This window comes from Halopseudomonas sp. 4NH20-0008, assembly GCF_057548395.1.
The window spans coordinates 224,874-280,832 of the sequence record NZ_BAAJMD010000003.1; the positions used below are offsets into that span (position 1 = coordinate 224,874).

The window sequence follows — 55,959 nt, forward strand, 5'->3', positions numbered from 1 at the left end:
AAGCTGTCATGGCAGGGGTTTTGATGCAGGGGCAGACCGGGGCCATATGCCCCGGTCCGGGCAAGCATTCAGGCTCAGGAGGCCTGGCTTTCTTCCTGCGCGCTCATGACCTTGGCAAAGGCTGCATCCAGAATGGTCATGGCCTTGTCGATCTGCTCCTCGCTGATAATCAGCGGAGCCAGGCACTTGACCACTTGGCTGTGGTTGCCGCTGGTTTCAATCACCAGACCATGCTCGAAGGCTTCCTTGCAGATGGCAGACGCAATTTCGCCATTCGGGCAGTTGATGCCGACCATCATGCCGCGGCCTTTGACAAACAGCGAATCGGGGCCATGCTTGCGGACGATCTTCTGCATGCGCTCCTTGACCAGTTTGCCCTTGGCCTGGACGCTCTTGGCGAATTCGTCCGTGGTCCAGAAATGTTCCATGGCAGCGGCCGCAGTGACAAAGGCCAGATTGTTGCCACGGAAGGTACCGTTGTGTTCGCCCGGCTCCCACTCATCCAGCTCACGGCGCATGACCACTACGGCGAAGGGCAGGCCGTAGCCGCTCAGTGACTTGGACAGGGTGATGATGTCGGGCTGAATACCCATGCCTTCAAAGCTGAAGAAGGTACCAGTGCGGCCACAGCCGGCCTGAATGTCGTCAGCAATCAACAGCATGTCGTGCTTGCGGCAGAGCTTCTGCAGCTTGCGCATCCATTCGGCTGACGCGGTGTTCAAACCACCTTCACCCTGAACAACCTCAACAATGACCGCTGCGGGCTTGTCGATACCGCTGCTTGGGTCGCTCAGCAGTTTGTCCATCATGGCGATGGTGTTCACGCCTTCACCAAAATAGTTGGCATAGGGCATGCGGCTGACGTCGGTCAGCGGTACACCTGCAGCACCACGGTGATGCTGATTGCCGGTCACGGCCAACGCACCAATGGTGCAGCCATGGAAGCCGTTGGTGAAACTGATGATGTTATTGCGACCGGTGACCTTGCGCGCCAGCTTCAGTGCAGCTTCGACCGAATTGGTGCCGGTAGGGCCGCTGAACTGGGTGACATAATCGCCAAAGCCACGTGGCTCAAGAATCACGCGATGGAATACTTCCAGGAAGCGTTCCTTGGCGCCGGAGTACATGTCCAGGCCGTGGGTAATGCCGTCGTCGCTGATGTAATCAATCAACGCCTGCTTGAGGATGGGGTGATTGTGCCCGTAATTCAGCGTGCCAGCGCCAGCAAGAAAGTCGATGTAGTGCTTGCCGTCGCTGGTGATGAGTTCGGCACCGCGTGCTTGCTTGAAAACCACGGGAAATGAACGGCAGTAGCTACGAATACCGGACTCATGTTTTTCGAACTGTTCGAAGGTGTTCATGGTGTCTCCTGGTTCCAAGATTTAGGCAGTTTGTAGGGTCAAGGGTGTTGCAAATGGGCCAGCGCTATAGAGCACTTCATCATCGTGCTGGCCATTGAAATGGGTTGTGCTGTCAAACAGGGTGCGAGTACTGGCTTCGACACCCAGCAGTTTGAAGGCCTTACTGAACAGCGCTTCCGAGGCACCATTGCCTGGTGAGATGGTGGTCTCCAGACGACTAACACCTTGTGCACTGACGCGCTCGACAAGCGCCATCAGCATACGCAGGGCCAATCCCTGACCGCGCATGCGGCTATCCACGGCAACCTGCCAGACAAACAGCGTGTCCTGGCGCATGGGCGGGACATAGCCGGAAATGAATCCAACCAGATCGTTGGTCTCTGTCAGGGCCGCAATACTGGTGTCAGCAAAGTCCGAACATTGGAGCAAATTGCAGTACACCGAGTTCCGGTCCAGCGGCTCGCAACGTGCAACCAGCTGATTCAGCGCAAGGCCATCGGTGTCATGCGGCTTGCGTAGGGTAATGGGTGTCTTGGTCATAATTTTCTTTACTGATAAATATGTTTTATATGATAAACACATTCGATTGCTTATCTCAACCCATGATTGTCGTGGCTTGTAGCTCGTATTCATTGTTCATCAAATATTTACAGCTGTTAAATAGATCGGTCACATATTGGCTGGAGGCCCCGTCCTTTTTGACTCTTGGCCGATCTTCCGGAACGGCTTCCCACGCGGTTTTTCAGTCAATTAGGTGAGGTGATTTTTTGCAGCACCTGTGTGTTTTAATTGACGCCGGATAGTGGCCATGCAGCGCTAAGGCCGAGCCGGCATGTGCCAGCGGCGAGCGTTTCAGTCAGCACAATGATCTGAGTCGGATCTGGTGGGGCTTGATACTGCGGGGAGGGGTACAGAGCAGGTTCGCCCGTTACCCAAGCTGTTTAGCCGGGGTAACGGGCGCAAGATTATCGCTGTAGATACAGGCGGCCAGATGTCTTAAAGGGTAAAACCGCCATCAATCGGAATAATGTTTCCGGTCATGTAGGCGCCACCACGACTGGCCAGCATGATAGCCAATGCCGACATTTCATCAGGCCGGCCCCAGCGCTGCATGGGTATATCTTCACAGTCCTTGGCCAGCGCCTCGGGGTTCTGATGGATATGCCGGGTCATCTTGCTCGGGAAGCGGCCCGGCGCGATCACATTGACGTTGATATGCTGGCTGACCAGTTCACTGGCCAGCTGGCGGGATAGCTGGTGAACGGCTGCCTTGCTCGGGCCGTAGGACCAGGCATTTTCGTTCATGCTGACAATGCCAGCGACCGAGCCGATATTGATGATGCGCGAGGGATCGTCGGCATTGGCTCGTTTACGCATTAGCGGTAACAGCTGCTGGGTCGTGCTGAACACGGCGGTGACATTCAGTTGCATGACCTTGTGCCAGCCTTCGGCAGGGAATTCCTCAAGAGAACCACCCCAGGCAGTGCCGGCATTGTTGACCAGAATGTCCAGGTGATCGGTGTAGGCGAGCAGATCAGCAGCCAATGCTTTGGCACCGTCCTCGCTGGACAGGTCGGCGGCCAGGGCGATGCACTCGCCATAGGCACTTAATTCCTCGGCAGTAGCCTGGCCTTCTTCCAGTTTTCGGCTGCAGATCAATACGCGTGCGCCAGCGCGGACAAAACCTCTGGCAATCATCTTGCCAATACCCCTGCTGCCGCCGGTTACCAGGGCGGTGCGCCCGGCCAAACTGAAATAGTCCTGCATGATTATGCTGCTCCATTGTGTCTGAATGTGACCACAGTAGTGTGCTGGCACTCCGGCGCCAAGCGCGACGGGGAATTATCCAGCGAGCAAATGCCTGATCATTGTTGTCGGGGCGGCACGCTGGTGTCTTTTGCTTTATCCTGTATGTAGTTAATTGAATTGAACAAGGGGTAGTACGCATGGTGGCAAAGCGTCGTTCGCGCAAGGAAGATGCGTCGGATTGGACCGTGGCTGATAGCCGCAGTGTGTTTGGCATTCGTCACTGGGGCGCGGGCTACTTCAACGTCAATGAGCTTGGCCATATCGAGGTCTCGCCGCATGGCGAAGACGGCAAGGCTATTGATCTGCAGTTGCTGGTTGCACAGCTGCGTGAAAGTGGTCTGGACCTGCCCTTGCTGGTGCGTTTCCCCGATATATTGCAGCACCGGGTTCGCCAGTTGACCGGCGCCTTCGACCAGAATATTGCCGAGCTGGGCTACCAGGCCAGCTACACAGCTTTATACCCGATCAAGGTTAACCAGCAGGAAGCGGTGGTACAGAACATCATCGCCACCGAGAACGTCTCCATTGGCCTTGAGGCGGGTTCCAAGCCCGAGTTGATGGCGGTGCTGGCCCTGGCGCCCAAGGGTGGCACCATTGTGTGCAATGGCTATAAGGATCGCGAGTTCATCCACCTGGCGCTGATCGGTCAAAAGCTCGGACACCGGGTGTTTATCGTGATCGAAAAGGAATCCGAAGTCCGTCTGGTGATCGAAGAGGCCAGCAAGCTGGGTATCGAGCCCATGGTGGGCCTGCGCGTGCGTCTGTCGTCCCTGGCCTCGAGCAAGTGGGCGGATACCGGTGGCGAAAAATCCAAGTTCGGCCTGTCTGCGGCGCAACTGCTGCGGGTGGTCGAGCAGTTCCGCACGGCTGGCATGCAAAACGGCGTGCGCCTGCTGCACTTTCATATGGGCTCGCAGATCGCCAATCTGGCCGACTATCAGCATGGTTTCCGCGAAGCCATCCGCTACTTCGCCGAGCTGCGCGCCCTGGGCCTGCCGGTGGATCACATTGACGTAGGTGGTGGTCTGGGTGTGGATTACGACGGCACCCATTCGCGCAATGCCAGTTCGATCAATTACGACACCAATGAATACGCCCATACCGTGGTCGCCATGCTCCGCGATTTTTGTGATGAGCAGGGCTTGCCGCACCCGCATATCTTTTCCGAAAGCGGCCGGGCACTGACCGCGCATCACGCCATGCTGATTGTTCAGGTCACCGATGTTGAGCGACAGAACTCGGACGTGCCGCCCATTGATGACCCACAGGCCTTGTCCCCGGTGGTGCGCAATCTGGTCGGGCTGATGGATCAGACTGATATCGAGATGGTCACCGAGACTTACTGGCGTGCTACCCATTACATGGGCGATGTCGCTACCCAGTATGCGGAAGGGCGAATCAGTCTGTCGGAGAAGGCCCTGGCCGAACAGTGTTACTACGCGCTGTGTTCACGTCTGCATGATCTGCTCAAGGCGCGGCAGCGCTCGCATCGTCAGGTGCTGGACGAGCTGAATGACAAGATGGCTGACAAGTACATCTGCAATTTCTCGGTGTTTCAGAGCCTGCCCGATACCTGGGCGATTGATCAGGTGCTGCCTATCATGCCGCTCAACCGTCTGCAGGAAGAACCCCTGCGTCGCGCTGTACTGCAGGATCTGACCTGTGATTCGGATGGAAAGATCCGTCACTATGTGGATGAGCAGAGCATCGAGAACAGCCTGCCGGTGCATGAGCTGCGCGAAGGGGAGGATTACCTGTTGGGTATCTTCCTGGTGGGTGCCTACCAGGAAATTCTTGGCGATATGCACAACTTGTTTGGTGACACCGACTCAGTCAATGTTTACCTGCGCGCCGATGGCAAGGTGGTGCATGGTGGTATCGAGACCCACGACACCATCGAAGACATGCTGCGCTATGTGCACTTTGAACCGGACGAGCTGGTCACCCTGTACCGTGACAAGGTCGCTGGCGCACGCCTCAGTCCGGCCGAACGGGCTCGCATAGTCGATGCCCTGCGCCTGGGTCTGACGCGCTCTTCCTACCTGACTGCGGAATAGACATGGCGGTCCACGCGGGCGTCGTTCAAGAGGCCTGCTGGACCTGTTTTTGTCCGCAGGCCGGATCCAGTCCTAGAGTACAGTTGCGACCTTCGGCTTTGGCCTTGTGCAGAGCTTTTTCAGCGCGTCGGGTCAGCCCCTCCATGCTGTCATCGGCGGACAGCGTTGCACAACCCAGGCTGATGGTGATTTCGGTGTCGACCAGCAGCCCGCTATGGCTGGTTTGCTGCCGAAGCTTTTCCCCCAGTTCCAGTGCCTGATTGAGGCTGGTATGCGGTAATAACAGCATGAAACTGCCATCGCCCCAGCGGCATAGGGTGTCAGATTCGCGAATCAGGCCTTTGATCATTGCCGCCAGCCCTGACAGGACAGAATCCCCAACCCGGTCGCCGAAGTTGCGGTTGACCTGGTTGAAGTGGTCGATGTCCAGACAGACCACGCTCAGGGCTTGCTGATAACGACGGCAACGGGTCAGTTCCTGCTTGCCGGTGTCCATCAGTTGCTGTCGGGTATGCAGTCCGGTCAAGGGGTCGGCGTGGGTTGAACGGCGCAGTTGCAGCAAGTTCATTTCATTGGCTGACCGGTTTTCCTCAAGGGCAGTACGTGCACGCCGCAGGCGAAGAAGCAATAGTACACAGGCAACCAGAGCCAGCAGCAGTGAGCCGAGCAGGATCAAGCTGAAGGGCGGATAGGACAGCAGCCAGTGCAGATTCATGGGCGTATTGCTCCTCAGGACAACGAGGTTATGGCAAAGAGCTATCTACCCTTTTAAACATGGCATGTGCTGCGAAGGCGTCAAGCTACATGGGCTGACAGGCGACGACCGGTCACAACGGCTCAGTCGGCCCAGCCACCACAGACCGGGAAGATCTGGCCAACAAAGCAGTTGGCCGCATCACTGCACAGGTAGGCAGCAAATTGGGCATCCTCGCTGGCGCTGACCAGTCGACCCAGCGGGACTTCGCGTTGCAGTCGCGCCTGGAAGGCTGGATTGGCTTGAATCTCGGCCGGGAAATAGGTCGGATTGTCGACAAAGTTCTGGGCAATCGCATTGACCTGAATGTTGTGCCTGGCAACCTCCACCCCGACGGCACGGATATAGGCGAGTTGTGCGCCGCGAGCGGCGCTGTAGCTGGAGGCGCGTTTCATCCCGCGCAGGGCCGAGGCGCTGCCCATCAGCAGAATCTTGCCGTGACCGCGGGCGATCATCTGCGGCAGCACACCGCGCACCAGTTGCTGCAATGGAGTAACCATATGGGCAAAGGCCTGTTGCCATTCCTCATCGCTGACCTGATCGGCTGGAGTGCTGGGTGCCGGAATGCCCAGGTTGGCCACCAGTACATCGATTTCGCCGCTGCGTTCGAGCAGCGTGTCGACTGCAGCGCGTGAGCTCAGATCGCTCTGGTCCGCCACTACGCTGGCACCACAAGCTGTCAGCTCAGCGAGTAGGGACGGCCCCATAAAGGCTTCTGCCTGGGTCAGCAGAATGCGTTTGTTATGCAGGTTGGCGTGGCTCATACGGGTCCTTTGTGATGCTCAGTAGGGGTGGCGCTTGAGCCAGTCGAGCAGGGCAAGGTTGACCTGTTCCGGCTTTTCGGCCTGGATCCAGTGACCGCAGTTGGCGATGACTTGCTGCTCAACGCGCGGAATAATCTCGGGCATCTTGCGAATGGTATAGGCTTCCAGCTCGCCGACCGGGTCGCGATCGCCAATCAGGAACAGCGCGGGTTGCAGTATTTGCTGGCCTGCCAGCGGCTCTGTCAGTGCCCAGTTGCGCTCAAAATTGCGGTACCAGTTGACCGGGCCATGGAAGCCGCTGCGCTCGAAGGTCTGTACGTAAACGGCAAAGGCCTCGTCCGGGCACCAGGCAGGGGGGTGTCCCGGGTCCTCCCGGTCGTCCAGCCAGCGCGCATCAGCCGCTTTGTCCTGCACCAGCGCATTGCCCGTCTGTGAGGCTGACATGCCATGCATCATCAAGCGCATGGTACGCGGAATATTTTCCGCCATTTCCGCCTCAGCCAGCCCCGGTTTCTGAAAGTACAGCATGTAGTGGAAACGGTCCTGGTACAGCTCGCGGATCATGCCGATCGCCGGTTTTCTGGGGCGGCCACCATAGGGTACGGACAGGCCACAAACCAGTTGAACGCGCTCTGGCTCAAGTAACGCTAGATGCCAGGCCACGGGTGCACCCCAGTCATGACCAATCATGGCTACAGTTTGATGGCCAAGCTGGTCCATGGCCTGACGAATATCGCCGCACAGGGACATCAGGTTATAGGCGTCAACTTCCTCTGGCGCGCTGGTCTGGCCGTAACCGCGCATTTCCGGTGCATAGACACGGTAGCCGGCAGCACTTAAGGCATCGATTTGATGGCGCCAGGAATACCAGCACTCCGGGAAGCCGTGCAGCAACCAGACGACCGGACCGGTTTCCGGGCCCGAGCAATACAGACTGAGCTGAATGTCAGTCAGGGTCAGCATCTGGTGGTGATATGCGCTCACAGGGACTCCTTATGTTGTTCAAGGAATGATTCAGCGCTTCCTCAATGCGCACTATGGCAAAAAGTGGAAAGGCTTGCCGCGTTTATTCACTGTTCGATGGGCATAGCATGAACTGTCTCAATAACGCTGGCATTGGTCTGACCTATGGCCTGCTTGTGGCTTCGCTTTCTCAAGTATGGGCTATCGTTTATTTAGCGTGTCTTTTCGTTCAGTGCAGGAGCACAGGGAAAAATGAGAAAAGCCAAGGGCGTATCGCTGCAGTGGTTGTTGGCCAGTTCGATTGTGTTCTGTCTGCTGGCATTACTGTCGGTGGTCGCGGTTCAGGGTTACAGGGGTACTGAGGGTGCCTTGCTGTTGGCCGCCAATGATTCGGCGCGGCAATTGGGTACGGTGCTGAACGAACGCGCTGGACGCCTGCTCAATCCGGTCGAGAGCACTTTGAGGCTGTTGGCCCATGACCCGATTGCATCGGCTGATACGCTGCAATCCCGGTTGGAAAGACTACCGGTGCTGGTGGAAGCCCTTAAAGCCAATGAAATGCTCAGTGCGGCCTATGTCGGCTATGACTCGGGTGAGTTCATCCTGGTCAGACATTTGCTGACGGAGCAGCAAAAGCAGCGTTTCAGCGCCCCACCTGAGGCCAGCTATCTGGTCCAGACCGTCAGCCTCAATGACAATGGTGCCTTCAGTGGCGCCTGGCACTTCTATGATGTGCGGATAAATCGAGTGGAGCGTCGGTCGGTTGCCGATTACCGTTTTGATCCGCGTCAGCGGCCCTGGTATCGCTCTGCTGTGGAGACCGACAGCCTGGTGCTTACCCGTCCTTACGTGTTTTTCACCACGGAGGAAGTCGGTCTGACCATGGCGTTGCGGAGTCTGGCCGGTCAGGCCGTGATTGGCATGGATGCGTCGGTCGCCGATCTTGGCGGAGAGGTTCAGGATCTGCGTCTGACACCGGGCACCGAGATGGTCGTGATTGATGACCTCGAGGTGGTGATTACCTATCCGGATCTACAGCGTATTCTGGTCGATCAGCCGGGTGAGATGCGCCTGGCGCGGCTGCACGAGTTGGGTGTGCCGGCACTCACCCAACTGGCAGGTTTTGAGCTGGCTGACGCGACACCGCGCCCCTTCAGCGTCAATGGCCGAGCATGGTACGGCGTGAGTTTGCCGCTGGCGCGATTGAGCGAGAACAAGGCGCGGATCCTGATTGCCATTCCCGAGGCCGAGCTGCTCAGCGGTGCGCGGGCTATTCTGATCGATCAGGTTGCCTGGGCAGCTGCTCTGGCAGCAGTGCTGCTGTTGATTGGCTGGGCACTGGGTCATCGCCTGGGTCAACCGCTTAAATCCCTGGCTGATCAGGTCGAGGCGCTGGGCGATTTCGATTTCAGCCAGCCGCCGGGAGTGCGATCACATATTCGTGAGGTCAACCACCTGGGCAATGTGATCAGCGACATGGCCAGGGCCATCGATCACTTTCAGGCCATTACCCTGAGTCTGAGTCATGAAGCCAATCTGGAGCGCATGCTGGAGTCGGTGCTGACGCATCTGGTACAGATTGCCGGTGGGCACAGTGGTGTGGTTTACCTGTGCCGCGATGATGAGCACCATCTGGATATGGCCGCCGCCTGGCAGGGTGCGGGCTATCCTGCCAGCCTGACCCTGGATGCCGCCCATCGGGATAGTCCTGAAAAGCTGCTTGCCGCCCTCGACGCTGCCGGTCGCAGTCCCTTGTCGTTGGCCCTGCATGACCGGCGCGGCGTGCTGTTGGGTTTGTTGGTAATCGAGATGCCGGAGGATATTGCCCCCGCCGAACTGCATAGTTTGGGGCGCTTTGTCGATGCCTTGTCAGGGTCGCTATCGGTGGCGATTGAGACCCGTCAGTTGTTTGAAGGACAGCAGCGCCTGCTGGAGGCCATCATCAAGTTGCTGGCGGACGCCATTGATGCCAAATCACCCTACACCGCAGGGCATTGTGAGCGGGTTCCGCAGTTGGCCGAGATGCTGCTGGATCGTGCCATGGCCGAGGACAGCGGGCCCTTTGCCGATTTTCAGCTGGATGAAGAACAGCGTTATGCCTTTCGCCTGGCGGCCTGGTTGCATGACTGCGGCAAGATCACCAGCCCTGAGTATGTGGTGGATAAGGCGACCAAGCTGGAAACCCTTTATAACCGCCTGCATGAAATCCGCACGCGCTTTGAAGTGCTCTGGCGTGATGCCGAACTGACTTACTGCCATGGATTGTTGGCTGGGCAGGATGAGGATGGTCTTAAAGCCGATCTGCAGACCCGGCATCAACAGTTGCAGGATGACTTTGCTCGGGTCGCCAAGGCCAATGTTGGCGGTGAGTTCATGACCGATACTGACATTGCCGATTTACAGCGCATTGGGGCCGAGACCTGGCTGCGGCATTTTGATAAAACCCTGGGCCTGTCAACCGAAGAGACCCATCGCCTTGATACCGAACCGGATAGCTTGCCGGCCTGCGAGCGCTTGCTGGCGGATCGGCCCGAACACATCGTGCCCTGGGGCGAACGCAGGCCCGCTGTGGAGGCGGGTGATCCGCGCAATGTATGGGGTTTTGATATGCCGCTGCCTGACCAGGCGATGAACCTTGGCGAGCTGTACAACCTGTCGATTCGCCGCGGCACCCTGACCGCAGAGGAGCGCTTCAAGATCAACGACCATATCGTCCAGACCTTGATCATGCTGACCTCATTGCCCTTCCCGCGGAGTTTGCGAGGCGTGCCTGATATCGCTGCCAATCACCATGAAAAGCTCGACGGCGGAGGCTACCCCAGGGGGTTGGATGCCAGCCAGTTGGGGGTGCCGGACCGGATCATGGCCATTGCCGATATTTTCGAGGCACTGACAGCAGCAGATCGCCCGTACAAGGTGGCCAAGACCCTCTCAGAGTCAGTCAGCATTCTCTGTCATATGGCAACTGATCGTCATATCGATGCTGACTTGCTGATGCTCTTCCTGAGTTCGGGTGTCTATCTGCAATACGGTCGTCAATTCTTTCACCCGGACCAGCTTGATGAGGTCGATGTGGCGGCCTGTATTGAGCGTCTGCGGAATATCAGGTCCGAGCCAGAACAAGAGCCAGGGCGATCAGGCTGACCAGCAATGCGGTGCAGCTAATAAATAGACTCAGGCGTGTTGAGCCAGCGTGAGCCGAGGCTGCATCGTCAATTCGTGCAGGCGTGGTATCCAGTACCGTACGAGCCGGTGCCGAGGCGCGACCTTCTGTGACAGGGACGGTCGGGTCTGGAACGCCCTGCAGCAATTGCATGACGCGCTCGACCAGGTGATGGTCAAAGCGGTAAGGGTCGAATTTATCAAAGCCGTGTTCGATCAACAGTTTTTGCATATGCTCATCGACCGGCACGTATTTCATTGACCAGTCAGGGAATGACAGGCGCTTGATCGATTCGCTGGCGAGGATTTTCAGGTCCTTGTGACGTGGATCCTTGAGCAGAGTATTGTACAGCGCCTGTACCTTGCTGGTCTCACCCTCCAGGCACTGAAAGAAGCAGCCATCGCCGTAATACAGCATGCCGACAAGACCGTTTTTTCGGTTGTTGGTACGTGATGTTGAGAGGATGCGAGCCACATTGGGCTCAACGCCATCCATGGATTTTGATACCGCAAAAGTGGCGCGGCTGATATAGACGATGCGGATAAGGTCAGTCATGTGTTAACCCGAAGGATCCCTGGTTTTAGTCTGTGCAGAATAGGCTTTTATGACGTTAAAATGGCAACCTTTATATTTCAAGACACGTCCGTAGAGACGGTCAGGATAATAACCATGCGCGCCTTGCACCCGATCAATGAAACTGCCACCTGGGCGCGTCGCCTGGGTGTGGTATGTGGCTCATCACTGGTCACGCTTGTGTATTGCCTCGATGTGATCTGGCGAGCTGCACTGGGTCGACTTGATCGTCCCCGGGTCGACAGATATACCCGCTCCTGGTCTGGCTGGTTGTTGCGCCTGATCAGAATGCAGCTGTCCGTCGTGGGGCAGTGCCCTGACTTCAACAACGGCCGGCGTTATATGATCCTCTGTACCCATGCCAGCCACTATGATATTCCGGCCAGTTTCGTCGCTATGCCTGGCTCGATCCGCATGCTGGCCAAATCCGAGCTGTACCGTATTCCCTTTCTCGGTGCCGCCATGCGGGCTGCCGAGTTCCCGTCGATCAATCGACACAATCGTGATCAGGCCATCGCTGATCTTGACCGAGCCAGGGCCATGATGGAGTCCGGAATAGTTTTATGGGCTGCACCGGAAGGCACGCGATCACCGAGCGGCAAGCTGTTGCCCTTCAAGCGCGGTTGTTTTCATCTGGCGCTGGATACCGAGGCGATTATAGTGCCGGTGGCCATACGGGGTATCGCGGAGGTGCTGCCGGCCAGAACCTGGCAGTTCAATCTTGGCCAGCAGGTGGCCGTGCATATTGGTCAGCCGATTGATGCCAGTGCCTTTGATCTGGACAGGTTGCCGGACCTGATGCAGCTGACGCGTTCGGCAATCCTGGATTTGCTCGGCGAGCCGCCTGAACCGGCCGCGGAGTCTGTTACAGAGAGCACGGACGAGCGGGCCGATGCGCCGCAGCGAAAAACCGAATCAGTCTGACAGCGCCAGGTTGAACTGACCGCCTTCGTTTTCCAGCTCAGCCAGGACAGTGCAGCAAAAAGTCAATTCATCGCGGAGTGCCGGCAGGCTCTTCTGATCCAGCTTCTGGCTGCTGCCGCGTTGAATATGCTGTGACAGTGCTTCCAGCGTGGCCATGCCCAGTGCTGCCGGAAACCAGACTCGATCTTCGATGTCCAGAGGAGGCGGTTCACTGTCAGCCAGTTCGTCACTATCAACATGGCCCTCTTCGCGCAGCAGGCGCTCAGCTTCCTGCAGTTCCAGTTGCGAAATATCGACAAACTGACTGAGCTTGCTGACGCCCAGACTGCGAGCTAACTCGTCCAGCACGCTCAACTGCGCCTTGAGGCTGACCAGTGGATTGGGGTGCTGGCAGCATTGACGGTCAAGCAGGGTCGTCAGTCGTATTTCCTTAGGCACTCAGGGTTCCTTGCGCAGAGTCAACAGGCTTGCAGCTTACCCCAGTGCTCTGGCGCTTTAAACCACCTCGTCGATCTGCCAGCCGCCGCCCAGAGCGCGGTACAGGTCCAGGGTGCTCAACAGCCAGGTGCTGCGTTGCTGGACCAGGCTGTCCTGACTCTGGTACCAGGTCCGTTGTGTGTCCAGCAGGGTTTGCAGGGTAATGGCGCCGGCACGGTAGCGTGTTTCCGCCAGGTTGAAGGCCAGCTCGGCCTGTTGCTCGACCTGTTCCAGGAAGCGGTAGCGCTCGCGCGCACGGTTGACCGCATCCAGCGCGTTATCCACCTCACCGAGCGCGTTGAGTACCGTTCGCCGGTAATCAATCAGCAATTCCTCCTGCCGAGCGCTCGAGAGTGACACCTGGGCGCGCAGGCGGCCGCCCTGAAAGATCGGTTGTGTGAGACCCGCGGCCAGGTTCCAGGCCGTGCTTGGATTACCCAACAGGCTGCTCAGGTCGCTGCTTTGGCCGCCAAGTTGACCGGTCAGCTGGATTGACGGCAAGAGTGCCGCGCGCGCCGCTGTCAGGTCCGCATTGGCCGCGATCAGACGGGCTTCGCTGGCGAGAATATCCGGCCTGCGCGTCAATAACTCTGACGGTATCCCTGCAGTGGGTTGTGGAATGCTGATGGCGCTGAGCTGCTCCAGTTCGGGTAGCTCGAAGTCTGGTCCTTGTCCCAGCAGAAGAGCCAGGCTGGTGCGCAGTTGTCGCTGTTGTTGTTCGAGTGCAGGCAGGCCGGCACGCAGTTGCGCGACCAGGGTATTCTGCTGGCTCAATTCCAGTCGGTCTGCGGCGCCATAGCGATAGCGGGCTTCGACCAGTTGCTGCACCCGTTCGGCACTGGCCAGACTGTCCCTTGCCAGCGTCACGCGACCGGCATTTTCCAGCAGCTGCAGCCAGTTGCCGATAACGGCCGTATCCAGACTGATGGCCAGTGTCTCACGGTCGTAGGCGCTGGCTTCATAGCTGGCCCGGGCAGCATCACGGACAGCATGGTTACGTCCCCAGAAGTCGACCTCGTAGGCGGTGCTCAAGCCCGCGCTGAAACGGTTTCCGGGGCTGCTGCCATCACTGCCGGCGCGGTCAGCGCCGAGACTGGCCTGCACCTGGGGCAGCAGGCCAGCACCGGCTTGAGTCAGTTGTGCATCGGCCTGAAGCAGGCGGCTTGAGGCGGTAGCCAGGTCAAGGTTATCGCGACGCGCTTGATCCAGCAGGCTGTCAAGCGTCTGGCTCTGGTAGTGCTGCCACCAATTCGAAGCAGGCCAGTGGTTGTCAGCAGAGGCGGTATTCCACGTCTGCGGCAGTGTCAGATCAGCCTGAGGCATGGGCGTATTGAGACTGCAGCCGGCGAGTACAAGGTTGCCAAGCAGCAGCAAAAGCGGTTTGTTAGTCAGCACTGAGGGCCACCACTGGATCAAGATGCGCGGCCTTGTGCGCCGGCATGTAACCGAAAATCAGGCCGGTAGCAAAGGCGCAACCGAAGGCCAGCAGCACCGGGCCGGTTGTGAACTCGATGGCCGTGCCCAGAAACTGCAGTCCGCCGGCAAAGGCCAGGCCAATGATGACGCCAAGGGCACCGCCGATGGCCGAGACCACCAGGGCTTCGACAATGAACTGCTGGAGTATGTTGCGGGTCCGCGCGCCGGTCGCTACTCGGATGCCAATTTCCCGGGTTCGCTCAGTGACATTGACCAACATGATGTTCATCACGCCAATGCCTCCGACCAGCAGTGATATGGCGGCAATGGAACCCAGTAGTACGGTAAAGGTGTTCTGCGTTTCCGCCACATTCTCCAGCAACGAGGCCATATTGCGAATCTGAAAATCCTCGACGCCGGCATGCGCTTGCAGCAGGGCTTGTCGAACCGCTTCCTGGGTCAGTTCGGCCTGGCTCAGATCCTCGATCAGAATGGTCACTGAGTTCAGATAACGCTGGCCAATCAGCCTGAGACTGCCGGTATTCAAAGGCACAAAAACCACATCATCCTGATCGCCACCCCAGGGCGCTGCACCCTTTTCCGCCATGACGCCAATAACCTGAAAGGGCACATTGTTGATCAGTATGTACTCACCCAGGGGATCTGAATTGCCGAACAGGTTGCTCGCTACTGTGCTACCCAGTACGGTGACGGCGGCATAACGCTGGTCATCGTTGTCATCAATGAATACGCCGTGGCCCACCTCCCAGTCCCGGGCCAGCGGCAGGTCGGCACTGGTCGCGGTAACTTGCGTCTGGTAGTCGGTATTGCCACTGCGCACGGTCACCCGACCATTCATCTCCGGTACTGCAACCCTGACATTATCGATCTGCGCCGCGAGGGCCGCATCACTGGGCACCAGGGTGTTGGTCGAGCCGTCCATGGAGCGGCGGGTGTTGGGTGCGCCAGGACGCACCAGCAATAGATGGGTGCCCATCGAGCTGATGCGATCGACCACTTCCTGGCGCGCACCGTTGCCGACTGCCAACATGACCACGACTGACGCTACGCCGATAACAATGCCAAGCAGCGTCAGCACCGTACGAAACAGATTGGCGCGCAGGGCCCTGATGGCCATGCGCACGGCCTCTGCGGCATCGCTGAAAAATGCACTCCCGGTATGCTCGGTGGTTGTGTTCAGCGCTGTAGGCTCAGTCTGTGGTGTCGGCGTGGCTGCGCCGCTGTCATGCAGAATGCGGCCGTCACGAATCTCGATCTGGCGTTCGGCCTGGGCGGCAACATCGCGGTCGTGGGTGATCACAATGACGGTCTTGCCACGGGCATGCAGCTGTTTCAGCAGACCCAGAACATCCTGTCCGCTCTGGCTGTCGAGGGCACCCGTGGGTTCGTCAGCGAGGATGATGCTCGCGTCGTTCATCAAGGCCCTGGCAATCGAAACCCGCTGTTGCTGGCCGCCCGAGAGTTGGCTGGGGCGGTTGCTCAGGCGTTCGCCGAGTCCCAGCCCAGTGAGTAGTTGCTCGGCGCGCTGATGTCGTTGCTCACGGGGTAGGCCGGCATAAATCGCCGGGACCTCGACGTTCTCCAGTGCGCTGGCCGAGCCAATCAGGTTATAGCTTTGAAAGATGAAACCAAAGGCGTTGCGCCGCAGACTGGCCAAGGCGTCCTTGTCGAAGTCGGCAATATTCTGGCCGTCGAACAGGTATTCGCCAATGCTCGGTCGGTCAAGACAGCCGAGAATGTTCATCAGGGTTGATTTGCCTGAGCCGGAGGCACCCATGATAGCGACAAACTCACCGGCCTGAATATCCAGCGCTACCTCATGCAACACTGTGGTGGCGATTTCACCGTTCTGAAAGGTTTTGCCAATGCCTCGCAGGCGGATCAGCGGCGTGGGCTGGCTCACATGAACCGCCTTGGGCGCTCGTTTGTGCCGCCGTTCTGGGTTGAAGATACCTGTCCGGTAATAACCCGTTCTCCCTGTTCCAGGCCCTCAAGCACCTCGGCCATAACCCGGTTGCGTACGCCGATGCGCACCTGACGGGGCTGTGCCCGATTCTGAGCGTCCAGAACCTGGATTTCCTGTTCTCCGCTGCCTTGCGAGCGCAGGGCAGCAGCGGGAATGAGCAAAACGTCCTCGGCTGAGGCGTTGATGAAAAAGACCTGGGCGCTCATCTGTGGCAAAAGCTCTCCATCGGGATTGGGTACGTCAAACAGTGCATTGAACAGGACCACATTGTTGATTACCTCGGGGGTCGGCAGTATCTGCCGTAATTCGCCTTCCCAGCGACGCTGCGGCTGGCCGAGGGTGGAAAAGTAGGCGGCCATGCCGACTTTTAGTTTGCTGATATCCGCTTCAGAGACCTGAGTGCGCACGCGCATGCTCGAGAGGTCGGCGATCTGTACCACGATGGGTGCTGTCTGGTTGGCATTCAGGGTCTGGCCCTGATTGGCCAGTTGCTGGACTACGGTGCCGTCCATCGGTGCATAGATACGGGTGTAATTCAGATCAGCCTGGTCGCCCTTGAGTGCCGACTCGGTCTGACGAATCTGCGCTTTCAGTACATCAACCTGAGCAGCCGCTGAACGCAGTGTGGCCTCTGCGGTCTCGAGCGATTCGCGGCTGGTGGCATCCTCGGCAAACAGGTTGCGCTGGCGTTGTGCCTGTAAACGAGCCAGATCAAACTGGGCTTCGCGGTCCTTGAGCTGCGCCTGCTGGTTGGCCAGCTGCGCCGTGCTGGCTTCAACCTGTGCCAGATACAGGGTGGGGTCTATTTCCGCCAACAGTTGGCCGGCTTCAACCTGATCGCCGAGCTCCACATGCAATACTTTCAACTGCCCAGACACCTGGGTGCCGACATCCACGTAGTTCAATGGCTCCAGTGTGCCCAGCGCGGTTATGCTGTCTTCAATATCGCCACGAATGACCTCCACCGTATTGAAGTCCGGTGCATGTGGGTTATTGCCGAACAGCGTCCAGCCGGCAGCGCCGGCAATCAACAGGCTGATTGCGATGAATAGAATACGTCCCTTGCGGGGAGGCTGACTGACAGGCATTGGCTCAATCCAGAGGCTGATTCAGCGCTCTAGTGTACGGGTCGCACTGTCAATCCATGGGCTGTAAAAGTAAAGAAACTGTAAATCAGGGTGTCTGGGCGGGGATTATTGCAACGGGCTCTGCCACAATCTGCAACAGGCGTCCGCTATCACGCAACGCAGTGATGCTGTTATTGAAACGCGTCAGGATCTGTGATGCCTGAGGATGCTGCCGGGAGATGATCAGATGCAGGCTGCTGTCGGCCAGACTATGGGGCAGAGGGCGAAGCAGGCTATTTTCTTCCTGGCGCATGTACAGCTGAAACGCGACCCCCTCAGCATTACTGATCAAGGCATCCACGCGACCACGTACGAGCATTTCGTGGCATTGATCCATGTTGCGTGGGCGAACCAGGTTGGTTTCCTGGCTGTGCTGGGCGACCCAGCCATTGAGGGCATAGCCTATCGGCAGGCAGATAACGGCATTGCTTAACTCATCCCGCTCCCCGCTCTGCAAGGCACTGCCTTGCAGGACGTAGAAGCGTGATCTGACTTCATACAGCGGCTCAGAGAACAGAAAACCAGCCTCGCGTTCCGGGGTGGTCTGGTACGGGAAAGTGGCATCAAAGGTCAGGGACAGGGTTTCTTCATAGCCGCGTGACCAGGGCTTGAAGGCAATCTCGCTGGTAAGTCCTGCTTCCTGCAGTGCTACATGGACCAGTCGTGCCAGACTGCCGCCATCGGCCAGATCGTTACCGGCAAAGGGGGGGTAGTCCTCACCCGTGACCAATTTGAGATGCTGTGCTTCAACCCCTGCAGCGCAAAGCAGTAGTGCAAATACCAACAGCGCTGATCTGTAACTGGCCACCATGCCATCCTGCTCCTGATTGTGCTGCCGATCATTATAGACAGACTATAGCGCTTTGCCGGTCAATGATGCGCGTTCAGACAATTCAATCCACAAACCATCGGGGTCAATCACAAAGGCAATTCTGGCGGTACTGCCAAGTGTCACCGGTGCACGCCCGGAAATCGCCCCACAGGCGATAGCCTTATTGTAGGCAGTATCGCAATCCTCGACCTGCAGAGTCAGGTAGCGCAGGCCCGCTGCGGCCAGTAGCGTACTTGCGGTAGCGCTGACTGGCTCACCCTGGCGTAGAAAAATCAGCCCCTGGCCACAGGTCAGTACGCCAGGTGACTCAAGCTGCAGTCCCAGCACCTGCTGATAGAAGGCCGTGCTGGCGGCCAGGTCGACTACCTGCAGCTCCACCGCCAGACCTTGTACACCGAGGTAACCCGGCGGCACCCGGCTGATGCGGTTACCGTCCGGGTCCTGCAGTGTCTCGATGCTAACGCAGCCGGGACAGGCAACCAGTACATGCTGGAGAGGGCCCTGGCCAGCCGTTACCAAGGGCTCGCGCGACACATTGACCTTCATCACGGCTGCATCAGCCTGAAAACGGTGTTGCAGTACACCGCCGCCAAGCTTGAGCGTGTGATCAAAAACCAGTCCAACCTGCTCAGTCCAGAACTGCAACTGCTGCTCGGCCTGATTACTGAACAGTCCAACATCGAAGAAGGGTTTGACAAAGGGCATGGGCTGACTCCTGTTGACAGGCCCCTAGCCTAGTCCGCTGGATTGTCAATATACAGCGTTAATCATTCAGCGAATTGCTGACTATTCCAGCCAGCGATATGGCCTCTAAATACCTCTTTTATCCGGTTTAGCGTCGTTAATGTTGTTGCCTAGAGGTAGTGACTACCTGCAGCACGCTGCTTTTTTGGTTAACTTAGTCCGCCTGGTACTCAGGGCGCTGCGCCAACCCAGCTTTCAGGTGATCTACCAGTTGCCGCACCTTGGGTGACAGGTGGCGCTGCTGCGGATAGAGCGCCCAGACCGCAGTGTGTGGTGGTTGATGCTGAGTAAGTATCGCGCGCAAGGCGCCGGAGCGCAGGTGTTCATGTACGTAGTAATCGGGAAGCTGGCACAGGCCGAAGCCGCGCAACGCAGCAGCGAGAACGGCTTGACCGCTGTTGCAGCGCCAGTTGCCGGTTATGCGGATGGGTATTTCGCGGCCGTCCTGTTGAAAGGTCCAGGTGTCGCTACTGCCGATCAGGCAGTTGTGTCTTGGCAGCTCTGACAGGCTGTGCGGTGCACCCTTGCGCTGCAGGTACTCGGGCGCGGCACACAGGTACATGTGCCGCGGTGCCAGCCGTGTGGCAATCAGACTGGAGTCCTGCAGTCGTCCAAGTCGAATGGCAAGGTCATAACTGCCGTGCAGCAGATCCAGGGTCTGATTGGTCAGGATCATCTCGACGCGCAACTGTGGATGTTGCTGCATGAAATCGTTGACTAGCGGCATGACAAAGCTCTCACCATAGGCCACCGCGCAGGTCATGCGCAGCAAGCCTTTGGGTTCGCCGCCGAGATCGGTGATGGCCTGAACTGCCTCGTCGCGGGCGTCGATCAGACGCTGGCAATGTTGCAGGAAAGTCTGACCGGCTTCGGTCAGACTGACACGCCGGGTGCTGCGGTAGAGCAGACGGGTTTGCAGGCGCTCCTCCAGTCGGGCGATTTGTCGGCTGACATGCGATGAGGACAGCTTCAGGCGCAGTGCGGCAGCGCTGAAGTGGCCCAGTTCTGCGACAGCAACAAATTCGTCTATGCCTTCCCATGCGCCCATGATTATCCCCATATGGCAATAATGTTTTGTCTGCTAAGCGATTATCCACGAATGGTGCCTCTACTACACTGGTATCTGTACATTCTTACCCGCTCTGGAGTCATTCATGATCAAGTCCCGCGCTGCTGTTGCCTTTGGCCCTAACCAACCGTTGCAAATCGTCGAAGTGGATGTTGCACCGCCCCAGGCTGGTGAGGTGCTGGTGCGTATCGTTGCCAGTGGCGTCTGCCATACCGATGCCTACACCTTGTCAGGTCAGGACAGTGAAGGTGTATTTCCCTGCATTCTCGGTCACGAGGGCGGTGGTATTGTCGAAGCCGTAGGCGAGGGTGTGACCTCGGTCAAGGTCGGTGATCACGTCATTCCGCTTTATACCGCTGAATGCCGGGTATGCAAATTCTGTACATCGGGCAAGACCAATCTGTGCAGTTCGGTCCGTGCCACCCAGGGCAAGGGTCTTATGCCGGACGGCACCAGTCGTTTCAGTTATCAGGGTGAGCCGGTCTATCACTATATGGGCTGCTCGACCTTTTCTGAATATACCGTGCTGCCGGAGGTGTCGGTGGCAGTGATTCCCAAGGAGGCGCCGCTGGAGAAGGTCTGTCTGTTGGGCTGCGGGGTTACTACGGGGATTGGTGCGGTGCTCAATACCGCCAAGGTCGAGGCCGGTGCCACTGTGGCTATCTTCGGTTTGGGCGGCATCGGGCTGGCGGCGATCATCGGGGCCAAGATGGCGGGTGCCAGTCGCATCATTGCTATCGATATCAACTCGTCCAAGTTTGCCATTGCCGAAGAGCTCGGTGCGACTGATTTCGTCAATCCCAAGGACTACAGCAAGCCGATTCAGGAGGTTGTCGTCGAGATGACCGATGGCGGTGTGGATTACAGTTTCGAGTGCGTCGGCAACGTGCAGTTGATGCGTGCGGCGCTGGAGTGCTGCCACAAGGGCTGGGGTGAGTCGACCATAATCGGCGTGGCGCCGGCCGGTGCCGAGATCACCACGCGGCCCTTCCAATTGGTGACCGGGCGCGTATGGCGCGGTAGTGCCTTTGGTGGTGTGAAAGGACGTACCGAGTTACCCGCCTATGTGGCCAAGGCACAAAGCGGTGAAATCCCCCTGGATACCTTTATCACCCATACCATGGGTCTGGAGCGAATCAACGAGGCCTTTGATCTGATGCACGAGGGTAAAAGCATTCGGACGGTGATTCATTTCTGATAACCAAGCTCCAAGCTTCAAGCTTCAAGCTTCCAGCTCCTGTGAGGATGTTCATGTCTTCTATCGAACTGATTGCCGCCAACAAAAGTCACGGCGGTTGGCACAAGCGTTACCGGCACCGTTCGCAGGTACTGGGATGTGACATGGTGTTTGCCATTTATCTGCCTCCCCAAGCGGATCAGGGCAAGCCGCTGCCGGTGTTGTACTGGTTGTCGGGCCTGACCTGTAATGATGAGAACTTCATGCAGAAGGCCGGGGCGCAGCGGCTGGCGGCTCAGTTGGGTCTGGTCATCGTGGCTCCGGATACCAGTCCGCGCGGTGAGGACGTGCCCGATGACCCTGAATCGGCCTGGGACTTTGGGCTGGGTGCCGGCTTTTACGTCAACGCCACGGAGCAACCCTGGGCTCAGCATTACCGCATGTATGACTATGTTGTCAGTGAACTGCCAGCACTGGTTGAGTCGCACTTCCCGGTGTCGGACCTGCGCTCGATCAGCGGGCACTCCATGGGTGGGCACGGTGCCTTGATTTGTGCCTTGAAAAACCCCGGGCGATATCGCTCGGTGTCGGCCTTTGCGCCCATCAGCAATCCGGTCAACTGCCCCTGGGGGCACAAGGCGCTGGGCAACTATCTGGGGTCGGACCGAACGCTCTGGAAGGCCTGGGATGCCTGTGAGTTGATCGCCGCTGCCGAAGAGCGACTACCGCTGCTGATTGATCAGGGGGAGGATGACAGCTTTCTGTTGGAGCAACTCAAGCCCGATGCACTGGTTCATGCTGCTGCCGGGGTCGATCATCCGTTGACGTTGCGGCGTCAGCCGGGTTACGACCATAGCTACTACTTTATCGCCAGCTTTATCGACGATCATCTGCGCCATCATGCGCAGGCTCTGGGGCTGGCCTGCTAGCGGGCTGACAGAGGCTGCTGCCATGCGTTTTGGCGGTCATGGTTTGGCTGGTGATCGGGTGCGGTGGTGGGGCAAACAGGGTAAGATCATGTCCCGGTTTTGACTCTGTGGGGCAGGCGATGCGTATTGGTCATGGTTACGACGTTCACCGCTTTGGCGCGGGTGATTTTATTACCCTGGGCGGCGTGAAAATCCCCCATCATCATGGGCTGATTGCGCACTCCGACGGCGATGTGCTGCTGCATGCGCTGATCGATGCGCTGCTGGGCGCTGCGGCCCTGGGTGACATCGGTCAGCATTTCCCCGATACCGATGCGCGCTTCAAGGGTGCTGACAGTCGCGTGCTGCTACGTCATGCCATGGCGCTGATAGGCAACAAGGGTTGGCAGGTCGCCAATGTCGACGCCACCATCGTTGCCCAGGCGCCAAAAATGGCCGGTCATATTGCCCAGATGCGTGAGATCATTGCTGCCGATCTGCAGGTCACCCTGGATCAGATCAACGTCAAGGCTACCACTGAAGAAAAGCTTGGCTTTACCGGGCGCGAGGAGGGGATTGCGGTGCATGCCGTTACCCTGCTGTTGCCCCTGTGAGCCTCTCCGAAAACCAGTTGCTTGGACCGTGCGCCTGGGGCGAGCCCTGTGGCCAAGCGTTACTCAAGGCCTCTGCCGAGCATTTCAGGGTGACCGAGGTGCTGGATATTGCCCTCAGTGGTCAGGGTGAACACCTCTGGCTGTTGCTGGAAAAACGCAATCTGAACACCGAGGATGTGGCACGGCAGTTGGCGCGCGCTGCGGGCGTATCGCTGCGCGACGTCAGTTATGCCGGCATCAAGGATCGCAAGGCGGTGACCCAGCAGTGGTTCAGTCTGCAATTGCCCGGCCGCCCCGATCCTGACCTGCAAGGGCTTTGGGGTGAGAACCTGCGTTGTATCGATAGCCAGCGTCACTGTCGCAAACTGCAGCGTGGCGCCCACAGCGCCAACCAGTTTGTTATCCGCCTGACCGCCTTGCACGCCGATACAGACAGGCTTGAAACCCGCCTGCAGCAGATTGCCATGCAGGGCGTACCCAATTATGTAGGTCCGCAACGCTTTGGTCATGGCGGTGGCAATCTTGCCGATGCGCGCAGCTGGGCTCAGCGCGGTGCGCTGCCACCGGCCAGAGGCACCCGTTCGCGGTTGTTGTCGACCGCGCGCAGCTGGTTGTTCAATCGGGTGCTGGCTGCCCGCGTGGCCGATGCCAGTTGGAATCGTGTCCAGGCTGGTGACTGCCTGGCCTTTACCCAGAGCCGCAGCCATTTTTCTGCCGACCGCCTGGCGGTCGATGACCCCCGGGTTGATGCGTTGGATGTCCATCCGACGGGGCCGCTGTGGGGGCAGGGAGTGCTGCCGGTTGACGCCGAAGTGCGTCAGCGTGAGCAGGCTATTGCGGCCCAGGACGCTGAATTATGTCGTTGGCTCGAAAATGCCGGACTGGAACAGGAGCGGCGCATATTACGCCTCCCCATTACCGGGCTGACGTGGCATTATCCTTCGCCTGACTGTCTTGAACTTGAATTTACCTTGCCTATCGGCTGCTATGCCACAACCGTTCTGCGTGAGCTGGTTGACTTGGAGAATGAGCCCGGTGGCGGATTGGAAAGTGAAATCTGATGCGGATTCTGATTGCCAACGATGATGGTGTACTGGCGCCTGGTCTCAAGGCCCTGCATGCGGCCTTGAACGATTATGCCGATTGCGTGGTGGTTGCGCCGCATGAGGACCGCAGTGGCGCCAGCAGCTCGCTGAGCCTGGACAAGCCATTACGCCCCTTTGTGTTGGAAAACGGTTTTATTGGCCTCAATGGCACACCGACTGACTGCGTGCATCTGGGCCTCAATGCGTTGTTTGAAAACAGCGTGGATATGGTGGTCTCCGGCATCAATCAGGGCGCCAATCTGGGTGATGATGTGCTCTACTCCGGTACGGTAGCGGCCGCTCTGGAAGGGCGTTTTCTGGGCAGAACAGCCATGGCCTTTTCCCTGGTTGGCCGGCAGTTGGACAATATGCCGGCCGCCGCCCAGATTGCCCGGCGCATGGTGCAGGCCCACGGTGAGCTGGATTTACCGGCGCGCACGGTGTTGAACATCAATATTCCGAACGTGCCGCTGGAGCAGATCAAAGGCCTGCGACTGACCCGCCTGGGGCATCGTGCACGTGCCGCCAAGCCGGTCAAGTGGGTTGATCCACGGGGCAAGGAAGGCTACTGGATATCGGTCGCCGGTGACGCCGAGGACGGTGGAGAAGGGACCGATTTTCATGCCGTCATGCAGGGCTATGTCTCGGTTACGCCGTTGCGTATCGACAAGACCCACTACGAGGTCTTTGATCACCTGGGTGACTGGCTCGAGGGGCTGCGCTGAATGCCTTTACGTGACGACATAACCCATCAGGGCATTGGCATGACGTCGCAGCGCACGCGTGAGCGTTTGCTGGAACGGCTTTTTGAGGACGGTATTCGCAACCTGCACGTACTTGAAGCCATGCGTCGCACACCGCGCCACCTGTTTGTTGATGAGGCCCTTGCGCACCGTGCCTACGAGGACACGGCGCTACCCATCGGGCATAACCAGACCCTGTCCCAGCCCTATATTGTCGCGCGCATGACTGAACTGCTGCTGGCGGGCGGCCCTTTGGACAAGGTCATGGAGGTGGGTACTGGCTCGGGCTACCAGACGGCGATCCTGGCTCAGGTCGTGGAGCGCATTTTCAGCGTTGAGCGGATCATGCCGCTGCAGGAACGCGCCAAGGCGATTCTCAAGGAAATCAATGTGCGCAATGTGGTATTCAGGCATGCCGATGGCAACTGGGGCTGGCCTCAGTATGGTCCCTATGATGCCATTCTGGTTACGGCTGCGCCGCCTGTTGTGCCCCCGGAGCTATTGAATCAGTTGGCTGATGGTGGTCGGCTGGTGATTCCGGTTGGTGAGCATCAACAGGTTTTGACTCTGGTGCGTCGCCAGGGCGATCAATTTATTCATGAGGCGGTAGAGCCTGTTCGTTTTGTCCCTTTATTGGCAGGAGCCATTCATTCTTGAAAGCACAATTAAAAGGATTTTTTGCCCTTCTGGAAATATTTCTCAAAGGCATGGCCATGGGCGCCGCTGACGTTGTACCAGGCGTGTCGGGGGGGGCCATTGCTTTTATCAGTGGCATTTATGATCGGTTGTTGGCAGCGGTAGCAGCCTGCTCGCCAGAGAAGTTGATATGGCTGCTCAAGGGGCGTTTTCTTGAGGTCTGGCAGGCGATTGACGGGGCCTTTCTGTTTACCTTGCTGGCCGGGATTCTGTTCAGTATTGCCACCCTGGCGCGGTTGATAACCTACCTGCTGGAGGCCCATACGGTATTGCTCTGGTCGTTCTTTTTCGGTCTGATACTGGTCTCGGTGCTGGTTATCGCACGTCAGATTGCCCGTTGGAATCTGTATGTGGTGTTGGCCTTCATGGCGGGTGCAGCCTTTGCCTATCTGATTACCGTGACCGCGCCATTGCAATTGCCGGTGACACCCCTGAGTATTTTTATCGGTGGTTCCATCGCTATTTGCGCGATGATCCTGCCCGGGGTATCAGGCAGCTTCATACTCCTGTTACTTGGTTTATATGCTCCGATTTTGGCCGCGGTTATGCATTTTGATATTGGCTTGCTGGGCTTCTTTGTGCTCGGTTGCATTGTCGGTTTGATGAGCTTTTCACGGCTGCTTTCCTGGTTGTTGGGACATGCCAGAAATATCACCTTGGCTTTCCTGACCGGATTGCTGATTGGGTCGTTGAATAAGGTCTGGCCCTGGAAGCAGACGCAAAGCTGGATTGAGGGTGGTCATGGTGAGCAAATCCCTCTTCTGCAGGTTAACGTCATGCCTGTAGAGTATGAAAGTCTGACGGGTATGGCCTCACAGTGGCAAGCTGGCGTGGCGCTTATGCTGCTGGCCGTGGTATTAGTGTTGGCACTGGAATGGCTGGGACGGCGTTCTACGCGTTGACCGCGGTTACATTCTGTAGTGAAATCCAACAATCATTCTGGCCTTGGGGCAGTATGTGTCTGAACAGCACGTCATCATGAACGGCTTATCGCGGTTAGCTACGCTGGCAATGACCCTTTTGCTGGCTGCCTGCGCCGGACCCTCCGGCCCGGTACCTATTGATGATCGTAGCCGTGGTGGACACCGTCCGCCGGTGACCAGTGCTGCCATGCACACTGTGCAAAGAGGCGAAACGCTGTACCAGATTGCCTTCCGTTATGGCTGGGACTGGAAGGCGCTCGCCGCCGCCAACAACATGCGTGAACCCTATACTATTTTCCCCGGACAGCAAATCAGCTTGCGGGGAGGGCAGGCACAGGCAGTCGCGCAAAGGCAGCCTCAGCCGGCTCCAGTAGCAAGACCTGGATCCTCAGCATCACGCCCCAGTGTGCCTGTTGCCACAGCCCCCCCCGCTGTGCGCCAGCCGCCCGCAGCACAACGACCAGTCACCCCCCGGCCATCGACGCCTGCGCCAGCATTGCCAGCCAATGTGTCAGGGTGGGCCTGGCCTGTGCAGGGACCTCTGATATCGCGCTTTCAGTCAAACGGCAGTTTGAATAAAGGCATTGATATTGCCGGTCAATTGGGACAGCCTGTCAAGGCGGCGGCTCAAGGCGCAGTTGTCTATGCCGGGCGCGGTCTCATTGGCTATGGCGACATGATTATCATCAAGCATGATGATGTTTATCTCAGTGCCTATGGGCATAACAGTCGTCTTTTGGTTAGTGAGGGTGATCAGGTCAGGGCGGGCCAGGTCATTGCAGAAATGGGTAGTAGTGGAACAGATCGGGTCAAGTTACATTTTGAAATACGCCGACGTGGGCAACCAGTTGACCCTCTGACGTATTTGCCGAAGTCTTGATCGGGTTGCAGTAGAAGCGTCGGATGGCAGTAATAGGGAAATATAGCTGTCACATGAACCAGGCAGGAAAGACAAGAGTACGCCGTCTGTCCGACATCCCTGCCTGGCCCGAAGGTTAGCCGGTGATCGATTGCTGTGCCGGACTACCGACTGAACGAATATGGGGCATGTACCAATGGCACTGAATAATAACAATGAGCCACAGCAAGCCAGTGATGACGTAGTTGACTTGCAGGAAATGAACGACAGGGATGAGGAGTGCACCATGGAAGAGGCTTCTGATCGAGGCAGGGCAACGCCACGCACTCACAAACGTGAAAATGCCTTCGAATTTACCAAGCAGTTGGATGCCACTCAGCTGTATCTGAACGAAATCGGCTTTTCTCCCCTGCTAAGCCCTGAGGAAGAAGTGCACTTTGCACGTCTGGCTCAGAAGGGTGATCCAGCAGGTCGCAAGCGCATGATCGAAAGCAACTTGCGCCTGGTGGTCAAGATTGCCCGCCGCTATATCAATCGCGGCCTGACGCTGCTCGATCTGATAGAAGAGGGCAACCTGGGACTGATCCGCGCCGTGGAGAAGTTTGACCCGGAACGCGGCTTCCGCTTTTCGACCTATGCCACCTGGTGGATTCGTCAGACCATCGAGCGGGCCATCATGAATCAGACTCGGACCATCCGTCTGCCCATTCATGTTGTAAAAGAGCTGAATATCTACTTGCGTGCTGCGCGTGAGTTGACTCAGAAACTGGATCATGAACCCTCCCCGGAAGAGATTTCCAAGCTGCTTGACCGCCCGGTGGAAGACGTCAAACGCATGCTCGGTCTGAACGAGCGGGTGGCGTCGGTAGACATGAGCTTCGGGCCTGATTCGGACAAAACCCTGCTCGATACGCTGACTGATGAGCAGAGCACCGATCCCTGTGACCTGCTGCAGGACGACGATCTGAATGCCAGCATTGATAGCTGGCTGTCGGAGTTGACCGAGAAGCAGCGCGAGGTGGTTACTCGTCGTTTTGGTTTGCGCGGGCACGAGAGCAGCACGCTTGAAGAGGTCGGAAAGGAAATTGGCTTGACCCGTGAGCGGGTCAGACAGATCCAGGTTGAAGCTCTGAAGCGACTGCGTGAAATCCTTGAGCAACATGGTCTGACGGGCGAGTCCATCTTTCAGTAGTGTATCCAGCGGCGCCCTGAACAGGACGATGTACCTGACTCAGGGCGCTGCTTTAATTGCTTCACCCTTTCCTGCTTGTCTGTGCCCGCCCTGATACAGTATAAAACCTGCTCCTGCGGCCACTCTTTGTGGCTTGCAATCCTCATATGGAGATGGACTGATGGACCTGACTAATCCGGTAAACCTGGTAGTTCTTGCGGTACTGGCGGTTGCACTTATCTATGCGGTGATGCTGTACAACCAATTGGTCACTATCAAGCATGCGGTGAGTCAGGCTTGGTCAAATATCGATGTACTGTTGCGCCAGCGACACGATGAGTTACCCAAGCTGGTTGAGGCCTGTCGTCGTTATATGCAGCATGAGCAGGAGACTCTGGAAAAGGTCGTGCAGGCCCGTAATGCGGTATCCAATGCCCGCGAGCGCTCGGATGTCAAAGGCCTGGGTCAGGCGGAAACAGCACTGCGCATGGGCCTGGGTCAGTTGTTTGCCGTGGTCGAGAATTACCCTGAGCTGAAAGCCAATGAATCATTCCAGCATCTGCAGGAGCGCATAACCGGCCTGGAGAGTGGTATTGCTGATCGTCGCGAGCTGTATAACGCGGCTGTCAACATCAACAATGTGCGTATCGAGCAGTTCCCCGATGTAATGATTGCCCGGATGTTCAGTTTTCCGAGTGCGGATCTGTTGCAATTCTCTGAAGCAGAAAAAGCTGATGTGGACATGCGCGCCCTGTTCTCATGATCAATGTGCATGATCTGATGTGGCTGTCCCTGCCAGAATATGGGCTTTTTACCGGGATTGCTTCCATCATCACCTTGAGCATGCTGTATATGATGTTCAGCCGTCTGCGTCGCGCCCGCTGGATAGAAGACACGCCTACCTCAAAGATCCGCTCTGCAGCGCAGGGGCTTGTCGAGATCAAAGGGGTGGCTGATGCCGGTGGTCATGCGCCACTGATCTCGCCGCTCGGCGAGGTTGATTGTCTCTGGTATCGCTTCTCCATCGAAGAGTATCGGCGCAGTGGCAAAAGCAGCAATTGGCAGACGGTCGAGAAGGGTGCTTCGGAGCGTCCCTTCCTGTTGCGCGATGATACCGGCAGTTGCTGGATCAACCCGGTTGGCGCGGATGTTCACCCGCGTCAGCGGCGCCGTTGGGAGGGTCGCCAGCGCTGGCCTGCAGGCAAGAGTGCCAGCACCGGCATTCTGGGTATGCTGATCGGCAAGAAATACCGCTATACCGAAGAGTGGTTTGCCGAAGAAGAGATTGTGTATGCGTTGGGCTGGTTCGAGAGCCGTGGAGGCGGGCGCGAGCAGATTGATCAGCAGTCAATAGCCAGGCAGGTTATCAGTCAGTGGAAGTCGGATTTCAGTGACCTGCTGGCCCGTTTTGACCGTAATGCCGATGGCGAGCTGGACATGCAGGAGTGGGCCGAAGTGCGTGCCGCCGCTGACTCTGAAGCAGCACGTCGGGCGCGCATTGCCGGGCAGGCGCCGGTGGTCCACATGTTGGGTAAGCCGCCACATAAGGGCTTGCCCTACATCTTGTCTGATCACCACGAAGAAGACTTGAGTCGTCGCCTTCGCAATAATTCGCGCTGGAGTATGCTCGGTCTGGTGGTTTCAGGTGCCGTCAGTGGCTGGCTGTGGTTAGCCCTGATTACCGGTTGATCAGGGTTCAGGTTCGCTGAGCCCGATCAGTAATGCCTTCCTCGCTATTGTATTTGCGCATCCAGTCAGCAATGACTGTGGCTGACAGGGGCTTGCTGTAGTAGTAACCCTGTCCCTCACTACAGCCCTGGGCGACGATATAGGCTTCCTGTTCAGCTGACTCAACACCCTCTGCAATCACTTCCATGTTCAGACTGCGCCCCAGCTGAATGATGGCGCGCACGATGGTTGCGTCGTCTTCGTCGACCAGCACATCCAGAACGAAGCTCTTGTCGATCTTGATTTTGTCCAACGGCAGGCCGCGCAGGTAGCTCAGAGAAGAGTAGCCGGTACCAAAGTCGTCAATGGCAATCAATACGCCGGCCTTTTTCAGTTTGGTGAGATGCCCGGCGGCTGCCGCAATATCTTCCATCAAGCCGGTTTCCGTCACTTCAAGCTCAAGGCTGTGCTCTGGCAGGCCATAACGTTGCATCAGATTGGTCACCACCCGTGACAACTCACTGTGGTGTAGTTGTACCGTGGACAAATTGACGGCCATGCGCAACTCGGTGAAACCGGCATCCCGCCACTCGCGCAATTGCTGGCAGGCTCGATCCAGTACCCACTCGCCAATATTGATGATGCAGCCGTTCTGCTCGGCCAGCGGAATGAACAGATCCGGTGGTACCAAACCGCGCTCTGGATGTTGCCAGCGAATCAAGGCTTCAACGCCTACCACGCGATGGGTGCTGTAGCTGATTTGGGGTTGATAGACCAGGTGGAATTCGTTGCGCTCCAGAGCACCGCGAAGGTCCTTGTCCAGCTCGCGCCGAACACGCATTTCGCTGTCCAGACTGGCAATGTAGAACTGGTAGCGATTACGTGATCTGGCCTTGGCCAGCATCATGGTCTGTTCTGCCTTTTGCAGCAGTTTTTCCGCGTTGTCGCCGTCATCCGGAAAAAGCGTTATACCAATAGTGGCGCGCAGGCTAATGTTGTGTCCGCCCAGCTCAAAGGGGCGACCCAGGTCGTCGAGGATGGTCTGGGCCAGTTCGGCGGCCTCATAGGGTTCATTGATACCGGTTTGAATCAGGGCAAATTGGTCGCCACCGAGTCTGGCCAGGCTGCCCAGACGGCCGCTATTGGCGCGCAGGCGATCGGCCACGGCAACCAGCAAGCTGTCACCGGAATGGTAGCTGAACTGTTCATTGACTTCCTTGAAGTCGTCCAGGCCGCAGCACAGTACGGCTACACCCCGTTGGCGCCGTCCGGCGTCAGTCAGGATGCGGCTCAATTGTTCCTGTAACATGCTTCGGTTTGGCAGGCCGGTCAGATTGTCATGCTGCGCCATGCGCAGCAAATTGGCTTCGGCTTCACGTCTGCGATGATGGTTTCGCTCAATAGAATCAAGCAATTCGTTGGCTTTACTGATCCAGATGCCCAGCTCATTTTTCTCTTGGCCGGCAATCATCGGAATGTGCATCTTGCCCGGTTGGTCGGGATTGATATCAGCGATATGGGCAATGATTCTTGACAGGGGTTTGGTCAACAAAAGGTGGTATATCAGGTAGAGCACCATGGCCATGGCAAAGGCCCTGAGCATTCCTGAGATCATGATGATCAATGAGCGTTGCAGAAACTCGTTGCCATAGGGGGCGGTATCCAGGGTCAGGCGAAGATCACCGTAGTATTCGTTATAGGGCGCGCGCCCAAACAGCTCGATGCTGTAGCTTTGCTCGACGCCAAACAGCCAATCAGTGATGGCCCGATGGGGCGTACTTGCAAGCGGACTTTCACGGCTGGCCAATGGCGGCTCATCGGGGTGGCCGATGGCAGCAAAGCGCACAGCACGATGTTCAAACAGGCCCTCAATCACCTGCAGCGCCATTTCACGGTCCAGACTGTAAACGGCCTGGGTCGCCGGGTCTCTGGACATCGCCAGAATCTGCGCGGCGGTACTGTCGATCAGGTTCCGCTCCTGGCGCAGATCATAGAGTATTTGCGCAAAGCTCAGCACCACGCCGACCAGCAATGCCCAAAGCAGTACCAGTCTCAGGAGTTTGATGGACAGACTATGTCGACGCTCGAGTTTCAAGGTGGTGTTATTCCAGCGCTTTATTACAAAAGTTGTCTTGCATAATCACGGCTGCAGCATGCCAATGCAAGCCCCCCGAGAGAACGTGTGAATGCCCATTGAGTATTGTTCAAGAACCGGCTGCGGTCAAAAGGCCATCAACTGCGGGAGCTGAAATGCAACACCCCGCCGAAGCGGGGTGTTGATTGGTGCAGAGCGCTGGATCAGGCGGCGAAATTCTTGGCCACGAAGTCCCAGTTGACCAGGTTCCAGAATGCCTCGACATACTTGGGGCGAGCATTGCGGTAGTCAATGTAGTAGGCGTGTTCCCAGACATCGCAGGTCAGCAGCGGTGTATCACCCGAGGTCAGCGGGCAGCCGGCGCCGATGGTGCTGGCCAGAGCCAGGGAGCCGTCAGCCTTCTTGACCAGCCAGCCCCAGCCGGAACCGAAGGTACCAATGCTGGTCTTGCTGAACTCTTCCTTGAACTTGTCGAATGAGCCAAAGGCCTTGTTGATGGCTTCGGCCAGGGCGCCAGTGGGTTCGCCACCGCCATTCGGGCTCAGACAGTTCCAGTAAAAGGTGTGGTTCCAGATCTGTGCCGCATTGTTGAAGACGCCGCCGGTAGAGCTCTTGATGATCTCTTCCAGGCTTTTGCCTTCAAACTCGGTACCGGGTACCAGGTTGTTCAGGTTCACCACATAGGTGTTGTGATGTTTGCCATGGTGGAAATCCAATGTTTCCGCAGAAATGTGCGGCTCAAGGGCGTTCTTTTCATACGGCAGAGCAGGTAATTCAAAAGCCATGGTTTATCTCCATCTTCAGGTAACGGAATCAGGAAACGCATTGCACGCGCATACGCATCCCTTTGTGACCGGCGACTGCGTGACGCAAAGTCAGTCAGCTGTTTGACGCCTCTTGTTAAGCAGGGCGCTGCCCGTCGCAATGATCGGGGGTAATGGATAATAGCACTGCATGCAGTTGCTATCCACGGAACAAGCATGTGGTTATAGCTCGGATCAACTGATCTCGATTTGCCCGGACCCGGGAAGTCTTTCAATACAACGAGCACCCATTAACCGCGAGGGGGTGAAATAGCCGGGAGCCGATGTGTTCTCAAGTACGTGCTTAACCGCCATCAGCGTGCCGTGCACGGTAACGTCGTAGCCGTTGGCGGTTTGCACCCGGGCAACGACTTTTTTGCCGGCGCGGTTTTGTGCCTCGCCCCAAACGTAGGTGGGTGCGTTGGCGCGCTGTTCCTGATCCGGTCCTTGAACCTTGCGGCCAATCAGGTATTTCAGCAGGGCCTGAATGGGGGACAGTCCCAGCAGCGGGCGGAGTACGTCCAGACGGCGCAGCCGCAGGGCGGCACTGGGCGCCATGGGAATATAAACCTGGATATTGTCGATGCCAGTTGAAAACCAGGCAGTGGCAATATCGCCCCAGGGAATGGTGACCGCATGCTTACTGCCATTGCCGAAATCGATTTCGCGACTTTGCCAGGCCATGGGAACCGAACGGATCTTGTCTTTTTCGCGCACTTTGCCACCCAGCTTCAAACCTTCGACCGAGGTTTTCGCTGTGCCGGGCGAAAAACCACTGCGGCTGTCAAAGCCCAGAGCCAAGTGGTCGGCGTCATGCAGTGCGGCTTTCAATGTCGCTGCCAGGCAGTCGGTGGGAATGACATCAAAACCTACCCCCGGGCATATGACGATATTGGCCGCAACGGCCTCATTATGACGCTGCTGGGCGGCAATAAAGACATCAATTTCACCGGTAATATCCAGATAGTGGCAATGATTGGCCAGGCAAGCATCAATCATCGGCTGACTGGTGGCAGAGAAGGGGCCAGCGCAATGCGCTACCGCCTGAATACCATTCAGTCCCTGACAGGCGGCCTCGGCATCATTCAGATCAAAGATCCGATGGGTCAGTTGCAACTCTTCAGCCAGCGTGATTACAGCTGCTGAGTTACGCCCCGCCAGTATAGGCGTCATACCTTGTTTAACTGCCTCTCTTGCCAGCAGCTCGCCGGTATAGCCGTTGGCACCGTAAATCATCCATTCACCCATGCATCTTCTCCGTCTGTCTTTGCTGGCATTGCCCAGTTTGCATCGAGACTAACTGCTCCGACTGTGCAGCGCTAGTAGCAGGCGCAGGCTATGATGTGGCAAAGCAAAACTAATCCAAGGGGTGCAGATGCGTATTATGGTAACCGGCGCCAGTGGCTTCATTGGCGGACGCTTTGCTGCCCACGCGCTGCAGCAAGGCTATGAGGTGGTGTGCTGTGGCAGGCAATCACGGGCGATGAACTGGCTGGCTGCGCGGGGTGCCGTGTGTCGAGCGGGTGATCTGCTTGACCCGGCCTTTGCGCTGGCTGCCAGTCAGGGTTGCGAGGCGGTGGTGCATTGCGCGGGGGCCGTCGGCACCTGGGGGTCCTACGCACATTTCTATGACGCCAACGTCACGGTCACCGAGCATGTTCTGGCTGCAATCCAGGCCAATCAGGTGCGTCGCCTTGTGCACCTGTCATCCCCTTCCATCTACTTTGACGGGCGCAGCCATCGGGATATTCGCGAGGATTTCCTGCCGCCCCGTTTTTTTGATCACTACGGCGCGACCAAGTGGCTTGCGGACCAACGGGTGTTTGCCGCAGGCAAAGCCGGTCTAGAAGTCATAGCATTGCGTCCGCGATTTGTTATTGGCGCAGGTGATACCTCGATTTTTCCGCGTTTGCTCAGGGCTCATCAGAGCGGGCGGCTGAAGATCATTGGCCGGGGTGATAATCGCGTCGATCTGACTCCGGTCGAGAATGTCAGTCATGCCATGCAACTGGCTCTGGAGGCGCCGATCAGCGCCTTGGGGCGGGCATACAATATAAGCAATGGTCAGCCCGTTGCCTTCTGGCCGAGCTTCAATCGGCTATTGGAGCAGCTTGATTTGCCACCGCTGCAACAGCGTGTGCCCTTTGCGCTGGCCTATCTGATGGCCAGTCTGGCCGAGTTGGCGGCGAAACTGAAGAAAGGCCAACCTGAGCCGCCGATACTGCGCTTGGGTATAGCGGTCATGGCCCGCGACTTCAATCTGGATATCACTGCTGCCCGCGATAGGCTCGGATATCAGCCAGTGGTGAGCACTGAGCAGGGGCTCGAGGCCTTTGGCAACTGGTGGAGGGCCGGTATGCCGTCACTGGCGGACTACCTGCCCGCGGTAAATGCGCACGGCAGCTGAGGCGTTACGCATGGCCTCGCTAGGGACCTCAAAGGTCGGGTCGGGTACTTGCTGCAACAGCCGTTGACGGGAAGCAATAGCACCTTGGCCCATTTGCGGCTCTAGGTTGTCTTCGGTCTTTGGCTGGGTCATGTCAGCCAGACGCAGGCCCAATTCGCGGATATCGCCTTGTTGGCTGTCCCGACTCAGGCGAATCATGTGCTCAACGGCGTCATCCTCGCTCAGCCGTACAGTCACCCCCAGCTCCTGCTTGAGGCGCCGACGCAGGGCGGTCATGCATTCCAGTGTCATTCTGTTGAATTGTGCTTCTGCGATCATGATGCTTCCCCCAATGGTTCAACGTGGCGCACGGGGCCGACGTTCTAGCCAAGCATGGGTTTAACAAGCAGAATGTGTACCAGTTTTGTTAATGACTGATTTTTCGTGGCCTGCAAAGGAAACGTATGCACGGGTTTTGTGGTCAAAAGGGTCTCGCGTGCTTTGCCTTGGTGCAGCCTGCACCGCTCTGGCGCGATACTTTGCGGCTGTTAGTCCCATGAATGAGAGCATCAGGAGCGGTGAATGAAGCAAGATGATCTGGAAGGCGATTTGCCGAGTTTCAGAGCAACGGATGATCATGACCCGGTTTTTGACCAGGGGTCTATTGATGGGTCGCAGGGAGTTTCCCGAGACCCTGTGCGCAGCCCCGAAAGGTTCGTGCAGTCCGGGCAATCCGGTACCGGGCCGCTCTGGGCCCTGACAGTCGCACTGGCTTTGGTCTTGTTGGGTTTTGTTTACTGGAGCCATCAACAACAAACCCAGTTACGCCAGCAACTGGTCGCCACGCAAAACAGTTTTGCCCGCATCAGCGAGGACGCCGCCGGTCAATTGCAGGATATCACCGGCAAGGTCAGTGCTACCGAATCATCCTTGTCCGAGGCCGAGCAGGCTCGGCGCCAGCAGTTGCAGGCCCTGGGCGTGCAACTGGCCGATCTGGTCAAGCGTGTTGACGAGCAAAGCCAGGCACTACAGGGGCTGACCGCCAGGAGCACAGAGTTTGATACTGAGCTTGAGCAACGGCGCAATAGCGAAGGGGCTCTGAATGAGCGTGTTGACGCACAGAATCAGAGGCTGGAGCAGTTACAGCAGAGCGTGAACGCAGATCGTCAGACCCTGGAGCAGGTTGAGCAGGCGCTGACTGAGACGCAGAGCAGTCTGGCGGTGCTGACCAGGGTTCAGTCAGCGTTGACGAGCCAGAGCGATAGCCTCGCGGCACTGCGAAGTCGTGTGGATCAGCTAGCCAGTCAACAGTCGAGCAACAGCATGGAACAGGAGCTGCTGGTGTTGCGCTCGGAGTTTGAACAGCGGTTGACAGCCAACCAGGACGCCTTGCAGTCGATCGACAGCTTCCGGGTACAGGTCAATCGCAACATCAATACCCTGCAAACGCAGCTCAACAACCTGCAGCAGCAAGTCAACGCGCCCTGATGAACTACCTGGCGCATCTGTTTCTGGGGCCGCATGAAGCTGAGCCGGCGCTGGGTAGTCTGCTGGGTGATTTTGTTCGCGGCCCGGTACAGGCGATAGCCCTCCCGGCGGGCGTGCGTGAGGGTATCTGGCTGCATCGACGGATTGATGCCTTCACCGACGCGCACCCGCTGGTACTGGTCAGTCGACAAAGAGTCAGTGCCGAGCGGCGGCGCTATGCGGGCATCATGATCGACATGTTCTATGACCACTTGCTGGTCAGGCACTGGTCTCGCTTTTCCAGTCAGCCGATGCCCGCGTTTACCGCGCAGATGTATAGCTTGCTGCTGGCACAGCAGGAACTGATACCGACCCATGCACTGCCGGTGATCCGGCGCATGGCCGAGCAGGATTGGTTGAGCAGCTATGGACAATTGCCCAGTCTGCACCGCGCGGTCAATGCCATTGCCGGGCGCTTTCGGCACAGCAATCCGCTGCCGGGTGGCGTGGATGAATTGGAGCGCTGCTTTGCGGGATTCGAAGCCGACTTTCTGGCCTTTATGCCCGAGGTGATAGCGTTTGCCAGGGATCAGGCGGCGGAGCTTAACAGCGCGGCAGGGGAGTCCTCGGTCAGCTTGCAATCCAACCCCAATGCCTGAGTGACAGCGGCATGGGTTTCGCGGGCCAGTTGATTGCGGTTGCGATCGGTGCTGGTTTGCACTGGCAAAAAGTGCAGATCCACCTGGAGCGTCTCAGAGCCTAGCAGGCTGAGTAGATGGCGACTGAACTCATCATCATCAATGAATGCGGCCTGACGTGCCGGTTGGCCTTGGCTGCGGTAACGCAAGGCGATCGGCTGTACCGGTGTGTTGGTATCAATGGCGCAGGATAGCAGCCGACCGTGGAAGGCTCTGACCCGGTCACCCAGCGTGGTTGTTCCTTCGGCAAAGATGACCAGGCTGTGGCCATTACTCAGCGCCTTGCCGAGCTCACCTTGCAAAGCGCTACCCGAGCCCGCTCCACGTTGAATGAATAATGTACCCGCTGCTTGAGCCAGCAAACCTATTACTGGCCAGTGCCGGACCTCAGCCTTGGACAGAAAATGGACCGGTGCATGGGCGGCAATCAGCGCAATATCGAGCCAGGACACGTGATTGCTGACCAGCAGGTGGGTGCCCTGTGCAGCCTGTCCATGCACGGTGATCTGCAAGGGCAAGAGCATCAGCAATCCTTGCATCCAGTGGCGCATCAGGCGCTGTTGCCAGACGGCAGTTTGTTCAGGGCGCCAACGATGTAGCGTTAGCACTATCATCGCCATCACGAGTCCGACTCCGAGCCACAGGCAGATGGCCGGCACTCGCCAGAGTTGTCTGAGGCGTCTCGCTAACATTCCGCTTAAGCCTCAGGCTGTCTTGAAGTGACGGGCATAGCGCGGGCAGAGCTGTTCGCGGCGCAGCAGGATAAATACATCAGCCACATTGAACTCGGGATCCCAGCAGGGCTCGCCACAGATTTTTGCGCCCAGTCGCATATAGGCCTTGAGTAGCGGCGGTAATTGGGCTGTGACGTTCTCCGGCAAATCCATCGCGGGGATCGGCAGACGCGGAATGGCATTCAGCCACTCACGGCACAAATAGCGTTCGCGCAGGCGCTGCATGATGGCATGAGCCTGCACACCACCGTCACCCATGCCGACACTGGCGCAGCCCATCAACCAGGCGTAATGCCGCTCGTTCATCAATTGCGCGAGCCCTGACCAGAGCACGGAAATGGTTGCCCCGCTGCGGTAGTCGGGATGCACGCAGGTGCGTCCGATTTCAAGAATGTCGCCACGCAGTTGCTGCAGGCCGACCAGTTGGAATTCACCCTCGCTGTAGAAACCGCCAGCTCGGCGCGCGCGACTGCTGTCCAGCAGACGTGTGGTGGCTACCACCTGACCGCTCAGTACATCTCGGACGACCAGGTGCTCGCAATGCAGGTCGAACAGGTCCTGATCCAGCCCGTTTTCCTCGGTATGCAGTTGGGCACCGCATTCTTCGCTGAACACCTGAAAGCGCAAGGCCTGAGCAGCCCTGAGCGTTTCATGCTCGGTCACCAGCTCCAGACTCAGGTGGCGGGATACTGTTTGATCAGTTGCAAGCGCAGCATGGGACATGACGAACCTCCGATGGCAAAGCCTCTTGTTGTTTCCTGATTGAGGCTATGGCATGCCGGTGTCAGTCATGTGACGCTTTCGTGGCGGGGCTGTGACAGTCGGATCGAGCATTGATACAGGTCAGTATGTCTGTGTTCATGCTGCTTTATAAAGTCCGCCGTTGCATCCGGCAGCGTCTACTTCAGGAGAGAATCATGGCCAGCGTGGCAAGAGTGCTTTTTGACAACGGACCGCACAAGGTTTTGTGTTTTGATCAACTGGTCACCGGCGACGGCGTGCAGTCCAACCAGTTTCTGATCATTGATCATGATGAACATGCGCTGCTTGATCCGGGCGGCGACCTGACCTACATGCCGTTGTCGTTGGCATTAAGTCGCTATATTCCTTTGCAGAAGCTGACCTATGTGTTTGCCTCGCACCAGGACCCTGACATCATTGCTTCGCTGGACAAATGGTTTCTGCATACCGATTGCAAGGTGGTGTGCTCCAAGTTGTGGGCGCGTTTTCTGCCGCACCTCTCGGCCGGTTTTCTCAGTCGCGGCCAGGGCATGGCAACCACGGAGAGGATGATTGCGGTGCCCGACAAGGGTATGGATATTCCGCTTGGCAAGAGCACGCTGAAAATCCTGCCCGCGCATTTCTTGCATTCGGTGGGCAACCTGCATTTCTATGATCCGGTCAGCGGCATTCTGTTTTCCGGTGACATGGGGGCATCCATGCTCGATGATGCTGACCCGGTCAGCCATTTTGCCGAGCACCTGCCGAGCATGGAGGGCTTTCACCGCCGTTATATGGCCGGCAACAAGGCCTGTCGTCTGTGGGCCAACATGATTCGGACGCTCAAGCCGGCAATGATGGTGCCACAGCACGGGCGCCCCTTCGTTGGCCCTGATATGATCAATGCCTTTCTTGACTGGATCAGCCAGTTGGAGTGCGGTATGGATCTGCTCGATCAGACCCATTACCGGATTCCCTGAGCCCTGACTATGGAGCGATATGACTGGCGAGCTCTTTCCCTGGCATGCAGGCAACCGGTTTCAGTTGCTGATTGATGGTGGCGCCTTCTTTCCGGCCGTGCTGCGGGAGATTGAGGCGGCCCAGTCACAGATTGATATCGAGCTGTATTTGTCCAGTTCAGGTCAGGCCAGCCAGCGCATCATCAGCGCTTTGCTTAAAGCGGTCAGTCGCGGCGTGCAAGTGCGCCTGATGCTCGATGCAGTGGGCTCCAAGGAGCTGGCCAACAAGGAACGTGCGCAATTACGTGATGCCGGAGTCGCGTTGCGTTTCTACAATCCGCTACGTTGGTTTGCCGGCAGTCGCAACCTGCACCGTGATCATCGGAAGTTGCTCGTGTTTGATCAGCGCGTCGTCATGGTCGGTGGTATGGGTTTGACTGACGAGTTCTGTCAGCCGGATAAGCAGGGTCAAGTTCACTGGCACGAGCAGATGCTGCGGGTTGAAGGCCCGGTTGTTGAGGATTGGCAAACCCTGTTTGAGCGTCAGTGGCGGCTCTGCAGGCGCGCTGGCCTGCCGCCCATGCTACGCCTGAGTAAACGCTCGGGACGGGTGCCTGCGCCGCCCCAGGGTGATGAGGGTCTGGCCCGTGTTGCCTATATCGACTCACGGCATGTGAAAGAAATGGTCAGTTGCTTGCTGGCGGAAATTGCCCGGGCTGAGCAGCGTGTCTGGTTGGCTACGCCGTATTTTCTACCCAACTGGCGTATCCGTCGGGCTCTGAAGCGAGCGGCTCGACGGGGGCTGGATGTGCGTCTGCTGCTCTGTGGTCAGCAAATCGACCATCCTGCCGTGCGTTATGCCGGACAGCGCTACTACCGCACCTTGCTCAAGGCTGGCGTACGTATTCATGAGTACCAGTCTCGGGCTCTGCATCTGAAAACCGCGCTGGTGGACAACTGGATCTCTCTGGGTTCATGCAATTTCGATCACTGGACGCTGCACTGGAATCTGGAAGCTAACCAGCAGGTGATTGATCAGGCACTGGCCGAACAGGTGGCGCAATACCTGTCCGAGGATTTTCAGCAAAGTACGGAATGGAGTTATTCGGCCTGGCAACAACTGGCCTGGCAGCACCGCCTGCAGATCGGCCTCTGGGGGCTGGTCAACAGACTGGTGATGCGCTGGTTTGGTATCAGATAAAGACCGCCGGGCGTTTCTCCATGAAGGCTGTCAGCGCCTCGCGCGCTTCGGGACCGGCCAGCAGCTCGGCAAAATGCTCGCCTTCGCGCTCCATCACCAGTTCTGCCTGGCTCGTCACCCCTTCCTTGATCAGTTGCTTGCTCAGGCGCACTGAGTTGGGCGGTAGTGCGGCCAGCTTCAGGGCAGCTTGACGAGCGGCCTGATGCACGGCATCACCATCAGTCAGGGCCTTGTTGGCCAAGCCTATTTCGGCTGCCCGCGCACCACTGATCTCTTCTCCGAGTAACAGCAGTTCCGCGGCCCGCAGATGTCCCAGCAGGCGCGGTAGCAGAAAGCTGGACCCCGCTTCCGGACAGAGTCCGAGGTTGACGAAGGGCATTTTCAGTCGGGCCTTCTCACCGACATAAACCAGATCACAGTGCAGCAGCAAGGTGGTGCCGACGCCGACAGCTGGGCCGTTGACCGCGGCAATCAAGGGTTTCTGGGCATGACAGATGGCCTTGAGGAAATGGTATACCGGGCTGTCGGGCCCTGAGGGTGGAACCGAAATGAAGTCGGCGACGTCATTGCCACTGGTAAAACAGCTGTTGCTGCCTTGGATAATCACTGCGCGAACACGGTCATCGTGCTGGGCGGCATTGATTGCCTCGGCCATGGCGCTGTACATGGCCCGGGTCAGGGCGTTTTTCTTGTCCGGACGGTGCATGCTCAGGGTCAGTACGCAGTCACTTTGTTCAATCAGCAGATGGTCTGTCACGGGGGGGCTCCAGTTAGTGGCTTGGATGCGGCATCAAGGACGTCGGTTGACGAAGGCCTCATCAATAATCTGGCGGGCAGCCAGTCCGGCCATGAAAAGCCGTTTGCGTACCTGTTCGATAAAGGCGGATGAGCCGCAGACTAAAGCCTGGGTGCGCCGCGAGACAAGTCGCAGATGTGCCAGATCGGCAGCCAGATTGGCCCTGTCGCCGAGATGAACCTCCAGTTGTGGGCTGTCCAGCTTCAACGCCTGCAAGCGATCGCCCCAGTAGCTGCCGGAACTGCCATGACTCCAGTGCCAGATCTGTATCGGTTGCCCATGACCCTCGAGCAAGGCCTGTCTGGCGATGGCCTGCAACGGTGCCAGGCCAGTGCCACTGGCCAGCAGTAACAGGGGCTTGTCCTGCCAGTCAGGGTCGTAGTGCATGTGCCCGCTGGCCGGAGACAGACTGAGTATGTCTCCGGCCTGGCAGGCAGCAATGGCGGTGCTGAACTGGCCTGCCGGGTGCAGACGCACATGGAATACCAGTTCGGGTTCGCTGGGCAGGCTGGCAATGGAGTAGGGGCGGCACAGTCCATTTGCCAGCCACAGCAGCATATGCTGGCCTGCCTTGACGCGCAGCGGCCGTTCTGGCTTCAAACGCAGGATCAGCACATCACCGGACAAATGAGACAGGCTGACTATCCTGGCGGCCATGCCGTCGCGGGATGGGTCATAGGGTTTGATCTGCATGGCTGAGTCGATTTTGCACTGACAGGCCAGCAGCCAGCCCGATTGCCGTTGCTCGACGCTGAGTTGAGCATGTGCGGCTGCAGGCACACGGCCGTCCAGGCTTTGCACCAGGCAGCTCTGGCAGTGGCCGGCGCGGCATGACCAGGGCAGGGCAATGCCATTTTCCAGCAAGCAGTCGAGCAGGTTGGCCCCCTCGTCAGCCTGCAGTGTTTGGTCTGGCAGGTGAATCTCAGGCATGGCGGGTCTCATCAACGGCGCATAGGTCGTGATCCCCTGCCTTGGCGGCCTGGATCACGTGGTCAGTAGGGTGAAAGCAAACTAGCACAAGATAAAGTCGGTCATGAAGGCTACCTCGCAGAACAAGCTCGGGTATAATCGACCACCCTGTTGTTCAAGGCAAGGCAGCCGTCTGCCGCCCTGTCTTGTCCGTGAATCCGGCAACGCCATTGGCCCGTTGGCCTGGCGCTCAGCCACCCGTCAGAGAAGAGGAGCCTGTCCGAGCATGGCCTTAATCAAGCAAGACGACCTGATCCAGAGCGTGGCTGACGCGCTGCAGTACATTTCCTACTATCACCCCGTGGACTTTATCCAGGCTGTGCATGAGGCCTATCTGCGCGAGGAGTCACCCGCCGCGCGTGATGCCATGGCACAGATTCTGATCAATTCGCGCATGTGTGCCACTGGTCACCGGCCGATCTGTCAGGACACCGGTATTGTCACGGTGTTCGTCAAAATCGGTATGAATGTGCGCTGGGATGGCGCCACCATGGGCCTTGACGACATGATCAACGAGGGTGTGCGGCGCGCCTACAATCTGCCGGAGAACGTGCTGCGCGCTTCGATACTGGCCGATCCAGCGGGCAAACGGACCAACACCAGGGACAATACTCCGGCGGTCATTCATTACCAGATGGTACCGGGTGATACCGTCGAGTTTGACGTGGCGGCCAAGGGCGGTGGCTCGGAAAACAAATCGAAGATGGTCATGCTCAACCCCTCCGACTCGATTGTCGACTGGGTGATCAAGACCGTGCCGACCATGGGTGCCGGCTGGTGTCCGCCAGGTATGCTGGGTATCGGTATTGGCGGTACGGCAGAGAAGGCCGCGGTGCTGGCCAAACAGTCACTGATGGACTCCATTGATATTCACGAGCTACGCGCGCGCGGCCCGCAGAATCGTGTGGAAGAGCTCCGTCTGGAGATCATGGACAAGGTTAACGCACTGGGCATCGGTGCCCAGGGGCTGGGCGGCCTGACCACGGTGCTGGATGTCAAGATCATGGATTATCCAACCCATGCCGCCAGTTTGCCGGTATGCATGATTCCCAATTGTGCCGCGACCCGTCACGCGCATTTTGTCCTCGATGGCAGTGGCCCAGCGGTACTGGCACCGCCGCCGCTGGAGGCTTATCCGGATATCACCTGGGAAGTCGGTACGGGTGTACGCCGGGTCAATCTGGACACCCTCAAGCCTGAGGATGTGCTGGAATGGAAAACCGGTGAGACGGTATTGCTGTCGGGCAAGATGCTCACCGGCCGCGATGCGGCGCACAAGCGCATGGTCGAGATGCTGAATAACGGCGAGCAACTGCCGGTCGATCTGAAAGGCCGCTTTATCTACTACGTAGGTCCGGTTGATCCGGTGCGTGAGGAAGTCGTGGGGCCGGCAGGTCCGACCACCGCCACGCGGATGGACAAGTTCACCCGTCAGATTCTCGATCAGACCGGTCTGTTGGGCATGATCGGTAAATCCGAGCGTGGCCCCATTGCGATCGAAGCGATCAAGGATTACAAGGCGGTGTACCTGATGGCCGTGGGTGGTGCCGCCTACCTGGTGGCACAGGCGATCAAGAAGGCCGAGGTGCTGGCCTTCCCGGAAATGGGTATGGAGGCGATCTACGAATTCGAGGTCAAGGACATGCCGGTCACCGTCGCGGTCGACACCAAGGGCGAGTCGGTCCATATCACCGGCCCAGCCATCTGGCAGAAAAAGATTGCCGATAGCCTCGCTGTAGAGATCTGAACACAGCGGCAAGCTACAAGCGGCAAGCTACAAGTTAAAACCCAAGGTCGAGTGGGTCGGGTTTACTTGAAGCTTGTAGCTTGAAACTTGCCGCTGATCCTTAGACCAGCCGTTCCCCCACCTGCATCAACTTCATTGAGTTGGTGCCGCCGCGCGAGTTGTAGACATCGCCCTTGGTCAGTATGACCCAGTCTCCTGGCGCTACATGGCCGGCCTCTAGCAAGGCGTTGACAGCAGCCTGGTTGACATCACTTGAAGTGATTTCCACCGGATTGAAACGTATGCCGGTAACGCCGCGGAACAGGGCTACCCGACCCAGGGTTTCGGCATGCGGACTCAAGGCAAAAATCGGCAGATGCGAGCGGATACGCGACATGATCAGTGGCGTATAGCCGCTTTCCGTCAAGGTAATGATGGCGGTAACACCGGGGAAGTGGTTGCCGGCATACATGGCAGCCAGCGCAACGGTTTCGTCGCAGCGGCTGAACTGCTGGTTGAGGCGATGCCCGGAGTGCTGACTGGTGGGGTGCTTTTCTGCCCCGAGGCAGACTCTGTCCATGGATTTGACCGCTTCGATCGGATAGTTGCCTGCCGCCGTTTCAGCCGAGAGCATGACCGCGTCGGTGTAATCCAGTGCGGCGTTGGCCACGTCCGAGACCTCGGCGCGGGTCGGCATCGGGCTGTTGATCATCGACTCCATCATCTGTGTGGCAGTGATCACGACCTTGTTCTGCTGGCGGGCGCGGGTGATGATGAGTTTCTGGATGCCGACCAGTTCGGCGTCGCCGATTTCCACACCCAGATCGCCACGGGCCACCATGACGCCATCGCTGGCGCTGATCAGTCCATCCAGGGCCTGTTCGTCGGCCACGGCCTCGGCGCGTTCAATCTTGGCAATCAGCCAGGCCTGTGATTCGGAGTCCTTGAGTAGTTTGCGTGCCAGACGCATATCATCGGCATTGCGCGGGAAAGAGACGGCCACGTATTCCATCTGCAGTTCGGCAGCCAGGGTGATGTCAAATCGGTCCTTGTCAGTCAGTGCCGCCGCCGACAAACCGCCGCCACGGCGGTTGATCCCCTTGTTGTTGGACAGTATGCCGCCGCTGGTGACGGTGCAGCGCACTTCATCCCGACCGACACTGTCGACCCGCAGCACCACGCGACCATCATCCAGCAACAGCTCGTCACCGGCGCGACAGTCATTCACCAGTTCCGGGTAGTCGATACCAACAATGTCCTGGTCGCCCTGGTCCAGCGGGTGGCTTACTGACAGACGAAAGCGCTCGCCGGCATCCAGCTGGACGCTACCGTCGCTGAAACGTGCGATGCGTATCTTGGGTCCTTGCAGGTCACCCAGCAGGGCAACATGGACACCCTTATCGCGGGCCACTTCGCGCACCAGTCGGGCGCGCTCACGGTGCTCGTCCGGACTGCCATGGGAAAAGTTCAGCCGCGCCACATTCATGCCAGCATCAATCAGTGCGGCAATCCGGTCACGGCTGTTGGTGGCAGGGCCCAGGGTGGCAACGATCTTGGTGCGACGCAACGGCATGGCATGTCCCTATGATGTTGAGGCGGAATTATGGTCATTACAATAGATCATAAAAGGGTACCATGACAGGCTCCGATGCCATTCGCGTTCGAGTGAGGCTTGACCATGCACCCGCTAGTGATTGAGGTAACCGAGCGGCTGCGCCAGCGCAGCCGGGCCACCCGTGCCGTCTATCTGCAGCAGATGGCTGACGCGGCTGCGCGGCCGCAGGGTCGTCGCAGTCTGCCCTGTGGCAACCTGGCCCACGGCCTGGCGGCCTGTCAGCCGGCGGACAAGGACCGCCTGCGCATGATGGATGAGGTCAATGTGGCCATGGTCACGGCCTATAACGACATGCTCTCGGCGCACCAACCTTACGAGACCTTTCCCGAGCAGTTGCGCCAGGCCTTGCGCGGCATTGGCGCGACCGGACAGGTAGCGGGTGGTGTGCCGGCCATGTGTGATGGTGTGACTCAGGGTGAGCCGGGTATGGAGCTGTCGTTGGCCAGTCGCGATGTGATTGCCATGGGCACCGCCATTGCCCTGTCGCACAACCTGTTTGATGGCGCCCTGTGTCTGGGCGTGTGTGACAAGATCGTGCCGGGCTTGCTGATGGGGGCCTTGCGCTTCGGGCATCTACCGGTGCTCTTTGTCCCCGCAGGTCCCATGAGTTCGGGTCTGGAAAACAGCACCAAGGCCGAGATAAGGCAGCAATTTGCCGAGGGCAAGGTTAGCCGTGAGGAGTTGCTGGCAGCAGAAATGCAGGCCTATCACGGGCCTGGTACCTGCACCTTCTATGGCACGGCCAACACCAATCAGATGCTGCTGGAAGCCATGGGCCTGCAATTGCCCGGCGCCTCCTTTGTGCATCCCCACAGTCCGCTGCGCGAAGCGCTGACCGAACATGCTGCACACCAGGTCGTCAGGCTGGCGCGCAATGGCACGGGGCGCCTGTCTGCCATTCTGGATGAGCGGGCGTTGATCAATGCGCTGGTCATGCTGCTGGCTACCGGTGGCTCGACCAACCTCACCCTGCATCTGATTGCCATCGGTCAGTGTGCCGGCCTGCAGTTGAGCTGGGAAGATATGGATCAACTGTCTGCTTGCGTACCCGGTCTGGCCATGATCTATCCCAATGGCACGGCCGATATCAATCAGTTTCAGGCTGCTGGCGGGACCGCCTGGTTGTTCCGTCAGCTGCTGGACGCCGGCTTGCTGCATGCCGATGTGGACACCGTAGCGGGTCCAGGTCTGGCCCGTTATACCCAGGAGCCGTTCCTTGATGAGGGCAGGTTGCAGTGGCGAGACGGGCCACAGCAGAGTCTGGATCAGGGTACTCTGCGCAGCCATGACAACCCTTTCAGTCAGGATGGTGGTCTGCGACTGGTTCAGGGCAACCTGGGCCGTGGGATCATCAAGGTATCTTCGGTTAAACCGGAGCATTGGCAGGTGAGGGCACCCTGCCGCCTTTTTGCCAGTCAGCAGGATTTTGTCGCGGCCTTCAAGGCGGGCGAGCTTGAGCAGGATCTGGTCGCTGTTTTGCGATTTCAGGGGCCGACCGCCAATGGCATGCCGGAACTGCACAAGTTGACGCCCTATCTTGGTTTGCTGCAGGACCGCGGCTTTCGCGTTGCCCTGGTGACGGACGGTCGCATGTCGGGGGCCTCGGGTAAAGTACCGGCGGTTATTCATTTGTGCCCTGAAGCCAGCGCTGGTGGCCCCCTGGCACGCCTGCGGGATGGGGACATGGTCAGTCTCGATGCGGCGGCGGGCCAGCTTGAGGTGGCTGTAGAGCCGGTGCAATGGCTGGCCCGTGAGCCGGTGCAGCCGCCCGAGTCGGTCAGGACAGGCTGGGGGCGCGAGTTGTTTGCCTTTATGCGCGGGGCTGTGAGCTCGGCCGAGCAGGGTGCCAGTTGCTTTACTGCCGGCTTGGCTGCAGCCGATGGGCGGAAGCCGGATGAGACTTGAGCATCTGGCAGCCGAGCGCGGCCTGTCTTTGCATGTCGCCGATGGTTCGGCACAGCTGGCTGTGGCCGTAGCCGAGCGCATAGCTGACACGCTGCGCCAGGCCATCGATGTCAGTGGGGCGGCGAGCCTGGCCTTGTCCGGTGGTCGCAGCCCGGAGGCTTATTTGCGTTTGCTCGGTCAGCAGGATTTGGATTGGCAGCGAGTCACTTTGACCCTGGTCGATGAGCGCTGGGTGCCCGAGTCGCATCCCGACAGCAACGCCGGCCTGCTCAGGCGCTGCATGCCCAGGGTAATGAAACAGGTGAACTGGTTGCCGCTATACCGTGGCGACAGTCCGCAAGCCGATGCCGCGGAGGCTGCTGCGCATTTGAAGGCCTTGCCGGCGCTCAATCTTTGCGTGCTGGGTATGGGCGCTGATGGACATTGTGCTTCTTTGTTCCCCGGTCTGCCCGGGCTGGCGGCACTGCTCAGTGACCGGGCTGAACAGCACTGTGCCGCTGTTTTTCCCGCAGCTCAAAGTCCCAGGCTGACGCTGACCGGCGCCGTCTTGCACCGCGCAGGCTTGCAACTGCTGGTCATCTGCGGTGAGGATAAGTGTCAGCGTCTGTGCGAAGCTTTTGCTGCTGCGCCGGAGCACCTGCCGGTGAGCGCCTTCCTGCAGCCGCCACTGGCTATTTACTACAGCCCATGAGGCTAACAGGAGCAGCATGAACCTGTCAGACAATACACGCACGCTGGACGGCATATTTGCCCATGCCAGGTTTTTGCCGGTGATCAGCATCCAGTCTGAAGAGAGCATTCTGCCATTGGCTGATGCTTTGGCGGCGGGCGGTATCAAGACGCTGGAGATTACTCTGCGCACGCCGCTGGGCTTGCCGGCCATTGCCCTGTTACGACAGCAGCGACCTGAGCTCTGTATCGGCGCGGGTACGGTTCTGGATGGCCGTCAGTTTCAATCGGTACTGGATGCCGGCGCACAGTTTGTGGTGACGCCCGGTTGTACCGACGAGTTGTTGACGCTGGGGTTGGAGAGTCCGGTGCCCTTGTTGCCAGGTGTGGCCACGGCCTCGGAGATTCTCATGGGCTATCGGTTGGGTTATCGTCGCTTCAAACTCTTTCCGGCTGAGGTGTGTGGTGGCGTTCAGGCCTTGCGTTCGTTCTCCGGTCCTTTTCAGGGCGTGCGCTTTTGTCCTACTGGCGGGATCAGCCCGGATCGCGTGTCGAGTTATTTGGCCTTGGACAATGTCATGGCGGTAGGCGGCACCTGGATGGCTCCCCGGTCACTGATTGAAACCGGGGATTGGGATGCCATTCGCCGTCTGGCTGCCGAGGCGACAGCGCTGTTGGCAGGTTGAACTCAGTCCTTTGGCTTGCTCGGGTCGGTAAAGCCATCCGGTTTGATGACCAGAATGTCGCTGCCGCAATCGTCCAGCAGACGTTCTGCGGTATGCCCCAGCAGTGCAGTGTCCAGCCGTGAACGCGAGACGGCCCCCATAACCAGCAAGTTAACCTGTTGATCTTCAATAAAAGGTGGAATGACTTCTTCCGGGTAGCCCTGCAATAGATGGCGGGCGTCGGGGTCAATCCGCAGGGCGTCGGCCATCTGTTCGAAGGCCTGGGCATGGCGTCGGCACACATCACCGGCATAGCCGTCGTAATCGGCGATCACACTCGCATCAAACACCAAGGTGCGCGGTAGCGGGTTATAGCAATGCACAAGCTGCATGCTGGCACCGAGTTGACTGGCCAGCCCCTGGGTTGTGCTGATCAGTTTCAGGTCAAGGCTGGCTGGCTTGTCGGCTTCATGCAGCGGATCGATACTGGCACAGAGATTTTTCAAGGGTTGCTCGGCACGCTTGACCAGCCACAGGGGCGCTTCGCAGAAGCGGATAAGCTGCCAGTCGGTGTTTGACAGCAGCAGGCGCTTGATCAGGTTGTGATGATGGGTGGTTTTCAATACCAGGTCGGGTTTGTTTTCGGCTACAGCGCGCAGCAGATGGCGATCCAGGCGTTTGCCCCAGACGGCCTCGACATCAACCTGAATGCCTTTTTCACGCAATGGCAATGCCAGCTTGTCGAGCTGCTGCCGGCGATGGTCTATCAGCGAGGCGCGGGCTTTCTCCAGTCCGCGGGTATCGAACAGCAAGCCACCATCCAGCGCTGCATTGTAGTCGCACATGAACAGGGTGATGCGGGCCCGGGGAAAATGCCCGGCGATCTCCTCGGCACGGCGCAGGCAAGGTTGGTTGTCCTCGCTGGTAGGGTCGATAATGACCAGCATGTGCTGGATATGCATGGCTTGGCTCCTTGTGTTGCGGTCTTGCCGATGTGGGCAACGGATGCACATACCATAGTGCACAGTGTATTGCTTTGACACTGACCTTGATCAAAATCGCTTCAGAAAGTCTGTTGCCGGCCGATACGCTGGCAACTCAACAAGGTGACTGTGGTTATGAAAAAAATCCTCTTTATCGGGCTGGTGCTGGGCTTGGCCGGTTGCACCTCAACCAACCACGACGCTGATATCAATAATGCCTATCGGGCCTATGAAATGGGCAACTGTGATGAGGTCTATCTGCAGCTGTCCAGCGCAGAACGCCGCCCGCGCTTCCGTGCTCACCAGCGTCAACCGGAAGTGACCTTGCTGCGCGGGTTGTGTCTTGAGCGCCAGTCACTGTATCTGGATGCGGCTCAGACCTACATGTTCATACAGAGACATTATCCGTCCAGCGAATACAGTTTTCGCGCTGCCGCCCGTCTGCAGACGTTGCAGCAGCTTGGTCATTATGCCCCTGGCAGCGACGCCAGGCCCTGATGCCTGCGTCAGATCCGCGGTGTACTTGACCAGCGCCTACTCAGGCGTATCCTGCTGTTTTAATCTGCCGGGTGGTCCGGCTGATGCACAGAAGGAGGCTGTGTATGCACAGGTTCTTATGGCTAGTGCTAGCCCAGTTGTTGTCAGTGCCGGTGCACGCCGAGATTTACCGCTGGGTTGATGATCAGGGCCGTGTGCACTTTGGTGAGCGGCCGCAACAGGGTGCCGAGCGCATTGAGGTCAACCCGCAGGTCATAGAGCGTGATGCCTCGGTTCGCCAAAGTGAGGAGGCCATGCGTCGGCTTATGGAGGTTCGGCGTGAGGAGCGCAGTGCCGAGCAGGCCGCCCAGGCCCAGCGTTTGGCCCGGCAGCGTGAAGCCTGTGAACGCATGGGCAGAGAATTGGCACGATATGACAGCCGGGTTTTCTGGTATGAAACCGACGCCAGCGGTAAAAAGGTAGAAGTCGATCGTAGTCGCGTCCAACAGCGAAGGTCAGAACTTGAAACGCAAATTCAGGAGCGTTGCTGACATGCTGCCATTACCCCCACTGGTTGATCCATCAGGTCACCAGGACCAACGTCTTATCTCCCGCCAGCAGTTGACCGGCTACTTGCAGGTGTTCAACGCCCATACTGGCAAGCCCATGGGATTTATAGGCAATATTTCCCGCGATGGTTTCATGTTGATCAGCAGTCTGCCGCTGCTGCTCGGGGCGGCTTATTCGATGCAGTTACGGCTGCCATCCGATTCCAGTGATCCCGATATCATCAACTTTACTGCTGTCAGTCACTGGTGCCGGGCTGATGAAACCCCCGGTCATTACGACAGTGGCTTCAGCATCACCGAGAATCACCGTTCTTTTGCCGCACTGGCCGATGCGCTGGAACGGTACTTCAGCTTTTCTCATCCTGTGGATGCCTGATCCGTCCCCATGGGTTACCCTGCAGTTTTGCGCAGGGTGAGATCATGGCTGATTCGTTTTTCTGGTACGACTTTGAATCCACGGGCATTGATCCGCGGCGTGACCGACCGGTTCAGGTTGCCGGTGTGCGTACCGACACCGAGTTAAACGAAATTGCCGAGCCACTGTGTATTGATTGTCGTTTGTCAGACGACATCCTGCCGCATCCGATGGCCTGTCTGGTGACCGGAATCAGTCCGCAGAGATTGGCTTCGGGTTTATCCGAAGCCGATTTTATTGGTCGCCTGCATGCGCAGATGATTGAGCCGGGCACCTGTAGTGTCGGCTACAACAGTCTGCGCTACGATGACGAGATGACCCGTTTCAGCCTCTATCGTAACTTCCATGACCCCTATGCCCGCGAGTGGCAAGGCGGCAACAGTCGCTGGGATTTGCTGGAGGCGATGCGCGCAGCCCACGCATTGCGTCCGGATGGCATTCAATGGCCCGAGCAGGAGGGCATGGTCAGCCTGCGCCTGGAATTGCTCACGGCGGCAAACGGCATTGATCATGGCCAGGCCCACGATGCGCTGGCCGATGTGCGCGCGACCATTGCCCTGGCCCGCTGTCTGAAAGCCGCACAACCCAAGCTCTATGACTATCTGTTGCGTTTGCGCAGCAAGCACCGGGTCAGTGAGCTGATAGATCTGCAGGCTGTTCGGCCGTTGGTGCATGTCTCGGGTCGCTTCTCGCGCGAACGGCACAACCTGGCGCTGGTGATGCCTCTGGCCTGGCACCCGGAGAATCGCAATGCGCTGATCGTCTGGGATTTGCAGGTTGATCCCCAGATGCTGACGGACCTGACGGCGGAGCAATTACGCGAGCGGCTTTATACCCGAACTGAGCACATGGCAGAAGGTGAGTTGCGTCCCGGATTGAAGTTGGTGCACATCAACAAGTGTCCGATGCTGGCTGACATCAAGGTATTGCGCCCAGTTGATATCGAGCGTCTGGAACTGGATATGAGCCTGTTACTGGCCCGTGCACGGCAAGTGGCATCCCTGCGTGGTGTTCAAGCTCAGGCCCTGGCAGAGATTTACCGCAGCGAAGGGCAGGGGGGGGATCAATCCGATGTTGAGCAGCAGCTCTACGATGGGTTTATCAGTGACGCCGACCGGCGTACCAGCGCTCTGATCCGAGAGGCCGAACCACAACTCCTGGCTAAAACGCCCTGGCCCCTGCAGGATCAACGTCTGTCTGATCTGCTTTTTCGTTATCGGGCGCGCAATTACCCCGAGACGCTGTCCAGCAGTGAGGTTTCAGTCTGGCAGGGCTTCTGTCGATCACGCTTGAACGGAGAATTATCGGGTGCACCTATAACATTGGATGCGTTTATTGCGGAAGTTGATAAAGCGCTTGAGCAGGTCGATGGCGCACAATATGACCTGTTGCGTTCATGGAAAAACGAAGCACTGCAACGGGCGGCAACTTTGCATCTGACAGTGTGATGCTGGAATAAATAAACCCCGCTGCCGCGGGGTTTATTCGGTGACCAAGAGCTTGTGCCCGATCAACCCAGAATGGTGACCCAGGATTCGACTTTATCGGCGCCGTACTTCTCTTTCCAGGCTTTCAGTTCTTTATGATTGCCACCTTTGGTTTCAATCACTTCACCGGTATTCGGGTTCTTGTATTGCTTTACCTTGCGTGCGCGCTTGACCGAGCCAGCGCCTTTGGCAACCTTGCCGGAGGCGTTCAGCTTGTTGTCGGGATCAAGAATGGCAACCACATCTTTCAATGATTTACTGTACTGCCCCATCAGCTGACGAAGTTTCTCTTCGAATTCGATTTCCTGTTTCAGGCGCGAATCATTGGAGAGTGCGTTCATGCGCTCGGTCAGATCGCGAACGGTCTGTTGAAGTTGACGGTATTCTTGAAGAGTAGACATGTAAGTTACCTTGAATCGGGGTTTGAAGTTATAACTCGAAGAGTATATTGCATGGTTAAAATTTATACAACGTTAGTTGCAAAGTTGATAGATAAGTTAAGGGTCAAATGTAACTATTCAATGAAGTTGTTCTGTGCCCGGGGCTTTTCTTACTGGCGCGGATTTCTGTGGCAGCAAGGCTGTTATTGTCATGCTGACAGGATAGAATGTGGTTTTTCAACGCAACGGGCTTGCCCGCTGGAGCAAGAGTAATGCGCACTTTTCGATTGGTTATTGCCTGCCCTGACCGTGTGGGGATCGTTGCCAAGGTCAGTAATGTATTGGCAACCTATAATGGCTGGATTACTGAAGCCAATCATCACTCGGATAACCTGTCCGGCTGGTTCTTCATGCGCCATGAAGTCAAGGCGGACTCCTTGCCTTTTGATCTGGAAGGATTGCGCACGGCTTTTGCGACAATCGCCCGCGAGTTTGAAATGGATTGGCATGTCAGTGATTCGGCGCAGCGCAAGAAAGTCATTCTGATGGCCAGCAAGGAATCGCACTGTCTGGCAGATCTGCTGCATCGCTGGCATAGCGGTGAGCTTGACTGTGACATTACCAGTGTCATCTCCAATCACGATGATCTGCGCAGCATGGTCGAATGGCACGGCATTCCCTTTCACCATGTGCCCGTCAACCCGCATGACAAGGCGCCGGCCTTTGCCAAGGTGGCAAGTCTGATTGATGCCCAGCAGGCTGATTGCATTGTCCTTGCACGCTACATGCAGATCCTGCCCGCCGATATCTGTCAGCGTTATGCTAACCGCGTGATCAATATTCACCACAGCTTCCTGCCCTCATTCGTCGGTGCGCGGCCCTATCACCAGGCAGCACAGCGCGGTGTCAAGCTGATCGGGGCTACCTGTCATTACGTTACTGATGAGCTGGATGCCGGCCCCATCATCGAGCAGGATGTGGTGCGCATCAGTCACAGACACAATGCCGATGACATGGTCAGGCTCGGAAAAGACGTTGAAAAAATGGTACTTTCTCGTGGTTTGCGCTATCACTTGGAAGACCGGGTGCTGGTTCACGATAACAAGACAGTGGTCTTTGGTTGAAGCTGAAAGCAGGGATCACGAAGACACTCAGGGGAAGGACAGTTTATGCTCAAATCAGTCAAGGTACGGGATTACATGACGCGCGATCTGATCACTTTTTCGCCCGACATGAGCCTGTTCAAGGCCATTGATGCACTGCTGGGTAACAGCATTTCTGGTGCGCCCGTGGTTGATGCGGATGGTCACCTGCTCGGACTCTTGTCAGAAAGCGATTGTCTGCGCGGGATTCTCAGTGGCAGCTACTTTGAAGAGGCGGGCGGTACGGTGCGTTCGGTGATGACCGAGGTGGTCGAGAGTATTGATGCCGACGCCGACATCGTCAAGGCGGCAGAACATTTTATCCACAAGGGCCGTCGGCGCTTGCCGGTAATGGATGAAGGCCTTCTGGTTGGACAGATCAGCCGGCGTGATATTTTGCGAGCAGTCAAGGCATACAATGAACATGGTGCACCCAAATAGCGAGCAGTACGCAACATCTACAGATGACACCGCAGACCCCTTGAGCGCCGCTGTTGCAGTGGCGCCGGAGATTAAAGGGGGAGGCTGTCTTGCCCGATTTGATCCCGAAGAGCTGACGGATAATCTGGGGGCTGATTTTTCAAATTGTAGTGATTTACTGCCATCAGGCGACAGTTTGTAGCGCCCAAGTTGTACTATACTGGCACACTGACAGTGAAGGCATTGCACAGCGTAGTGCCGTTTGAGTCATCAGGCTACGTCACAATCCATGCTCAAAACCATTTCTACCCGTCGGGCGCGCATCGGCATCTTTGTACACAAGTTCTGTGGCCCCTGGATGCACCACCCCTTCTGGTCCAGGCAGCTTTTGATTGAGGATCAGGCAAGCCTGGACAAGCTGCTGGCCAGTTCTGTTCTGGAAATCATTATTGATACAGAACGAGGCGTCGACGTCGAGGATGTCGTTTCCCATGCGCTCCAGCCCGAGCCTGTTGCAGACCCGTTACCCGAGCCAGCACAACACATTCCGCCTCAGTCATCCGAGCAGATGCACGACCTGCGTCCTTGCCGCATGCAGGACGAAGTCGAGCGGGCTCGGCAGATCATCGGTAAAGCCAAGCATGCGGTGCTGGACATGTTTGCCGATGCGCGAATGGGTAAGGCGCTACAAACCGAAGGTTTGATGGAGCTGATTGGTGATATGTCCAGTTCCTTGCACCGTAATGCCCATGCCCTGATCAGCGTAGCTCGGGTCAAGCATAAGGACGAGTACACCTATATGCACTCAGTGGCT

The 55,959-nt window shown here is 57.8% G+C and carries 55 protein-coding genes (1 of these 55 cut by a window edge); 30 read left to right on the forward strand and 25 right to left on the reverse strand.

Annotated elements, in window-relative coordinates; all coding sequences use genetic code 11:
• Positions 1 to 74 precede the first annotated feature (74 nt).
• The 3 genes from ectB to AC27HQ_RS04810 form a co-directional block, all read right to left on the reverse strand.
• Complete coding sequence (gene ectB, locus AC27HQ_RS04800; RefSeq protein ID WP_487154886.1) at positions 75 to 1,361, reverse strand: diaminobutyrate--2-oxoglutarate transaminase; 1,287 nt, start codon at positions 1,359 to 1,361, stop codon at positions 75 to 77.
• A gap of 21 nt (positions 1,362 to 1,382) precedes the next feature.
• Entirely contained in the window at positions 1,383 to 1,901 is a 519-nt protein-coding gene (gene ectA / locus AC27HQ_RS04805; RefSeq protein WP_487154888.1) for a diaminobutyrate acetyltransferase, read from the reverse strand.
• Positions 1,902 to 2,357: 456 nt separating this feature from the next.
• On the reverse strand, positions 2,358 to 3,128 hold the full coding sequence (locus AC27HQ_RS04810; protein WP_487154889.1) for an SDR family oxidoreductase: 771 nt from the start codon (positions 3,126 to 3,128) through the stop codon (positions 2,358 to 2,360).
• Between the two features lie 182 nt (positions 3,129 to 3,310).
• On the opposite strand from AC27HQ_RS04810, the gene speA reads away from it, so the two are divergent.
• On the forward strand, positions 3,311 to 5,227 hold the full coding sequence (gene speA, locus AC27HQ_RS04815; RefSeq protein WP_487155016.1) for an arginine decarboxylase: 1,917 nt from the start codon (positions 3,311 to 3,313) through the stop codon (positions 5,225 to 5,227).
• A gap of 25 nt (positions 5,228 to 5,252) precedes the next feature.
• On the opposite strand, the gene AC27HQ_RS04820 is transcribed toward speA, so the two are convergent.
• From AC27HQ_RS04820 to AC27HQ_RS04830, 3 genes are all read right to left on the reverse strand, one after another.
• A complete protein-coding gene (locus AC27HQ_RS04820; protein ID WP_487154890.1) occupies positions 5,253 to 5,942 on the reverse strand; it encodes a GGDEF domain-containing protein in 690 nt (229 codons plus the stop codon).
• Positions 5,943 to 6,064: 122 nt separating this feature from the next.
• Positions 6,065 to 6,745 carry an SDR family oxidoreductase gene (locus AC27HQ_RS04825; protein ID WP_487154891.1) on the reverse strand — a complete coding sequence of 227 codons (681 nt, stop codon included), beginning with the start codon at positions 6,743 to 6,745 and terminating at the stop codon, positions 6,065 to 6,067.
• 18 nt (positions 6,746 to 6,763) lie between these two features.
• Complete coding sequence (locus AC27HQ_RS04830) at positions 6,764 to 7,729, reverse strand: alpha/beta fold hydrolase (protein WP_487154893.1); 966 nt, start codon at positions 7,727 to 7,729, stop codon at positions 6,764 to 6,766.
• A gap of 231 nt (positions 7,730 to 7,960) precedes the next feature.
• Here AC27HQ_RS04830 and AC27HQ_RS04835 point away from each other — a divergent pair, with 231 nt between their 5' ends.
• A complete protein-coding gene (locus tag AC27HQ_RS04835) occupies positions 7,961 to 10,852 on the forward strand; it encodes an HD domain-containing phosphohydrolase (protein WP_487154894.1) in 2,892 nt (963 codons plus the stop codon).
• On the opposite strand, the gene AC27HQ_RS04840 is transcribed toward AC27HQ_RS04835, so the two are convergent.
• Entirely contained in the window at positions 10,812 to 11,426 is a 615-nt protein-coding gene (locus AC27HQ_RS04840; protein WP_487154896.1) for a BLUF domain-containing protein, read from the reverse strand. The two genes, AC27HQ_RS04835 and AC27HQ_RS04840, sit on opposite strands and share 41 nt — an antisense overlap.
• Before the next feature lie 114 nt (positions 11,427 to 11,540).
• Here AC27HQ_RS04840 and AC27HQ_RS04845 point away from each other — a divergent pair, with 114 nt between their 5' ends.
• A complete protein-coding gene (locus tag AC27HQ_RS04845; RefSeq protein ID WP_487154898.1) occupies positions 11,541 to 12,368 on the forward strand; it encodes a lysophospholipid acyltransferase family protein in 828 nt (275 codons plus the stop codon).
• Here AC27HQ_RS04845 and AC27HQ_RS04850 read toward each other — a convergent pair.
• The 7 genes from AC27HQ_RS04850 to AC27HQ_RS04880 form a co-directional block, all read right to left on the reverse strand.
• Positions 12,360 to 12,806 carry a hypothetical protein gene (locus AC27HQ_RS04850; protein WP_487154899.1) on the reverse strand — a complete coding sequence of 149 codons (447 nt, stop codon included), beginning with the start codon at positions 12,804 to 12,806 and terminating at the stop codon, positions 12,360 to 12,362. The genes AC27HQ_RS04845 and AC27HQ_RS04850 overlap by 9 nt on opposite strands.
• Before the next feature lie 57 nt (positions 12,807 to 12,863).
• Positions 12,864 to 14,240 (reverse strand): efflux transporter outer membrane subunit, encoded by a 1,377-nt coding sequence (locus tag AC27HQ_RS04855; RefSeq protein ID WP_487154900.1) that lies wholly within the window; start codon positions 14,238 to 14,240, stop codon positions 12,864 to 12,866.
• Entirely contained in the window at positions 14,230 to 16,185 is a 1,956-nt protein-coding gene (locus AC27HQ_RS04860) for a MacB family efflux pump subunit (RefSeq protein ID WP_487154901.1), read from the reverse strand. Before AC27HQ_RS04860 ends, AC27HQ_RS04855 begins: the two co-directional genes overlap by 11 nt.
• Positions 16,182 to 17,336 carry an efflux RND transporter periplasmic adaptor subunit gene (locus AC27HQ_RS04865; RefSeq protein ID WP_487154902.1) on the reverse strand — a complete coding sequence of 385 codons (1,155 nt, stop codon included), beginning with the start codon at positions 17,334 to 17,336 and terminating at the stop codon, positions 16,182 to 16,184. Before AC27HQ_RS04865 ends, AC27HQ_RS04860 begins: the two co-directional genes overlap by 4 nt.
• 85 nt (positions 17,337 to 17,421) lie before the next feature.
• Positions 17,422 to 18,186, reverse strand: a complete 765-nt coding sequence (locus AC27HQ_RS04870; RefSeq protein ID WP_487154904.1) for a substrate-binding periplasmic protein — start codon at positions 18,184 to 18,186, stop codon at positions 17,422 to 17,424.
• A 42-nt stretch (positions 18,187 to 18,228) separates the two neighbouring features.
• Complete coding sequence (locus AC27HQ_RS04875; RefSeq protein ID WP_487154905.1) at positions 18,229 to 18,912, reverse strand: VOC family protein; 684 nt, start codon at positions 18,910 to 18,912, stop codon at positions 18,229 to 18,231.
• A gap of 193 nt (positions 18,913 to 19,105) precedes the next feature.
• The gene (locus tag AC27HQ_RS04880) at positions 19,106 to 19,999 is read right to left on the reverse strand and encodes a LysR substrate-binding domain-containing protein (RefSeq protein WP_487154906.1); all 894 of its coding nucleotides are present in this window, start codon (positions 19,997 to 19,999) and stop codon (positions 19,106 to 19,108) included.
• A 106-nt stretch (positions 20,000 to 20,105) separates the two neighbouring features.
• Here AC27HQ_RS04880 and AC27HQ_RS04885 point away from each other — a divergent pair, with 106 nt between their 5' ends.
• From AC27HQ_RS04885 to AC27HQ_RS04935, 11 genes are all read left to right on the forward strand, one after another.
• The gene (locus tag AC27HQ_RS04885) at positions 20,106 to 21,218 is read left to right on the forward strand and encodes an S-(hydroxymethyl)glutathione dehydrogenase/class III alcohol dehydrogenase (protein WP_487154908.1); all 1,113 of its coding nucleotides are present in this window, start codon (positions 20,106 to 20,108) and stop codon (positions 21,216 to 21,218) included.
• A gap of 53 nt (positions 21,219 to 21,271) precedes the next feature.
• The gene (fghA, locus tag AC27HQ_RS04890; RefSeq protein WP_487154909.1) at positions 21,272 to 22,126 is read left to right on the forward strand and encodes an S-formylglutathione hydrolase; all 855 of its coding nucleotides are present in this window, start codon (positions 21,272 to 21,274) and stop codon (positions 22,124 to 22,126) included.
• 119 nt (positions 22,127 to 22,245) lie between these two features.
• Entirely contained in the window at positions 22,246 to 22,719 is a 474-nt protein-coding gene (gene ispF, locus AC27HQ_RS04895; protein WP_487154911.1) for a 2-C-methyl-D-erythritol 2,4-cyclodiphosphate synthase, read from the forward strand.
• Entirely contained in the window at positions 22,716 to 23,780 is a 1,065-nt protein-coding gene (gene truD / locus AC27HQ_RS04900) for a tRNA pseudouridine(13) synthase TruD (RefSeq protein ID WP_487154913.1), read from the forward strand. The genes ispF and truD overlap by 4 nt, the downstream gene beginning before the upstream one ends.
• Entirely contained in the window at positions 23,780 to 24,529 is a 750-nt protein-coding gene (gene surE, locus AC27HQ_RS04905) for a 5'/3'-nucleotidase SurE (RefSeq protein WP_487154915.1), read from the forward strand. The genes truD and surE overlap by 1 nt, the downstream gene beginning before the upstream one ends.
• On the forward strand, positions 24,530 to 25,204 hold the full coding sequence (locus AC27HQ_RS04910) for a protein-L-isoaspartate(D-aspartate) O-methyltransferase (RefSeq protein ID WP_487154917.1): 675 nt from the start codon (positions 24,530 to 24,532) through the stop codon (positions 25,202 to 25,204). It begins immediately after the preceding gene.
• A complete protein-coding gene (locus AC27HQ_RS04915; protein WP_487154919.1) occupies positions 25,201 to 26,145 on the forward strand; it encodes a polyprenyl-phosphate transporter in 945 nt (314 codons plus the stop codon). Before AC27HQ_RS04910 ends, AC27HQ_RS04915 begins: the two co-directional genes overlap by 4 nt.
• A 76-nt stretch (positions 26,146 to 26,221) precedes the next feature.
• On the forward strand, positions 26,222 to 27,046 hold the full coding sequence (locus AC27HQ_RS04920) for a peptidoglycan DD-metalloendopeptidase family protein (protein ID WP_487155017.1): 825 nt from the start codon (positions 26,222 to 26,224) through the stop codon (positions 27,044 to 27,046).
• 175 nt (positions 27,047 to 27,221) lie between these two features.
• On the forward strand, positions 27,222 to 28,217 hold the full coding sequence (rpoS, locus tag AC27HQ_RS04925; protein ID WP_487154921.1) for an RNA polymerase sigma factor RpoS: 996 nt from the start codon (positions 27,222 to 27,224) through the stop codon (positions 28,215 to 28,217).
• A gap of 160 nt (positions 28,218 to 28,377) precedes the next feature.
• Positions 28,378 to 28,959: a LemA family protein gene (locus AC27HQ_RS04930; protein ID WP_487154922.1), complete on the forward strand. Its 582-nt coding sequence runs from the start codon at positions 28,378 to 28,380 to the stop codon at positions 28,957 to 28,959.
• Positions 28,956 to 29,885 (forward strand): GIDE domain-containing protein, encoded by a 930-nt coding sequence (locus tag AC27HQ_RS04935; protein ID WP_487154924.1) that lies wholly within the window; start codon positions 28,956 to 28,958, stop codon positions 29,883 to 29,885. The genes AC27HQ_RS04930 and AC27HQ_RS04935 overlap by 4 nt, the downstream gene beginning before the upstream one ends.
• A 7-nt stretch (positions 29,886 to 29,892) precedes the next feature.
• Here AC27HQ_RS04935 and AC27HQ_RS04940 read toward each other — a convergent pair whose 3' ends face one another.
• From AC27HQ_RS04940 to AC27HQ_RS04950, 3 genes are all read right to left on the reverse strand, one after another.
• A complete protein-coding gene (locus tag AC27HQ_RS04940) occupies positions 29,893 to 31,959 on the reverse strand; it encodes a putative bifunctional diguanylate cyclase/phosphodiesterase (protein ID WP_487154926.1) in 2,067 nt (688 codons plus the stop codon).
• 203 nt (positions 31,960 to 32,162) lie between these two features.
• On the reverse strand, positions 32,163 to 32,744 hold the full coding sequence (sodB, locus tag AC27HQ_RS04945; protein ID WP_487154927.1) for a superoxide dismutase [Fe]: 582 nt from the start codon (positions 32,742 to 32,744) through the stop codon (positions 32,163 to 32,165).
• A gap of 213 nt (positions 32,745 to 32,957) precedes the next feature.
• Complete coding sequence (locus AC27HQ_RS04950) at positions 32,958 to 34,010, reverse strand: saccharopine dehydrogenase family protein (protein WP_487154929.1); 1,053 nt, start codon at positions 34,008 to 34,010, stop codon at positions 32,958 to 32,960.
• A gap of 127 nt (positions 34,011 to 34,137) precedes the next feature.
• Here AC27HQ_RS04950 and AC27HQ_RS04955 point away from each other — a divergent pair, with 127 nt between their 5' ends.
• The gene (locus tag AC27HQ_RS04955; RefSeq protein WP_487154930.1) at positions 34,138 to 35,169 is read left to right on the forward strand and encodes an NAD-dependent epimerase/dehydratase family protein; all 1,032 of its coding nucleotides are present in this window, start codon (positions 34,138 to 34,140) and stop codon (positions 35,167 to 35,169) included.
• Here AC27HQ_RS04955 and AC27HQ_RS04960 read toward each other — a convergent pair.
• Positions 35,125 to 35,487 (reverse strand): hypothetical protein, encoded by a 363-nt coding sequence (locus AC27HQ_RS04960; protein WP_487154932.1) that lies wholly within the window; start codon positions 35,485 to 35,487, stop codon positions 35,125 to 35,127. The genes AC27HQ_RS04955 and AC27HQ_RS04960 overlap by 45 nt on opposite strands.
• Positions 35,488 to 35,730: 243 nt before the next feature.
• Between AC27HQ_RS04960 and AC27HQ_RS04965 the strand changes: the two genes are divergently transcribed.
• Positions 35,731 to 36,636 carry an ATPase gene (locus AC27HQ_RS04965; RefSeq protein WP_487154933.1) on the forward strand — a complete coding sequence of 302 codons (906 nt, stop codon included), beginning with the start codon at positions 35,731 to 35,733 and terminating at the stop codon, positions 36,634 to 36,636.
• On the forward strand, positions 36,636 to 37,274 hold the full coding sequence (locus tag AC27HQ_RS04970) for an acyl carrier protein phosphodiesterase (RefSeq protein ID WP_487154935.1): 639 nt from the start codon (positions 36,636 to 36,638) through the stop codon (positions 37,272 to 37,274). Before AC27HQ_RS04965 ends, AC27HQ_RS04970 begins: the two co-directional genes overlap by 1 nt.
• Here the strand turns inward: AC27HQ_RS04970 and AC27HQ_RS04975 are convergent.
• Both AC27HQ_RS04975 and AC27HQ_RS04980 read right to left on the reverse strand, forming a co-directional pair.
• Positions 37,205 to 37,837 (reverse strand): lysophospholipid acyltransferase family protein, encoded by a 633-nt coding sequence (locus AC27HQ_RS04975; RefSeq protein WP_487154936.1) that lies wholly within the window; start codon positions 37,835 to 37,837, stop codon positions 37,205 to 37,207. The genes AC27HQ_RS04970 and AC27HQ_RS04975 overlap by 70 nt on opposite strands.
• A gap of 180 nt (positions 37,838 to 38,017) precedes the next feature.
• Positions 38,018 to 38,770 carry a GNAT family N-acetyltransferase gene (locus AC27HQ_RS04980; RefSeq protein WP_487154937.1) on the reverse strand — a complete coding sequence of 251 codons (753 nt, stop codon included), beginning with the start codon at positions 38,768 to 38,770 and terminating at the stop codon, positions 38,018 to 38,020.
• A 194-nt stretch (positions 38,771 to 38,964) separates the two neighbouring features.
• Here AC27HQ_RS04980 and AC27HQ_RS04985 point away from each other — a divergent pair, with 194 nt between their 5' ends.
• Positions 38,965 to 39,747, forward strand: coding sequence for an oxygen-binding di-iron domain-containing protein (locus AC27HQ_RS04985; RefSeq protein ID WP_487154939.1), 783 nt, complete (start codon positions 38,965 to 38,967; stop codon positions 39,745 to 39,747).
• 19 nt (positions 39,748 to 39,766) lie between these two features.
• Entirely contained in the window at positions 39,767 to 40,927 is a 1,161-nt protein-coding gene (locus AC27HQ_RS04990; protein ID WP_487154941.1) for a phospholipase D-like domain-containing protein, read from the forward strand.
• Here AC27HQ_RS04990 and AC27HQ_RS04995 read toward each other — a convergent pair.
• Complete coding sequence (locus AC27HQ_RS04995; protein ID WP_487154942.1) at positions 40,920 to 41,684, reverse strand: enoyl-CoA hydratase; 765 nt, start codon at positions 41,682 to 41,684, stop codon at positions 40,920 to 40,922. The genes AC27HQ_RS04990 and AC27HQ_RS04995 overlap by 8 nt on opposite strands.
• 33 nt (positions 41,685 to 41,717) lie before the next feature.
• Positions 41,718 to 42,653, reverse strand: a complete 936-nt coding sequence (locus tag AC27HQ_RS05000; protein WP_487154944.1) for a 2Fe-2S iron-sulfur cluster-binding protein — start codon at positions 42,651 to 42,653, stop codon at positions 41,718 to 41,720.
• Positions 42,654 to 42,918: 265 nt separating this feature from the next.
• On the opposite strand from AC27HQ_RS05000, the gene AC27HQ_RS05005 reads away from it, so the two are divergent.
• A complete protein-coding gene (locus tag AC27HQ_RS05005) occupies positions 42,919 to 44,439 on the forward strand; it encodes a fumarate hydratase (RefSeq protein ID WP_487154946.1) in 1,521 nt (506 codons plus the stop codon).
• Positions 44,440 to 44,539: 100 nt separating this feature from the next.
• Here AC27HQ_RS05005 and pyk read toward each other — a convergent pair whose 3' ends face one another.
• Positions 44,540 to 45,991: a pyruvate kinase gene (gene pyk, locus AC27HQ_RS05010; protein ID WP_487154947.1), complete on the reverse strand. Its 1,452-nt coding sequence runs from the start codon at positions 45,989 to 45,991 to the stop codon at positions 44,540 to 44,542.
• 105 nt (positions 45,992 to 46,096) lie between these two features.
• Between pyk and edd the strand changes: the two genes are divergently transcribed.
• From edd to AC27HQ_RS05025, 3 genes are read left to right on the forward strand one after another with little or no spacing between them, the layout of a single operon-like run.
• Positions 46,097 to 47,938 (forward strand): phosphogluconate dehydratase, encoded by a 1,842-nt coding sequence (edd, locus tag AC27HQ_RS05015; protein WP_487154948.1) that lies wholly within the window; start codon positions 46,097 to 46,099, stop codon positions 47,936 to 47,938.
• On the forward strand, positions 47,928 to 48,629 hold the full coding sequence (gene pgl, locus AC27HQ_RS05020; RefSeq protein WP_487154949.1) for a 6-phosphogluconolactonase: 702 nt from the start codon (positions 47,928 to 47,930) through the stop codon (positions 48,627 to 48,629). Before edd ends, pgl begins: the two co-directional genes overlap by 11 nt.
• 16 nt (positions 48,630 to 48,645) lie before the next feature.
• A complete protein-coding gene (locus AC27HQ_RS05025; RefSeq protein ID WP_487154951.1) occupies positions 48,646 to 49,293 on the forward strand; it encodes a bifunctional 4-hydroxy-2-oxoglutarate aldolase/2-dehydro-3-deoxy-phosphogluconate aldolase in 648 nt (215 codons plus the stop codon).
• A gap of 2 nt (positions 49,294 to 49,295) precedes the next feature.
• Here AC27HQ_RS05025 and AC27HQ_RS05030 read toward each other — a convergent pair whose 3' ends face one another.
• Complete coding sequence (locus tag AC27HQ_RS05030; protein WP_487154952.1) at positions 49,296 to 50,234, reverse strand: universal stress protein; 939 nt, start codon at positions 50,232 to 50,234, stop codon at positions 49,296 to 49,298.
• Between the two features lie 156 nt (positions 50,235 to 50,390).
• Here AC27HQ_RS05030 and AC27HQ_RS05035 point away from each other — a divergent pair, with 156 nt between their 5' ends.
• From AC27HQ_RS05035 to sbcB, 4 genes are all read left to right on the forward strand, one after another.
• Positions 50,391 to 50,753, forward strand: coding sequence for a tetratricopeptide repeat protein (locus tag AC27HQ_RS05035; RefSeq protein WP_487154953.1), 363 nt, complete (start codon positions 50,391 to 50,393; stop codon positions 50,751 to 50,753).
• 104 nt (positions 50,754 to 50,857) lie between these two features.
• Positions 50,858 to 51,283 carry a DUF4124 domain-containing protein gene (locus AC27HQ_RS05040; RefSeq protein WP_487154954.1) on the forward strand — a complete coding sequence of 142 codons (426 nt, stop codon included), beginning with the start codon at positions 50,858 to 50,860 and terminating at the stop codon, positions 51,281 to 51,283.
• A gap of 1 nt (position 51,284) precedes the next feature.
• Positions 51,285 to 51,677 (forward strand): PilZ domain-containing protein, encoded by a 393-nt coding sequence (locus tag AC27HQ_RS05045; protein WP_487154956.1) that lies wholly within the window; start codon positions 51,285 to 51,287, stop codon positions 51,675 to 51,677.
• A gap of 44 nt (positions 51,678 to 51,721) precedes the next feature.
• On the forward strand, positions 51,722 to 53,164 hold the full coding sequence (gene sbcB, locus AC27HQ_RS05050; protein WP_487154957.1) for an exodeoxyribonuclease I: 1,443 nt from the start codon (positions 51,722 to 51,724) through the stop codon (positions 53,162 to 53,164).
• A 62-nt stretch (positions 53,165 to 53,226) separates the two neighbouring features.
• On the opposite strand, the gene mvaT is transcribed toward sbcB, so the two are convergent.
• The gene (gene mvaT / locus AC27HQ_RS05055) at positions 53,227 to 53,604 is read right to left on the reverse strand and encodes a histone-like nucleoid-structuring protein MvaT (protein WP_487154958.1); all 378 of its coding nucleotides are present in this window, start codon (positions 53,602 to 53,604) and stop codon (positions 53,227 to 53,229) included.
• 251 nt (positions 53,605 to 53,855) lie between these two features.
• On the opposite strand from mvaT, the gene purU reads away from it, so the two are divergent.
• The 3 genes from purU to AC27HQ_RS05070 form a co-directional block, all read left to right on the forward strand.
• Entirely contained in the window at positions 53,856 to 54,707 is an 852-nt protein-coding gene (purU, locus tag AC27HQ_RS05060; protein ID WP_487154959.1) for a formyltetrahydrofolate deformylase, read from the forward strand.
• A 45-nt stretch (positions 54,708 to 54,752) separates the two neighbouring features.
• Positions 54,753 to 55,166, forward strand: coding sequence for a CBS domain-containing protein (locus AC27HQ_RS05065; protein ID WP_487154960.1), 414 nt, complete (start codon positions 54,753 to 54,755; stop codon positions 55,164 to 55,166).
• 268 nt (positions 55,167 to 55,434) lie between these two features.
• On the forward strand, positions 55,435 to 55,959 hold the beginning of the coding sequence (locus tag AC27HQ_RS05070) for a cyclic di-GMP phosphodiesterase (protein ID WP_487154962.1). The gene runs 717 nt beyond the window's last position; only the first 525 of its 1,242 coding nucleotides appear in the window; it begins with the start codon at positions 55,435 to 55,437; the stop codon falls past the right edge of the window.

Bases quoted from the DNA above. Each gene is read 5' to 3' on its own strand.
- ectB (WP_487154886.1), bottom strand. From the start codon at position 1,361: ATGAACACCTTCGAACAGTTCGAAAAACATGAGTCCGGTATTCGTAGC.
- ectA (WP_487154888.1), bottom strand. From the start codon at position 1,901: ATGACCAAGACACCCATTACCCTACGCAAGCCGCATGACACCGATGGC.
- AC27HQ_RS04810 (WP_487154889.1), bottom strand. From the start codon at position 3,128: ATGCAGGACTATTTCAGTTTGGCCGGGCGCACCGCCCTGGTAACCGGC.
- AC27HQ_RS04820 (WP_487154890.1), bottom strand. From the start codon at position 5,942: ATGAATCTGCACTGGCTGCTGTCCTATCCGCCCTTCAGCTTGATCCTG.
- AC27HQ_RS04825 (WP_487154891.1), bottom strand. From the start codon at position 6,745: ATGAGCCACGCCAACCTGCATAACAAACGCATTCTGCTGACCCAGGCA.
- AC27HQ_RS04835 (WP_487154894.1), top strand. From the start codon at position 7,961: ATGAGAAAAGCCAAGGGCGTATCGCTGCAGTGGTTGTTGGCCAGTTCG.
- AC27HQ_RS04840 (WP_487154896.1), bottom strand. From the start codon at position 11,426: ATGACTGACCTTATCCGCATCGTCTATATCAGCCGCGCCACTTTTGCG.
- AC27HQ_RS04845 (WP_487154898.1), top strand. From the start codon at position 11,541: ATGCGCGCCTTGCACCCGATCAATGAAACTGCCACCTGGGCGCGTCGC.
- AC27HQ_RS04865 (WP_487154902.1), bottom strand. From the start codon at position 17,336: ATGCCTGTCAGTCAGCCTCCCCGCAAGGGACGTATTCTATTCATCGCA.
- AC27HQ_RS04870 (WP_487154904.1), bottom strand. From the start codon at position 18,186: ATGGTGGCCAGTTACAGATCAGCGCTGTTGGTATTTGCACTACTGCTT.
- AC27HQ_RS04875 (WP_487154905.1), bottom strand. From the start codon at position 18,912: ATGCCCTTTGTCAAACCCTTCTTCGATGTTGGACTGTTCAGTAATCAG.
- AC27HQ_RS04880 (WP_487154906.1), bottom strand. From the start codon at position 19,999: ATGGGCGCATGGGAAGGCATAGACGAATTTGTTGCTGTCGCAGAACTG.
- AC27HQ_RS04885 (WP_487154908.1), top strand. From the start codon at position 20,106: ATGATCAAGTCCCGCGCTGCTGTTGCCTTTGGCCCTAACCAACCGTTG.
- fghA (WP_487154909.1), top strand. From the start codon at position 21,272: ATGTCTTCTATCGAACTGATTGCCGCCAACAAAAGTCACGGCGGTTGG.
- ispF (WP_487154911.1), top strand. From the start codon at position 22,246: ATGCGTATTGGTCATGGTTACGACGTTCACCGCTTTGGCGCGGGTGAT.
- surE (WP_487154915.1), top strand. From the start codon at position 23,780: ATGCGGATTCTGATTGCCAACGATGATGGTGTACTGGCGCCTGGTCTC.
- AC27HQ_RS04910 (WP_487154917.1), top strand. From the start codon at position 24,530: ATGCCTTTACGTGACGACATAACCCATCAGGGCATTGGCATGACGTCG.
- AC27HQ_RS04920 (WP_487155017.1), top strand. From the start codon at position 26,222: ATGAACGGCTTATCGCGGTTAGCTACGCTGGCAATGACCCTTTTGCTG.
- rpoS (WP_487154921.1), top strand. From the start codon at position 27,222: ATGGCACTGAATAATAACAATGAGCCACAGCAAGCCAGTGATGACGTA.
- AC27HQ_RS04930 (WP_487154922.1), top strand. From the start codon at position 28,378: ATGGACCTGACTAATCCGGTAAACCTGGTAGTTCTTGCGGTACTGGCG.
- AC27HQ_RS04935 (WP_487154924.1), top strand. From the start codon at position 28,956: ATGATCAATGTGCATGATCTGATGTGGCTGTCCCTGCCAGAATATGGG.
- sodB (WP_487154927.1), bottom strand. From the start codon at position 32,744: ATGGCTTTTGAATTACCTGCTCTGCCGTATGAAAAGAACGCCCTTGAG.
- AC27HQ_RS04950 (WP_487154929.1), bottom strand. From the start codon at position 34,010: ATGGGTGAATGGATGATTTACGGTGCCAACGGCTATACCGGCGAGCTG.
- AC27HQ_RS04955 (WP_487154930.1), top strand. From the start codon at position 34,138: ATGCGTATTATGGTAACCGGCGCCAGTGGCTTCATTGGCGGACGCTTT.
- AC27HQ_RS04960 (WP_487154932.1), bottom strand. From the start codon at position 35,487: ATGATCGCAGAAGCACAATTCAACAGAATGACACTGGAATGCATGACC.
- AC27HQ_RS04965 (WP_487154933.1), top strand. From the start codon at position 35,731: ATGAAGCAAGATGATCTGGAAGGCGATTTGCCGAGTTTCAGAGCAACG.
- AC27HQ_RS04970 (WP_487154935.1), top strand. From the start codon at position 36,636: ATGAACTACCTGGCGCATCTGTTTCTGGGGCCGCATGAAGCTGAGCCG.
- AC27HQ_RS04975 (WP_487154936.1), bottom strand. From the start codon at position 37,837: ATGCTCTTGCCCTTGCAGATCACCGTGCATGGACAGGCTGCACAGGGC.
- AC27HQ_RS04980 (WP_487154937.1), bottom strand. From the start codon at position 38,770: ATGTCCCATGCTGCGCTTGCAACTGATCAAACAGTATCCCGCCACCTG.
- AC27HQ_RS04985 (WP_487154939.1), top strand. From the start codon at position 38,965: ATGGCCAGCGTGGCAAGAGTGCTTTTTGACAACGGACCGCACAAGGTT.
- AC27HQ_RS04990 (WP_487154941.1), top strand. From the start codon at position 39,767: ATGACTGGCGAGCTCTTTCCCTGGCATGCAGGCAACCGGTTTCAGTTG.
- AC27HQ_RS05000 (WP_487154944.1), bottom strand. From the start codon at position 42,653: ATGCCTGAGATTCACCTGCCAGACCAAACACTGCAGGCTGACGAGGGG.
- AC27HQ_RS05005 (WP_487154946.1), top strand. From the start codon at position 42,919: ATGGCCTTAATCAAGCAAGACGACCTGATCCAGAGCGTGGCTGACGCG.
- pyk (WP_487154947.1), bottom strand. From the start codon at position 45,991: ATGCCGTTGCGTCGCACCAAGATCGTTGCCACCCTGGGCCCTGCCACC.
- edd (WP_487154948.1), top strand. From the start codon at position 46,097: ATGCACCCGCTAGTGATTGAGGTAACCGAGCGGCTGCGCCAGCGCAGC.
- pgl (WP_487154949.1), top strand. From the start codon at position 47,928: ATGAGACTTGAGCATCTGGCAGCCGAGCGCGGCCTGTCTTTGCATGTC.
- AC27HQ_RS05025 (WP_487154951.1), top strand. From the start codon at position 48,646: ATGAACCTGTCAGACAATACACGCACGCTGGACGGCATATTTGCCCAT.
- AC27HQ_RS05030 (WP_487154952.1), bottom strand. From the start codon at position 50,234: ATGCATATCCAGCACATGCTGGTCATTATCGACCCTACCAGCGAGGAC.
- AC27HQ_RS05035 (WP_487154953.1), top strand. From the start codon at position 50,391: ATGAAAAAAATCCTCTTTATCGGGCTGGTGCTGGGCTTGGCCGGTTGC.
- AC27HQ_RS05040 (WP_487154954.1), top strand. From the start codon at position 50,858: ATGCACAGGTTCTTATGGCTAGTGCTAGCCCAGTTGTTGTCAGTGCCG.
- AC27HQ_RS05045 (WP_487154956.1), top strand. From the start codon at position 51,285: ATGCTGCCATTACCCCCACTGGTTGATCCATCAGGTCACCAGGACCAA.
- sbcB (WP_487154957.1), top strand. From the start codon at position 51,722: ATGGCTGATTCGTTTTTCTGGTACGACTTTGAATCCACGGGCATTGAT.
- mvaT (WP_487154958.1), bottom strand. From the start codon at position 53,604: ATGTCTACTCTTCAAGAATACCGTCAACTTCAACAGACCGTTCGCGAT.
- purU (WP_487154959.1), top strand. From the start codon at position 53,856: ATGCGCACTTTTCGATTGGTTATTGCCTGCCCTGACCGTGTGGGGATC.
- AC27HQ_RS05065 (WP_487154960.1), top strand. From the start codon at position 54,753: ATGCTCAAATCAGTCAAGGTACGGGATTACATGACGCGCGATCTGATC.